Raw genomic sequence first — 57,535 nt, forward strand, 5'->3', positions numbered from 1 at the left:
CCCGCGGTTCCGGGCCGACTGCTGTCCGTGGGGCGGGTGCCTCACCGGCTCGGCCGGTCACCCGTGCCGCGCGTCAGCCGCCGCACTGGCGCAGCATCATCTGCTTGTCCGGCGCAGTGGCCGGCATCCCGTACTTGAGGGCGACCTGGGCGAACCGGACCGCGTAGGCGCACCGGATCTGCTGGTCCGGCGGCAGCCAGGACGCGGGCCCCGCATCGCTTTTGGCGGAGTTGGCCCGCCCCTGGACCGGGATCAGATTGAGCACGTCGTTGGCGAGCTGCTTGCGCTTGCTCACCGGCCAGCGGGACGAGCCCATCTGCCAGCTGTACGACAGCGGCACCACGTGATCTATCTGTACCTCGGCGGCCTTCTCCTTGCGCCACTCGATGGTCTTCCCGGTGTACGGGTCGTGGAGGGTCATGGCGAGGGCCACGCAGTCGGAGCCGGCGCGGAAGCGGAGGTTCCGGCCATCGCGCCGGAGAAGATCGTTTCGGGTGTCGCACCCGTTCCGTGCCAGTGGGACCCCGTCGGCCGTGTCCATCCAGGCGTAGCCGAACCTGTCCCGGGCGTACCCGGTCCTCGGTCCCCGGCCGGCGGTCCGCACCTTCGCGATGAGCTGCCGCGCCGCCGCCTTGTCGGACTCCGCCGTGATCGGGGCAAGGCCCCGTTTCGTGCCGTCGGGATTCTTCAGCGGGCTGACGCCGTGGCCGCCCGACGTACCCGTGGCGGGCCCGGTGCCGTCGGCCGTCGGCCCGCCCGTGCAACCGGTGAGCACCGCCGCCGCCAGAGCACCGGCCAGGACACCGACGCCCACCCGCCGCCCGCGCACCGCGCCGCCGCCGCGCGTTTGTCCGGGGAGGCAGCCGGTGAGGGTCAGCAGAGCGGCCGGCGCGGTGGCGGTGGCCGGAGCCGGGGGGAGCGGGGCGCGGTGGGCGGTGGGTAGCACGGCGGGGTCCAATCCGGGGCGTGGGCGTCGGCGTGGGCGCCCGGTCCGGTCCGGTTCGCCGCTTCGAGTATCTTTTCGGAAATCGAGAGTGAGGACCCCCATGGACACGGCCGCAGCAACGGCCACGGGCGACAGCGGGCCCCCGCCCGAGGCCGCCGCCACCGACCCCGCGACCACCGACGCACCGCGCGCCGCCGCCGGTCACCTGCGCCCTTCCCTACGGCGCCTGCGGCGTACCGCGCACCGGCTGGGCGCGCCCCGCCTCGATCCGTACTGGACCGCCGCGTTCTTCTTCGTCGCGTTCGCCGTGCTGTCCGTCTTCCGCTTCCTGACGATGTCCAACTCGTCCTGGGACCTGGGCATTTTCGAGCAGGCGATACGGGGCTACGCCCATCTCCAGGCGCCGGTCGTCGACCTCAAGGGGCCCGGCACCAACGTCCTCGGCGACCACTTCAGCCCCGTCCTGGTCGTCCTCGCCCCCCTCTACCGGCTGTTCCCCTCCCCGCTCAACCTCCTCCTCGCGCAGGCCGCGCTGTTCGCGCTGTCCGTGTTCCCGGTCACCCGCGCCGCCGCCCGGCATCTGGGGCGGCTGCCCGGCCTGGCCGTCGGCTTCGCCTACGGCCTGTCCTGGGGCGTGCAGAAGGCCATCGACTTCGACTTCCACGAAATAGCCTTTGCGCTGCCGCTGCTCGCCTTCGCCCTCGAAGCGGTGCTGCGCGGGCGCTGGACCGCGGCGGTGTGCTGGGCCGCGCCCCTGGTGCTGGTCAAGGAGGACCTGGGGGTCACCGCCGCCGCGATCGGCGCGCTCGTCCTGATCCGGACGCGCCGGGCCGCGCCCCTGCCCGTCGCCCTGGTCGTCTTCGGGCTCACCGCCGCCGCGCTGACCTTCGGCGTGATCATCCCCGGCTTCAACGGCTCCGGCTCGTACGACTACTGGAGCAAACTCGGCGCCGACGGCGGCGCGGCCCCCGGCATCCCCCTGGGCACCGCCCTCCACACCACGCTCTGGGTCCTGCTCCCCACCACCGGGCTGCTCGCCCTGCGCTCCCCGCTCCTGCTGGTCGCGCTGCCGACCCTCGGCTGGCGGTTCCTCTCGCACGATCCGCACTACTGGGGCATCGACTGGCACTACAACGCCGTCCTGATGCCGGTGGTTTTCCTCGCCCTGGTCGACGCCCTGCCGCGCGCCCGCGTCTCCGCCCGCCCCTGGGTGCGCGCGTACGCCCACCATCTGCCGGCCGCCGTAGCGGCCGCCGCGCTCGCGCTGACCACCACGCTGCCGCTGTCCCGGCTCACCGAGTCCGCCACCTACCGCATACCGCCGGACGTGCCCGCCGCCGAGCGACTGCTGGCGCGCATACCCGACGGCGCGAGCGTGGAGGCCGACATCCGGCCGATCAGCCGCCTCACCGGCCGCACCCGCGTCTTCTGGCTGGGCGACACCCGCGGCATCTCCCCCGACTACATAGCCGTCCAGCGCCCCACCGACCGCACGCCCCGCCAGGCCCTCGCCGACACGGCCGCCCGCCACCCCGGGTCCACGTACGTCATGCTGGGCGACGCCGGGGGCCTGCTGGTGTTCCACCGGACGTCCGCGAGCTGAGGGCCGGGCCCACGGCTACCGGGAACCAAGATGCACAGGTGGACGGTCGGTCGCGGGGCTGCACCTGTGGACCCGGCGAACGGGCGGGAGGTTCACCGATAGGTACACATGACCTCTTCCGTATGTCTCAGCTGGGCACTGGTGATCACGTGGTGACGGTGCTTCGTCACGGAAGTCGCAAGTACGGGCGGTAGGGGGCGATTATCTGCCGGTGCTGGTCTGTGGGTATGCGACCCGGGCGAACGGTCGTACGGGCGCGGTTGTGCAGCTTCGTTACGCCTTCCGCATCGAGCCGGGCCCCGGACAGCGCATGGCGTGGAACCGGGCGTTCGGCTGTGCGCGGGTGGTGTTCAACGACTGTCTTCGGGCGCGGCAGGATGCCCCTGCGGCGGGCATGCCGTATCCGGGGTCGGCGGAGCTGTCGAAGCGATGCATCACCGAGGCGAAGAAGACACCGGAGCGGGCGTGGCTGGGTGAGGTGTCCGCCGTGGTACGGCAGCAGGCCCTGCGGGACCTGGATGTGGCGCACACCAACTTCTTCGCCAGTGTGAAAGGCACCCAGGCCGCCGCAAGGGAACGAAGACCCGCGAGCCGCGGATGACATCGAAGAGGGGTACTCGGCAGGCAGTGCGGTTCACCGCCCACGCCCGCTGGTCGGTCACTGCGGACGGGAAGCTGAACCTCCCGAAGATCGGCCCGGTGCGGGCGCGCTGGTCGCGGGCCCTGCCGTCGGTACCGTCCACGGTGACGGTGATCAAGGATGCGGCCGGCCGGTACTTCGCGAGCTTCGTGGTGGAGACCGACCCGGCGGACGAGATCCTGCCCCCACTCGACACCGACCAGGGCATCGACCTCGGCCTCACCCACTTCGCCGTCATGGCGGACGGCTCCCGGATCAGGTCCCCGCCGTTCCTGCGCAGGGCCGAGAAGAAACTCCGCCGTGAGCAGCGCCGCCTGTCCCGCAAGGCCAAAGGCTCGAAGAACCGTGACCGGCAGCGGGCGCACCACCCACCTCCGGTCCGGGGGCCCCGCACCGGTAACGGCGCGGGTATAAGCCTGCGGAGCGCACGTAAGACCGGGATCCGTCCCGGCACAGCGCACAACCCCCACCTCAAGGTGGGGAGGAACCAGGAACCCACCTCAAGGCAAACCGTCACCACGGGCGCCAGGGAGAGAATCCCCCACATTCATGTGAGGGAGGAGGTCACGACCCGGGAATCGTCGTCAGGAACTCCCCCACCCACGCCAGCAGTTCCCGCCCCACCAGCGGCTTGCCGCCGATCCTGCCCGTCGTCGGGCGGGGTACGAGGACCTGCTTGGTGGCCGGCTTGAGGACCGTGCGGGGATGCAGCCGCTTGAGGCGCAGCTCCTGCGATTCCCTCAGCTCCACCGGGCCGAAGCGGACGTTGGAGCCCTGGAGGGTGATGTCCGAGACGCCGCAGGAGCGGGCGAGCATCCGCAGCCCGGCGACCAGGAGCAGGTTCTCGACCGGCTCGGGCAGCTTGCCGTAGCGGTCGGTCAGTTCCTCGCGGACCGCGGCGATGTCCTCCTCGGTGGAGGCGGCGGCGATGGCGCGGTAGGCCTGCAGGCGCAGGCGCTCGCCGGGCGCGTAGTCGTGCGGGACGTGCGCGTCCACCGGAAGTTCGATCTTGACCTCGAGCGGGGGCTCCTCCTCGACGCCGCCCTCCAGCGAGGCGCGGTAGTCGGCGACCGCCTCGCCCACCATCCGTACGTACAGGTCGAAGCCGACGCCCGCGATATGGCCGGACTGTTCGCCGCCGAGGAGGTTTCCGGCACCGCGGATCTCGAGGTCCTTCATGGCGACGTACATGCCCGCGCCCATCTCGGTGTGCTGGGCGATCGTCGCCAGCCGCTCGTGCGCGGTCTCAGTGAGCGGCTTCTCCGGCGGGTAGAGGAAGTAGGCGTAGCCGCGGTCGCGGCCCCGGCCGACGCGGCCGCGCAGCTGGTGGAGCTGGGAGAGGCCGAAGTTGTCGCCGCGCTCGACGATGAGGGTGTTGGCGTTGGAGATGTCGATGCCCGATTCGACGATCGTCGTCGAGACCAGGACGTCGAACTTCTTCTCCCAGAAGTCGACGACGACCTGCTCCAGCTGGGACTCGCCCATCTGGCCGTGGGCGGTCTGGATGCGGGCCTCGGGGACGATCTCGCGCAGCCGGGCGGCGGCGCGGTCGATGGACTCGACGCGGTTGTGGATGTAGAAGACCTGGCCCTCGCGCAGGAGTTCACGGCGGATGGCGGCGCCGATCTGCTTCTGCTCGTAGGGGCCGACGAAGGTCAGGACCGGGTGGCGCTCCTCGGGGGGTGTCGTGATCGTGGACATCTCGCGGATGCCCGTGACCGCCATCTCCAGGGTGCGAGGGATGGGGGTGGCGGACATGGTCAGCACGTCCACGTTGGCGCGGAGCTTCTTCAGCTGTTCCTTGTGCTCGACGCCGAACCGCTGCTCCTCGTCGACGATGACCAGGCCCAGGTCCTTGAACTTGGTCTCGGCGGAGAACAGGCGGTGGGTGCCGATGACGAGGTCGACCGAGCCTTCCCGCAGGCCCTCCAGGGTCGCCTTGGCCTCGGTGTCGGTCTGGAAGCGGGACAGCGCCCTGACGTTGACCGGGAACTGGCCGTAGCGCTCGGTGAAGGTGCCGTGGTGCTGCTGGACAAGGAGGGTCGTCGGGACTAGGACGGCGACCTGCTTGCCGTCCTGGACGGCCTTGAAGGCGGCGCGGACCGCGATCTCGGTCTTGCCGTAGCCGACGTCGCCGCAGATCAGACGGTCCATCGGGACCGACTTCTCCATGTCCTCCTTGACCTCGGCGATGGTGGTGAGCTGGTCGGGGGTCTCCGCGTACGGGAAGGCATCCTCCAGCTCGCGCTGCCAGGGGGTGTCCGGGCCGAAGACGTGGCCGGGGGCCGCCATCCGGGCGGAGTAGAGCTTGATGAGGTCGGCGGCGATCTCCTTGACGGCCTTCTTGGCGCGCGCCTTGGTCTTGGTCCAGTCGGCGCCGCCCAGACGGTGCAGGGTCGGGGCCTCGCCGCCCACGTATTTGGTGACCTGCTCGAGCTGGTCGGTGGGGATGTAGAGGCGGTCGCCGGGCTGGCCGCGCTTGGCGGGCGCGTACTCGACGAGGAGGTACTCGCGGGTGGCGCCCTGGACGGTGCGCTGCACCATCTCGATGTAGCGGCCGACGCCGTGCTGCTCATGGACGATGAAGTCGCCGGCCTGGAGGGTCAGCGGATCGATGGTCTTGCGGCGGCGGGCCGGCATCCGGGCCGCGTCCTTGCCGGCCGCCTTCTGGCCGGAGAGGTCGGTTTCGGTGAGGACGGCAATTTTGAGGCCGGGGTCGATGAAGCCGTTGTCGATCGAGCCGCAGGAGACATGCACGACGGAGGGCGAGATCTGGCCCAGGTCGCCGTCCAGGCGGGCGGCGATGCCCTCGCCGCCGAGCACCTCGACCGTACGGGCCGCGGGGCCGTGGCCCTCGGTGACGAAGACCGTGCGCCAGCCGTCGGCGAGCCACTGCTTGGTGTCGGACAGCGCCCGCTGGGTGTCGCCGCGGTAGGTCTCCGGGGCGTGCATGCCGAGCTTGAGGGTGTCGCCGTTGAGCCGGAGTTCCTCGTCGGCGGCGAACGGCGAGACCGACCACCACATCATGCCCAGCTCGCGGGCCCGGTCCCGGACGTCCGCGATGCCCCACAGGGAGGCCGCGCCCACATCGATCGGCGCCTCGCCGCCCCCGGCACTGGCCGCCCAGGACGCCTGGAGGAACTCCTGGCTGGTCGCCACCAGGTCGGCGGCCCGGGTCCGTACCCGCTCCGGGTCGCAGACCACCGCCATGCTGCCCTTCGGCAGGACGTCCAGGAGCAGCTCCATGTCGTCCACCAGGACCGGAGCCAGCGACTCCATGCCCTCGACGGCGATCCCCTCGGCGATCTTGCCGAGCAGTTCGCCCAGCTCCGGGTGGAGCTCGGCGAGCGCCGCGGCCCGCTCGCGTACCTCGTCGGTCAGCAGCAGCTCGCGGCACGGCGGCGCCCACAGGCCGTGCTCGGCGACTTCCAATGACCGCTGGTCGGCAACCTTGAAGTAGCGGATCTCCTCGACGTCGTCGCCCCAGAACTCGACCCGCAGGGGGTGCTCCTCGGTGGGCGGGAAAACGTCCAGGATGCCGCCGCGCACCGCGAACTCGCCGCGCTTCTCGACCAGTTCGACGCGCGCGTACGCGGCCGCCGCCAGCCCGTCGACGATCTCCTCCAGGTCGGCGCTCTGGCCCGTCCGCAAGCTCACCGGCTCCAGGTCGCCCAGCCCCTTGACCTGCGGCTGGAGTACGGAGCGAATGGGCGCGACAACGACCGAGACGGGGCCCGCCGTCGGGTCGTCCGGCTGTGGGTGGGCGAGCCGGCGCAGCACCGCCAGGCGGCGGCCGACGGTGTCCGAGCGCGGCGAGAGCCGCTCGTGCGGCAGGGTCTCCCAGGACGGGTACTCGACGACGGCATTGTCCTCACCGGCCGGCATCAGCGTGCGCAGCGCCGCCGCCAGGTCCTCGGCCTCACGCCCGGTGGCGGTCACCGCGAGCACCGGACGGCCCGACTCACGGGCCAGCGCCGCCACGGTGAACGGACGGGCGGCGGGCGGCCCCACCAGGTCCACATGCGGCCGGTGGCCGTCGGCCGCGGCCTGCACCGCTTCGGCGAGCGCCGGGTCACGGACGACGGCGTCGAGCAGACCAGTCAGGCTCATGAAAAGGCTTCCGTCCCAGGAGGCGAGAGCGCAGGAGACCGCAGACGATCACCGCGCACCGAACAACGCGAGCAGCCCGACACGTGGGTACGGGCCGGGGTTGCCCACCATACGCCCGCCCGTCACCCGACCACCGCCCCTCAACGAGCTACGCGCCCCTCCCGCCCGTCACCCGACCACCGCCCCTCAACGAGCTACGCGCCCCTCCCGCCCGTCACCCGACCACCGCCCCTCAACGAGCTACGCGCCCCTCCCGCCCGTCACCCGGCCACCGCCCGAGCGGGACCGGCCGTCCGCGTACCGAGAAGCCCGTTCCGCGCACCGGTCCCGCATGGAAGGGTGTGGGCTACATGCAACGGCCGGAAGAGGGGCGGAGGGACCGGTGAGCGGCACCACGAGGGGCAGTGGCCGTGACAGCGATGCGGACATAGCGCAGGGCGGCGCCACAAGGCCCCGGCGCGGGCCCGTCGTCGCCGCCCTGATGCTCGCCATGGCACTGGCCGCCCTCGACTCCACGATCATCGCCACCGCCGTCCCGCAGATCGTCGGCGATCTCGGCGGCTTCGCCGTCTTCTCCTGGCTCTTCTCCGGCTATCTCCTCGCCGTCACCGTCACCCTGCCCGTCTACGGCAAGCTCTCCGACACACTCGGCCGCAAGACCGTCCTGATCGCCGGCATCGTGCTCTTCCTCGTCGGCTCGCTGGCCTGCGCGGCCGCCTGGAACATGGCCTCCCTGATCGCCTTCCGGGTGCTCCAGGGCCTGGGCGGCGGCGCCCTCCAGGGCACCGTCCAGACCATCGCCGCCGACCTCTACCCGATGAAGGAACGCCCCAAGATCCAGGCCAAGCTCTCCTCGGTGTGGGCCACCGCCGCGGTCGCCGGGCCCACGCTGGGCGGGCTGTTCGCCACGTATGCCGACTGGCGGTGGATCTTTCTGGTCAATGTGCCGGTGGGGGCGGTGGCCCTGTGGCTGATCACCAGGTACTTCTTCGAGGACAGGCGGGAGGGGGCACCCGGACGCACCGCCCGCCCCCGCATCGACTGGCCCGGCGCGCTCGCCATCTTCGCCACCGGCGGGCTGCTGCTGACCGCGCTCGTCCAGGGCGGCGTCGCCTGGCCCTGGCTCTCCACGCCGTCGCTGCTGCTCCTTGCCGGTACGGCGGTGTGCGCGGCGGCCACGGTGGTGATCGAGCGGCACGCCGCCGAGCCGATCATCCCCGGCTGGGTCTGGCGCCGCCGCACCATCTCGGCCGTCAACCTCGCCTTCGGCGCGCTGGGCCTGCTGATGGTCGCCCCGACCGTCTTCCTGCCCACCTACGCCCAGGCGGTCCTGGGCCTGGGCCCGACGGCCGCCGGCTTCGTGCTCTCCGCGATGACCCTGAGCTGGCCGGTCTCGGCGGCCCTCAGCAGCCACGTCTACCGCCGCATCGGCATGCGCAACTGCGCCCTCCTCGGGATGGGTGCGGCCGCGCTGGTCCTGCTCGCCTTCCCCCTGCTGCCCTATCCAGGGGCCGCCTGGCAGCCCGCCCTGATCATGCTGGCGCTCGGTGCCGCCCTCGGACTCTTCCAGCTGCCGCTGATCATCGGCGTCCAGTCGTCCGTCGGCTACGCCGAGCGCGGCACCGCCACCGCCTCCGTCCTCTTCTGCCGCCAGGTCGGCCAGTCCCTCGGCGCGGCCCTCTTCGGCGCCGTCGCCAACGCCACCCTCAACGACCGGCTCGCGCACGCCCCGGCCGCCATCCGCCACGGCCTGCCCGCCGGCCTCGACGCCGTCTCGCACGCCCTGGAACACGCCGGAGCCCTCGGCGCCCGCGCCACCGACTATCTGCGGCGCGCCGTCGCCGCCACCGTCGACCACGTCTACCTCGGCGCCGCCGCGGCCGCCGCCCTCGCCGTGCTCGCCCTGCTCCTGCTGGCGCCCCGGCGCTTCCCGGTGCATGCGGAGGCCGGTACGCAGCGGGAGCGGGACGGCGAGGGGGACGAGAACGGAGACGGTGGCGGTGGCGGTGGCGGGAAGGACGGCGTGGACGGCGCCGTGGCGACGTAGGGCGCGCCCGGCTCAGCCCTCCAGCCGGGGGAGCTCGGTTTCCAGGGTGTCCTCGTTGTCGGGGTCACTGCCGTCGGGGTCGCGGCGGTCCGGCTCGGCCGGGGACCCCGCCGACGCCCTGGCCGCAGACCCGGCCGGGGCGTCGGACTCGGCCTTCGGCTGCGGGCGCGGCTGGGGCGGCTGCGGCTCCGGCTCCGGCTCCGGCTCCAGCGGCTCGTCCTCCAGCTCCTCCGGGTCCTTGCCCATCAGCGCCGCCAGGCTGTTGCGTACGTGCGCCATATGGGCCCGCACCTCCGTGCGCTCCTCCTCGTGCTCGCGCAGTATCCGCGCCGTACCGCGCTCGATCCGTTCCGCCGTCACCTTGGCCTCGGCAAGGATCGCCGCCGCCTGGTCGACCGCGTCCTCCTGGGTGTGCCGGGCGGCCTCCTCCGCCTCCGCCTGGGTGCGCCGCCGCTCGGCCAGCAGGGCATCGGCGCGCGCGTCCAGTTCGGCGACCCGCCGGCCCGCCTCCGCCTCCAGGACCGCCAGTTCACGCCCGGCCGCATCCCACTCCTCGGCCTGCCGCTCCTCCTGCTCGTGCCACAGCTGCTCGGTGCGGTGCCGCATATCGGTGAGCACGGCGGCCGCCTCGCCGCGCCACTGCTCGGCGTCCTCGGCCGCCGCTGCCGCCAGCGCGACGGCCTCCGCCCGCGCCGCCTCCTCGAGGCGCCGGGCGTGCTCCTCCGCCTGGGCCCGCAGCTCCCGCGCCGCCGCCTCCGCCGCCTCCTTCACCTGGTCGGCGTAGCCCAGCGCCTCGTCACGGACCTCCTCGGCCGCCCCGTGCGCCGCGGCCCGCAGTCGCTCGGCCTCCGACTGAGCGGTCGTCAGGATCAGCCGGGCCTGCTCGCCCAGGCACTCGTACGTCTGCGGCGGCAGCTGCGCCACATATTCCTGCAGCTGGGCCAGCTCCGCGTCCATCTCGTTGGAGAGCACCGTCAGCCGCGCCGCCCGCTCCCAGCACGAGTCACGGTCTATTGAGAGCCCCTCCACGCGCCGATCGACGTCCTCCGGCCGGTAACCGCGTCCTCGTACGGTCTCGAACCCGTGAGGCGAAACCGATGTACTCATCCCTCAAAGCCCCTTTTCTGGATCTGCCCGAAGCCGCCCTATCGCGACACTTCACCCCTCTCCCGCACAAGGATGCGTCAATCGGCGCCAGAAGTCGGAATCACCACATCGGCGCGCAAAGCGCCGAACAGCCGGCGCGCCCCGTTTTCGTCCCACAGCAGCACCTCGCCGGCGCCGCCCATCGCCACTCCGGGGCTCGCCACCGGGACGGTGACCGCCGCGCCGCCGCCCCCGGCGACCTTCTTCATCGACCAGGCCATGGCCAGCAGTTCGGGCGTCCCCGACCCGTTGTCCACGGCGAGCGCGGAGAGCCCGGCGCCGGCCACCGGCAGCAGCCGGGACGGATCGAGCAGCACCCCCGGCGCCAGCATCTTGTCCGCCACCGCGCCGATCAGTTGCCGCTGCCGCTTCACCCGTCCGAGGTCACCCCGCGGGTCGGCGTAACGGGCCCGTACGAACGCCAGCGCCTGCCGCCCGTCCATGCGGTGACAGCCCGCCGCGAAATCCGCCCCCGACCGCACATCGCGCAGCGGCGTCTCCAGACACGGCCGCACCCCGCCCAGCGCGTCCACGACCTGCACAAACCCCAGGAAGCTCACTTCGGCATAGCGGTCGATGCGCAAACCCGTCGCCCGCTCGACCGTACGGGTCAACAGCCGGGGCCCGCCGTCCGCATACGCCTCGTTGATCTTCGCCCGGCCGTGCCCCGGCACCCGGACAAAGCTGTCACGGGGCAGGCTCACCAGATAGGGGCCGTGCCGGCCGGAGTGCAGCACCATGATGGTGTCGGTGTTGCGGACGGTGCTGTTGCCGACATGCAGGTCCTTGCGCTGCCGGGGCGTCAGCGCGGCGCGGCTGTCGGAGCCGACCAGCAGCCAGTTCGTCCCCTTGCCCGCAGCCGGCCGCCCGGCGTAGTCGTCCAGCGCACCCACATGGCGTACCCGCTCCGCCGCCCACCCGTAGAGCGCGGCACCGCCCGTCACCACCAGCACCACCAGGGCCAGCAGCGTCGCCAGGATCCGCCGACGCCACGGCCACCGGCGCCCGGGACCGCGAGGCGGCCGCCCGCGGGCCCGGTAAAGCGTCGTCGACGACGGCGGCAGCGGCGACGGCTGACCTATGTACGGCATATACGCATGGTCATGGCGCCCGACCCGTTCCGCAGGTCGAGCGCCATGTGGTGTTGCACAGACCGAGCGCCTGTCATGTTCCGCAGGCCGAGCGCCGTGTCATCCGGTGTCAGGGGCCGTCCGGCGGATCGGGGCCGGGCGGCACCTGGCTCGGGATCCCGGCAGCGCATTGGCTCGAGGCCCCGGCAGCGCTTTGTCCAGCGCGCCATCCGCCACGGGAATACCGCCCCGCCCCGCCACGTTGTGGCCCCACAGGGGGCCCTCACACCCCCTACGGGATCTGTTCGCCCGCCCCCTAGGGCCCCGAGGACCCTTCGAGCGCCACCGTCACAGCAACCCGTCCCACATCTGCTCCAGCAGCACCGACCACCAGGTCTCCGGCGAACCCAGCGCCGGCGGGTCCAGCGCGACCAGCTGCGCCTGGAAGTCGACGGTCCAGCGGCCCGCCTGCTCCGGCGTCAGCCCGAACCGCAGCCGCCACATCCGCCCCAGCATCGCCAGACAGCGCACGAACTCCGGCAGCCCGCTGTTGACGAACTGCGGCGTCGCGGGCTGCCCGCCGGGCCCCGCCTCGACCGGCACCGCCACGATGTTCGCGGTCCCGTACTGGACACACAGCTGACGGCCGAAGTCATTGCCCATGACGAGATACGACCCCGCGTCGGCGGCCGGCTGCACGCCCCGCTCCGCCGCCAGCTCCGCCAGCGTCGGCACCGGACGGCCCGGCTGCGCCTGCGCCCAGAAGAACGGCCCGAAGTCGACCGGCAGCCCGGCCCACACCAGCATCTGCGCCACCACATCGGGTACGCCCTGCCGGGAGACCGCCCGCTGGTCGAACCGGAAGATCCCCTGCGGCCCGAAGGACTGCTCCAGCTCCTGCCCGATCACCTGCGGCGGGACCGGCGGCACCGGCTGCACCTGCGAGGGATGCGGCAACGGCACCCGCACCGGCGCCGGCCGCGCCGGACCGTCCGCCACCTGGTGCAACTCGCCCTGATGCTCGACGAGATGCCGTACGCCCTGCTGCCGCGAGGCATGGTCCTTGCCGTACGCGGCGGTGTGACTGATGCGCACCTGCGGCCAGTTGTCGCGGATCATCCGGGCGCAGTAGCCGCCCGGCAGATCGCAGCACTCCAGCTCGGTGTGCAGCTCCAGGACCTGCTGCGGCGGAATGTTCATGCCACGCAGCTCGTGCAGCAGCTGCCACTCCGGGTGCGGCGTACCGGGCGCGGAGCGGCGCACGATCTTCTGCTCGGAGCCGTCCGGTGCGCGATAGCTGAGCACCGCCATGTAGCCGGGGCCGACGGTCGGCTGGCCGCTCGGGGCCTGGGGATAGCCGTACGCACCGGGACCACCGGGGCCGGGCGCCGGCGGGGCCTGTGGGACTCCGTGCGGGGGCATGGCGGGGCCGGGACCGGCGTGCGGGGGCATGCCGGGACCGGCCGACGGGGGCGCCGGCGGCGGCATACCCGGGCCGGGCACCGGACCACCGGGGCCGCCGAGCGCGGCGCCGGAGGCGAGCATCGTCGCCGCGGCGTGCACCCCACCGCCGGACGTACCACCGGCCGTGGGCGGCGGCGGGGGCGGCGGGCCGCCCTGACCGCCCTGGCTGCCCTGACCGCCCTGGCCGCCCTGGCCGCCCGAGCGGGGCCTGCCGGGCGGACCCGGCGGCTTCGGCGCACCGGGCGGACCCGGAGGCGAGGGCGGCGGCGGAACGCCGGGCCCCGCGGCACCACCAGGACCGCCGAGGCCGCCCGCACCGCCCAGACTGGCCTGCAGCGCCGCGCCGTCGGCAAGCATCGTCGCGGCGGCATGCACCCCACCGCCGACCGGCGGGGCAGGCGGCGGCCCGTCGCCGCCGGACCCGCCCGCATCACCCTGCGGCCCGTCCACCGCGCTCAGATCCAGATCCGCCGCATCCAGCTGCGAGACCAGCTGCGTCGGTACGTAACCGCCGGCCGGCGCACCGGACGAACCGGGACCGGACGGCGCGGGGCCACCGGCCGGCCGTACCTCGGCCTTGCCCGTCGCGGCGTCCGCGACCTCCGCCGGGTCCGGCCCACGACCGGCCCGGCGCGCACCCGGCGTTCCGGGCGCGCCGGGGGGCGGGGGCGGGCCCCCGGTGCTTCCGGGGTTCCCTGCGTTCGTGGCGTTCCCGGCGTTTCCGGGCAGCGCGGAGCCGTCGGCGAGCATCGTCGCCGCGGCGTGCACCCCGCCCCCCACGGGCGGGGCGGGCGGCGGCATCCCGGGGCCGGGAGCGGCAGGCGCACCCGCGCCCGGCGGCGGCGGTACGTCGGCGACCGGCGGCCCCGACGGCGACGGCAGGTCCGGCAGCCCCGACGCCATGGGCTGCGCGGGCGGCATCGGCGGCGGCGCGGGCAGGCCACCGGGGCGGCCGTCCGCACCGCTCTCCGGCACCGCCGGCGCCACCTGCGTACGCGGCAGCTGACTGCCGCCCTGCAGCAGTTCGGTCTTCGCCTCCGGCCGCGCACGAGGCGCCGGCGGCGGGGTGTCGTCCGACTCGTCGAGCTCGGTCAGCGGCGCCGTGAACACCGTCTCGGGCAGCCCCACGGACCGGTCCTCGGTGCCCTCGTCCGTCGTCGTGTCCGCGGCGGCCCACGGCGTCGAGGCACCGGCGGCCGGTGCAGCGGCCGACGGCGCAGGAGCCGACGGCGGAGCGGCCGCGGGAGCAGGGGACGCAGCCGGAGCCGACCCCCCACGCTCCCCCCGCCGGTCCGGAATCCCGATCGCGTCCGCCGCCTCCTGCAGCCACTCCGGCGGCGTCAGCAGGAACGACGTCGCCTCAAGATCCACCCGCTGCGGCGGCGGCTCGGCGGCACCGTACCCGCCGTCCACCGGCGCGCCGTACTCCTCCTCGTACCGCCGGATCACCTCACCCACCGGCAGCCCCGGCCACAGCGTGGTCTCCCCGCTGTCCCGCGCGATCACCAGCCGGCTGCGGCCCCCGTCACTGCTGGGCCCGCCCTCGCGGTCCTCGGCCCACGCCACAAAGCCCAGATCGAACTCCCGCACCCGCACCTCACGGTGCTGCGGCGCCGGCACCTCGCCGTTGACCCAGCGCTCCGCGCGCTCCTGCGCCTGCGCGAACGTCACCATCGCGCGCTCACCCCTCCACCGGAACGGCGTGCGCGAAGCCACCGTCCACCATCAGGTTCGCCACGGTCTCCAGCTCCGGCGGATTCCCCGCCAGCCGCTGCAGAAAATCATCAAAATCCGCACCACACGGCAACAGCAGCCGCTCCACCCGCTCCTGCACCGACAACCCGTCCCGGTCCCGGGCATCGTCGTACGGACAGAACCACACCGTTCCCAGCGCCTCGCCGCGCACCTTCACCGCGACCACACCGCCCTGCACGAAAGCCACACCCAGATAGTCCTTGGTGAAGTGATCCCGCAGACACTTGTTGATGTAGACGAGGTCATTGACCGCGGCATCGTCCCGCACCGTGAAGAACGGCTGATCGACCAGCAGCCCCAGCTCCGCATCCAGCGCCGCACCCGCCGGCGCACACCCGCCCGCCGCCTTCAGGAACGACCGGTAGGCACCCGGCAGCCGATAGCCCAGCGTCTCCTCCGCCTGCGCCACCTGCTCCTCACCCACCGCCAGATCACGCCGCGGCACCCCGAAATGCGCCGGCCGGGTCTCCTGCAGCGGCCGCGTACCGCGCTTGTCGTGCTCCACCGCGGCCGTCGCCAGCCCACCGTGATGCCGCAACAGCGCCTTCACCTCGACCGGGATCAGCTCCATCCGCCGCGTACCGGGCACGTGATGCCACGTCCAGCCGTGCGGTGTCGCCACCGACGGAACGTCTATCCACAGCTCGTGCCCCTGCGCATGCAGCGCCGCATTCGCCGACACATAGTCCGTCAGCCGCAGCTCATCGACACCGAAGCCCTCCGGCGGCTCGGCGATCTCCGCCGCCGCCCGCGCGTACGGCGAGAACTGCGGGAAACCGTTCGCGTCCACCCGCACACCTGCGGGATACCGGGCGGCCCGCACCGGGTCCGGGAAATGCACGACCTGCCCGGCGTAGGCCGTGTTCGGTGGCGCGGCATGGTGCTGCCCGAGCCGACCTGTCGTCATCGCGGTTGCCCCCTGGCTGGATCTGGCTTTGGGGCACAGCCTATGCCGTGCCGCAACACCCTCCCGCCGCCCAGGCTCCCCTTCCGTCAGCCCACCGACACGCCGCCCACACCCCCGCCGCCGCTTCCCCCGAGCGCCGTAAGCCACCCCGCCCACCAGCCCTGTTTCCCCGCAGCCGACGAACCGTCACGCACCAGTGACATCGCTGACAGCGCCTCCGACTACCACAACACCCAGCACATTTGGCAGGCTGACTCGCATCCGGGGGATTGCAGGGAGGGAAAGCACCAACAATGAGCACCACCGCACATCAGCACACCGCCGCCACCGGCGACCCCCGCATCGGCTGGAGCGCCACCGCCGGCACCGACCGCGCGCCCGCCCTCGCCCACCGCCGCGACGGCATCCTCCCCACCGTCGGCGCCGCCCTGTCCGTACGCGGACAAACCCTCACCTGCACGGCAAGCAAGGCGGAACAGCCCCCCGCCCTGCACCCCCTCGTCCAGGACTTCCTCGACACCCTCGGCACCGCACAGCGCGAACGCTTCACCGGGCGATGTCCCGAAGCCGTACTCCTCTCCCGCCACCTCACCGCGGTCGAGACGGCCCGCAGCAAACGCGCCTCCCGCAAGCCCCTCACCAACGGCGAGGCCCGCCGCTCCCTGAAACACTCCAAGATCACCGCACGCCATATCCGCGAGGACGGCGACCCCCAGCACGGCAGCTACGCCCCACCCTGCCGCTCCTGCGACTCCCTCCTCGCCCATTTCGGCGTCATGCCCATCGGCGGCACGACGCCCACCGGGAGCTGACCGCCACCATGCCGCCCACCGCACCCCACGCCGCCGTACCCCCCGCCCGGGACCGCACCGACTCCACCCGCTTCCCCGCCGCCGTCGACGTCGCCCTCCAGCAGGCCGGCTGGCAACCCGGCCGCTGGGACATAAAGCAGGCCGAACACTGGGCCGACACCCTCCGCGCCCACGCCTCCCCCGCCGGCCACCGCCACACCGTCTTCGCCGCCGCCGTCGAGGCCTGGGCCGAATTCGGCGGCCTCACCATCACCGGCACTGGCCCCGGCCGCCACATCGCCCCCACCCCCTTCACCATCAACCCCCTCCACGGCCTCCACCTCGCCCGCACCCTCGGCGACCTCGGCCGCGCCCTCGACACCGACGTGGCCCCCCTCGGCCAGGAGGAAACCCCCGACCCCCACGGCACCCCCACCGCCCAGGCAGTCCTCGCCATCGACACCCAGGGCCGCATCTACAGCCTCGACCACACCGGCGACTGGTACCTCGGCCCCGGCATCGACCACGCCCTCGGCACCCTCGTCCTGGGGACGCGGCCGGAGCGGCTGGGGGTCGCGGCGCAGGAGTGAGCCGCCTTACGGGGCGGGCTTACGGGTTACGGCTTACGGCTTACGGCTTACGGGACGGGGCCTACGGCCAGACGTGCGGGCCAGACGTGCGGGCCAGACGTGCGAGCCGGGCCCACGAGGCGGACTCACCAGGCGGGCTTCCGAGCGGCACCTACGCCTGCGGCACCCGCTCCCCCGGACCGGCCCCCGCACCGCCACGCCTCACACGCCCCCACGGCAGACCCGGCCTCCCCCAGCAGCCCGGCACCACGCCCCGCCGACCACCGGCGCCAAGCCGGCGACACCAACGACTCCAGCGACACCCGGCGGCCGAACGCCCGCCCCCGCCACGTGCAACGGCTCCTCACCCACCGGACCCGACGGCCGCACCCGCCCCCACCGGCACCACCGCCGACACCCGAAAGCCCCCCGCCTCCGTAGGCCCCGACACAAAGACACCCCCCAGAGCAGTCACCCGCTCCCGCATCCCCACCAGGCCATTGCCCCCGCTGGGCAGCCCCGCATCCATCGCCCCGCGCTCCGACGGACCGTTCTCCACCTGCACCGCCACCTCACCCGCCCGATGCGCCAACCGCACCCGCGCCCACGCACCCGGCGCATGCTTGTGCACATTCGTCAGCGCCTCCTGCACCACCCGGTACACGGTCTGCTCCACACCCTCCGCATACCGACGCCCGGCCATCCCCTCGGTCTCCTGCACCGACAGCTCCACCACCATCCCGGCCGCCCGGGACTGCCCCACCAGATCCCCCAGCTCCGCCAGCGAAGGCCCGTCCCCGTCCGCCTCCGCCGACAACGCCCGCGGCTCGGCCCGGCGGGTGGCCTTGTCCGCCACCTCCACCAACCGCTCCGGCGCATCCGACCCCGGCGTGCCCCGCACCGTCGCCGCCCCCTCGGCCGTACGCAACACCCCCAGCATCTCCCGCAACTCCGTCAGCGCCTGCCGCCCCATATCCCCCACCAGCGCGGCATTCTTCGACGCCTTCTCCGGATCCTTCAACACCACCGCCTGCAACGCCGCCGCATGCACCACCATCAGGCTCACCCGGTGCGCCACCACGTCGTGCATCTCCCGCGCGATCCGCGTCCGCTCCTCGTTACGGGCCCACTCCGCCCGCTCCTCGGCCCGGTCCGCCAACAGCGACAGCTCACGCTCCAGACCGTCCGCCCGCTCCCGCAGGCTCTCCACCAGCCGCCGCCTGGCCCCCACATACAGACCCCACAGCACCGGCGGAGCCGTCAGCACCAGCCCCACCGCAACCGCCAGCACCGGCACGAACCACACCGGCGGATGGAAGTCCGCCTCCGACGCCGCGTCCTGCCGCAGGCTGATGTACGTCGTGACCAGCGTCCCGATCACCGTCATCCCGGCCAGCAACGCCGTGATCCGCCGCGGCACATCCGACGCCGCCAGCGTGTACAGACCCACGACGCCCAGCAGCGCACCCATCTCCGCCGGCGCCACCGCGATGGAAACCAGCACCACCACGACCGGCCACCGCCGCCGCAGCACCAGCACCGGCCCCACCACCAGCCCCAGCAGCATCCCCACGGGCTCGGGCAGCCCCGCCTCATGCGCAAACGGAATGCCCTCGAGGACGCACTCCACCGTCGAAAAGACGGCCAGCACCACATCCAGCACGGCACTACGCCGCCGGGCCCACCACCACGGCCCTCCCCCGGGCGCGCCCCGCGCCCCCGTACTTTCCTTTGCCCCCGTCGCGCTCATACGGACCAGCGTACGGGCGTCCGCCCGGCTCTCCCCGACGAGCGACCGAGCACAGGCCAGGCCCATTACGTGCCACTAAGGCCACATATCGCTCGAACTAATGAATCGCCCGCATTTTCGATGCTTACGCAACGTGACCGACGACACCCTGTTCCCATGACGCACACACATCGGGACCACCCCGACTTCGAAGCCTTACGGCCACAGGCCGTGGCCCTGCGACGGGCGGGGCTCAGCCGCCGCCAGATCTGTGAGCACCTAGGGGCACTCAGTGACGGCACCCTGAGCCATCTCCTCGAAGGAGAACCGCCTCCCAAGTGGACCAAGCGCCCCAACGCCAAGGACAACCTCCGCGACAAGGCCCGCGAGCTGCGCAAACAGGGGCGGACCTACGACGAGATCGTGGCGGAACTAGGGGTCGCCAAGAGTTCGGTGTCGCTCTGGGTACGCGACTTGCCCAAGCCAAGGAAGTCGCCGGAAGCGATGCACCAGATGCGGGAAGCACGGTGGGCGCCGTATCGCGCAGCACGGGACCGGGCGATCGAAGAAACGAAGACCGAGGCGTTCAGCGAAATCGGCCAGCTCACCGACCGGGACCTGTTCCTGATCGGCGTCAGCCTGTACTGGTCAGAGGGCAGCAAGAGCAAGCCGTACCAGCGGCGAGAACGCGTCATCTTCGTCAATAGCGACCCGGGCATGATCAAGGTGTTCATGGCTTGGCTGGCGCTGCTGGACGTGGAGCCCGAGCACCTGCGCTTCTGCGTGATGATCCACGAGTCCGCCGACGTAGAGGGTGCCGAGCGCTACTGGGCGGACTTGGTCGGCATCAACGTGTCTTCCCTGTGCAAGACAGTCCTCAAGAAGCACAACCCCAAAACGGTCCGCAAGAACGTGGGAGACGAGTACCACGGCTGCTTCGTCGTTCGCGTTCTCCAGTGCGCGGATCTGTACCGTCGCATCGAAGGTTGGTGGTCCGGCATCGTGACAGGAGCATCAGCACCCACAGCCACCAGTGGGTCAGGTATGGTCTGACGCACTGTCCCCCGTGGTGTAATCAGGCAGCACACGAAGTTTTGGTCTTCGCAGGTCGAGGTTCAAATCCTCGCGGGGGAGCAACTGCTATCACCATGCAAAGTCCGGGTCCTGATCACAAGATCAGGACCCGCCGTCGTTTCCGCAACCAAACGCCCCGGTATCCTTCGGATGACCACCACCCGAAGTAGCCAAGAAGCCGAAGGGCATCCCCGTGAGCGCCAACCGCCCGGCAGCCGTCGTCGTTCTCGCAGCGGGTGAGGGCACCCGCATGAAGTCGGCGACCCCCAAGGTCCTGCACGCCCTCTGCGGCCGCTCCCTCGTGGGACACGTCGTCGCCGCCTCCCGTGAGCTGGACCCCGAACATCTCGTCGTGATCGTCGGCCATGGCCGTGACCAGGTGCAGGCGCACCTCGCCGAGGTCGACCCGGCCATCCGTACCGCCGTGCAGCACGAGCAGAACGGCACCGGCCACGCCGTGCGCGTGGGCCTGGAGGAGCTGGCCGGGCAGGGTGCCGTGCTCGACGGCACGGTCGTGGTCGTGTGCGGCGACACCCCGCTGCTGACCGCCGAGACGCTCAAGCAGCTCGGCGACACGCACGCCGCCGACAAGAACGCCGTCACCGTGCTGTCGGCCGAGGTCCCGGACTCGACGGGCTACGGCCGGATCGTGCGGGACGAGGCGAGCGGCGCCGTCACCGCGATCGTCGAGCACAAGGACGCCAGTGCGGAGCAGCGTGCGATCCGGGAGATCAACTCCGGGGTGTTCGCGTTCGACGCCAAGCTGCTGGTCGATGCGCTGGGCAAGGTGCGTACGGACAACAGTCAGGGTGAGGAGTACCTGACGGATGTCCTGGGCATCGTGCGCGAGGCGGGGCACCGGGTGGGTGCGGCCGTGGCGGGTGATCACCGGGAGATTCTGGGGATCAACAACCGGGTGCAGCTGGCCGAGGCCCGTCGGCTGCTGAATGAGCGGCTGCTGGAGCGGGCGATGCTCGCGGGTGTGACGGTGGTCGATCCGGCATCGACGTGGGTGGATGTGTCGGTGGAGTTCGAGCCGGATGCGGTGGTGCATCCGGGGACGCAGCTGCTGGGTGCGACGCGTATCGGCGGCGGTGCGGAGGTCGGGCCGCAGTCGCGGCTGACGGATACGGCGGTCGGGGCGGGCGCTGTGGTGTCCTTCACGGTGGCGGAGGGTGCGCGTATCGGTGACGGGGCGAATGTCGGCCCGTATGCGTATCTGCGGCCGGGGACGGATCTTGGTCCGAAGGCGAAGGCCGGGACGTACGTGGAGATGAAGAACGCGTCGATCGGTGAGGGCACGAAGGTGCCGCATCTGTCCTATGTGGGGGATGCGACCATTGGCGAGTACACCAACATCGGTGCGGCCAGCATCTTTGTGAATTACGACGGTGAGGCCAAGCACCACACCACTGTGGGTTCGCATTGCAAGACGGGGTCGGACAACATGTTTGTGGCTCCTGTCACGATCGGGGACGGTGCTTATACGGCGGCCGGCTCGGTCATTACCAAGGATGTGCCCCCGGGTTCGCTGGCGGTCGCGCGTGGCCAGCAGCGGAATATCGAGGGTTGGGTCGCGCGCAAGCGGCCCGGAAGCGCCGCCGCGCAGGCCGCATCGGCCGCTCGCCAGGAGTCCGAAGGCGAGCAGTGATCGTGATGGGGGTACCTCCCAGCGCTAGCTGGGGGAGGGTGCGCCGTGCGGGGCGTACCGTGATGAGCGCACGCAAACAGGAATTCGAGGAGATTTGCTGTGACCGGGATCAAGACGACCGGCGAGAAGAAGCTGATGCTCTTCTCCGGCCGCGCCCACCCCGAGCTGGCCGAGGAGGTCGCGCACCAGCTGGGTGTCGGCCTGGTCCCGACGAAGGCGTTCGACTTCGCCAATGGTGAGATCTATGTCCGCTATCAGGAGTCGGCGCGTGGCGCGGACTGCTTTTTGATTCAGAGCCACACGGCTCCGATCAATAAGTGGATCATGGAGCAGCTGATCATGCTTGATGCGCTGAAGCGGGCTTCCGCTCGGAGCATCACCGTGGTGGTGCCCTTCTATGGCTATGCGCGTCAGGACAAGAAGCACCGTGGCCGGGAGCCTATTTCGGCGCGGCTGATCGCGGATTTGATGAAGACCGCGGGTGCGGACCGTGTGGTGACGGTGGATCTGCACACGGATCAGATCATGGGCTTCTTCGACGGCCCGGTGGATCACCTTTTTGCGCTGCCGGTTCTTGCGGACTATGTGGGTGCGAAGGTTGATCGCGACAAGCTGACGGTGGTTTCGCCGGATGCGGGTCGGGTGCGGGTTGCCGACCGTTGGTGTGACCGTCTTGGCGCTCCGCTGGCGATTGTGCACAAGCGGCGTGACAAGGATGTGGCGAATCAGGTCACGGTGCATGAGGTGGTCGGTGATGTCGAAGGCCGGGTGTGTGTACTGGTCGACGACATGATCGACACGGGTGGCACGATTTGTGCGGCCGCGGATGCGCTGTTTGCGAATGGTGCGGCGGACGTGATTGTGACGGCGACGCATGGTGTGCTGTCGGGTCCGGCGGCGGATCGGCTGAAGAATTCGAAGGTGAGTGAGTTCGTGTTCACGAATACGCTGCCGACGCCTTCGGAGCTGGAGCTGGACAAGATCACGGTGCTGTCGATGGCGCCGACGATTGCGCGGGCGCTGCGTGAGGTGTTCGAGGACGGTTCGGTGACGAGCCTCTTCGAGGAGCAGTGAGCCGGGTCCCGTAGACGGAGTCCGGAGATCGCCGCGTCCTGAGGGCGCTGGTGATCCATTTTGGGGCGGCCTTCCCGCCGGGTAGACTCATCGAGTTGCTCGGCGAGGGAGGCCGCCCTTTGTGGTGGCTGTCCGTTATCGACGCGCTCTTCGTAGCAGGTCTGTCGTGGGCCGGGTAACGCCCGTCAGATCTTTCTGAGATACGAGGAGTGCTGTTATGGCTGAGGTCAAGCTTGCCGCTGAGCTGCGTACCGACTTCGGTAAGGGTGCCGCCCGCCGGATCCGTCGCGAGGAGAAGGTCCCGGCCGTTATCTACGGTCACGGTGCCGAGCCGAAGCACATCGCCATCGACAGCCACGCGCTGATGATGGCCCTGAAGACCCCGAACGTGCTGCTTCGTCTGGACGTGGAGGGCAAGAGCGAGCTGGTCATCCCCAAGGCCGTGCAGCGTGAGGCCATCCGTCGCTTCCTGGTTCACGTCGACTTCCTGGCCGTGAAGAAGGGCGAGAAGGTCACCGTCGAGCTGCCGATCCAGATTGAGGGCGAGCTGGCCCCGGGCGGCAACCTGCTCGAGCACGTGCTGAACACCCTGCCGGTGGAGGCCGAGGCGACCAACATCCCCGAGTCGGTCACCGTGTCCATCGCGGGTCTGGACGCCGGTCACTCGGTGCTGGCCAAGGACATCGCGCTGCCGGCCGGTTCGGCGCTGGCCGTCGAGGACGACGCCGTTGTGCTGCAGGTTGTCTCGGCGCAGGCCGAGGCGCCGGCCGAGGAGGCCGCCGAGGGTGTGGAAGCGGGCGCCGAGGCCTGATCCTCTTCCGGGCTGGCGTGTGGCGCCGGTGTGCCCCGGACCTTGTTTCTGTGACCGTCGTTCCGTGCCGCTGGCGCGGGGCGGCGGTCGCGTCGTTGAAGGAGCATGTAGATGACGGATGCAGACAGCCCGTGGCTGATTGTGGGGCTGGGGAATCCTGGTCCCGAGTACGCCGCGAACCGGCACAACGTGGGTTTTATGGTGGCGGATCTTCTTGCCGAGCGGGTGGGGGGCCGTTTCAAGGCGCACAAGGCGCGGGCGCAGGTGGTGGAGGGGCGGATCGGTGCGCCGGGGCCGGGGAGTCGTCGGGTGGTGGTGGCCAAGCCGATGTCGTTCATGAATCTGTCGGGTGGTCCGACGACGGCTTTGCGGGATTTCTACAAGGTGCCGGTGTCCCACATCGTTGCGGTGCACGATGAGCTGGATATTGATTACGGTGCGCTGCGGCTGAAGCTGGGTGGTGGCGACAACGGTCACAACGGTTTGAAGTCGATCACGAAGTCGCTGGGTGCGGATTATCACCGGGTGCGGTTCGGTATCGGTCGGCCGCCGGGTCGTATGCCGGTGGCGGATTTTGTGCTCAAGGACTTTTCGTCGGCGGAGCGCAAGGAGCTGGGGTATTTCGTGGACCGTGCGGCGGATGCGGTGGAGGGGTTGATGGTGGACGGTTTGGAGCGGGCGCAGGGTACGTACAACTCGTGAGGGTATGTCGGTCACTAAGGGGACAGTGTGGGGCAGGGTCTGACGAACCGTATGCCCGAGGTTGACCGGCGGCTGTTGATGGCCAAGGATCGCCGCCATGCCCAGAAGCAGTACGCGCACCAGTTCGGTCAAACGTAGTCGCTCCCGTCGGGCGGGTGAGAGCGCCTATGGGGCGTTGCTTATTGCCCGGACGGGGTTGATGGGGCTGTTGGCGCTGCTGTTGTTGGTGGCGGGTGTGTGGACGTCGTGGAACACGGCGCAGTACGCGATGCTCGTGAAGGCGAAGGAGCGCGGCACCATGACGGTGGCTGCGTGCCGGGGCGAGCGGTGTACGGGTCCGTATGTACCGACGAAGGGGGACGGCCGGCCGCGGCCGAAGGTGTCGATAGCGCAGGCGGCGGCGCCGGACAAGGGTGTGCGGGTGGAGGTGACGCTCAAGCCGGGTACGTCGCATGCGGTGCGGACGGGGCTGGCGGGGATTTTGCATGCGTGGGTGCCGTTTGCGGGGTCGTTGTTGCTGGCGGCGCTGGTGGTGGCCGGGGGCATGCGGTTGCGGCGTACGGCGTGGGTGATGGGGTTGTTCGGGGCGGTGTTGTTGGGCGCGGCGTTTGCCGCGATGTAGCGCGCGTACGGCCGCACGGCACGTACGGCTGTAGCGCGCGTACGGCTGCAGGGCACGTACGGCTGCAGGGCAGGTACGTATATGACGACGGCCCGCCCCTCTGTGTGAGGGGCGGGCCGTCGTCGTACGGGCGGGTGCGTGGTCAGCCGGTGTTGCGCAGGCCGGCTGCGACGCCGTTGACGGTGAGCAGCAGTGCGCGGGCGAGCACCGGGTCGGCTTCCTCCCCCTTGGCGGCGGCCTCGCGCTGGCGGTGCAGCAGGGAGACCTGGAGGTAGGAGATCGGGTCGAGGTAGGCGTCGCGGATGTGGAAGGTCTGCTGGAGGACCGGGTTGGCCTCGAGGAGTTCGGCCTCGCCGGTGATGCGCAGGACCTCGGCGACGGTGAGCTCGTGTTCGGCCTTGATGAGGTCGAAGACGTGCTTGAGGTCGTCGGGGACGAGGGTGTCCACGTAGTGCTGGGCGATCCGCAGGTCGGTCTTGGCCAGCGTCATTTCGACGTTGGACAGGAAGTTGCGGAAGAAGTGCCAGTGCTCGTGCATTTCGTCCAGGACGCTGTCGAGTCCGGCCTCGCGGGCGGCCTTGAGTCCGGTGCCGACGCCGAACCAGCCGGGGACGATCTGGCGGGACTGGGTCCAGCCGAAGACCCACGGGATGGCGCGCAGTCCGTCGAGGCCGGCGCCGGAGTCGGGGCGGCGGGACGGGCGGGAGCCCAGGTGCAGCTCGGCGAGCTGGTCGACGGGGGTGGAGGCGAAGAAGTACGCGGGCAGGTCCGGGTCCTCGACGAGGCGGCGGTAGGAGCCGTGGGCGGCCTCGGAGACGGTCTCCATGGCGGCGTCCCAGCGGGCGAGGGCCTCGTCGGACTGGCGGGGGGCGGTGTGCAGTGCGGACGCCTGGAGGGTGGCCGCGACGGTCAGCTCCAGGTTTTCCCGGGCCAGGGACGGCACCAGGTACTTGTCGGAGATGACCTCGCCCTGCTCGGTGACCTTGATCTCGCCTTCGAGCGTGCCGTAGGGCTGGGCGAGGATCGCGTCGTGGGAGGGACCGCCGCCGCGGCCGACGGTGCCGCCGCGGCCGTGGAAGAGGCGCAGTCGTACGCCGTGCCGGTGGGCGACGTCGCGCAGGAGGCGCTGGGCGCGGTGGATTTCCCACTGGCTGGTGGTGATGCCGCCGAACTTCGAGGAGTCGGAGTAGCCGAGCATGACTTCCTGGACGTCGTCACGCAGGGCGACCAGGCGCCGGTAGGACGGGTCGGAGAGCATTTCGTCCAGCAGGCGGTCGGCGATCTTCAGCTCGTCGGTGGTCTCCAGGAGCGGGACGATGCCGACCTTGGCCCATCCGGCGTGGAGGTCGATGAGGCCGGCCTCGCGGGCGAGGACGGCGGCGGCGAAGACGTCGTCCGACCCCTGGCACATGGAGATGATGTACGACTCGATGACCTCGGGGCCGAAGGTTTCCTTGGCCTTGAGGATCGTGCGGAAGACGCCGAGGGTCTTGGCGCCGGCTTCGTCGAGGGGTGCCGGGGTGGGGGCCAGCGGCCGGCGCGAGCGCAGCTCCTTGGCGAGCAGCTTGCGCCGGTAGTCGCGCGGCATGTCCACGTAACGCCAGGATTCTTCGCCGAGGCGGTCGAAGAGCTGGCCGAGGGCCTGGTGGTGGGCGTCGGCGTGCTCGCGGACGTCCATGGTCGCGAGCTGGAGGCCGAAGGCGGCGATGGTGCGCAGGGTGCGCTCGAGGCGGCCGTCGGCGACCAGGCCGCCGCGGTGTGCGCGCAGCGAGGTCTGGATGAGGGCGAGGTCGTCGAGGAGCTCGGCGGTGCCCAGGTAGTCGCGGCCGGGGACGTGGGGGGCGCCGGCGGCGAGGCGGTCGCGGGTGTTGAGGAGCTTCTGGCGGATGCAGGTGGCCTTGAGGCGGTAGGGCTCCTCGGCGTTCAGCCGCTTGTAGCGGGGGCTGAATTCGGGGAGGAGGTCCAGGTCGCGCTTGAGGGAGTCCAGCAGCTCGTCGGTGGCGCCGCAGTTGCGGATGGAGTTCGACAGGGCGCCGCGCAGCTCGTCGATGTGCTCGAGGGCGTCGGTGATGCCGTGCTCGTGCTGGAGGATCAGGACGTCCCAGGTGACCTGGGGGGTCACGTTCGGGTTGCCGTCTCGGTCGCCGCCGATCCAGGTGCCGAAGGTGAGGGGGCGGGTGCCGGCGGGCAGCTCCGTGCCGGCCCGCTCCAGCTCGGCGGCGAGGTCCTCGAGTACGTCGCCGACCGCGCCCCGTCCGAGTTCGTCCAGGTAGTAGATGGCGTTCCGGGCCTCGTCCGTGGGCTCGGGGCGGGCCACCCGCAGCTCGTCCGTCTGCCAGATCAGGTCGATGTTCTCGGCGAGGCGGAGGTCGGTGCGGCGGCGTTCGGTGGCGTCCGCGTGGTCCAGGAGCTCGGCAACCTTGCGGAGCTTGGTGAGGACGGAGCGGCGGGCGGCCTCGGTGGGGTGTGCGGTGAAGACGGGGCGTACGCCGAGGTGGCGGGCGGTCTCGCGCAGGTGCTCGGGGTCGGCGTCCTTGAGCATGTCGGCCGTACGGGCCAGGATGCCGCCCTCGGTGGCGCGCCTGGCGCGCAGCTCGCGGCCGCGGTGGACCTGCTCGGTGACGTTGGCCAGGTGGAAGTAGGTGGAGAAGGCGCGGACCAGCTTGGCGGCGGTGGCCAGGTCGGTGTCGCCCAGGAGCCGGGCGGCCGCCTCCCCGTCGGAGCGGGTGAGCGCGCGGACCCGTTCCACCAGGTCCAGCAGCTGTTCTCCCTCCTGCCGGACGAGGGTTTCGCCGAGGAGGTCGCCGAGGCGGCGGATGTCGGCGCGCAGGGCGGTGTTGTCGCGGGCCGCGTCGTCCGTGGTGGTGGGCACGGGCTCGGCGGTGTTGTCGGCACTGCTCACAGGTGCGGCTCCTTGCAGCGATCTAGGAGGGGCGTCGCCCCGCGACTCATCTCTTGGCGGTGGCGGGCGACGGTGCCGTCTGGGCTTGCGGGCGGGTTGCGGACCGCGCTGTCCGACGTCCCCAGGATAGGTCTCCCCGATATCGGCGGATCACACCGTCCGATTGCTGGGCAGCGCGGCGGCGCGTGGGGGTGAGGTGCCTGTCACGGCCTTGCCCGCGGCGGCGTCGCTGCCATACTTACGAAACCGTAGGTTACGGCCCCGTAGCCGTATCGGAGTCCGCACTCCGGGAGCGATCTTGCTCCCCGGTTTTCCCCATCCCCCGAGACCCCCGCCGAGGGACACCACATGACCGCTGGTCCAGAAGCCGTCGAAGAGTCACCGATTTCCACCGATTCGCCGCTGCCGTCGGCGACGCTGGGCGGCGACAGCAAGCGTTCGCTTGAACAGATCACTCTCCTGCTCTTCATCGCCGTCCCGTTCGTGGCACTGCTGGCCGCGGTGCCGCTGGCGTGGGGCTGGGGCGTGAGCTGGCTGGATCTCGCCCTGATGACGGCGATGTATTACATCGGCTGCCATGGCATCACCATCGGCTTCCACCGCTATTTCACCCATGGCGCCTTCAAGGCGAAGCGCCCGCTGCGCATCGCGCTGGCGATCATGGGGTCGCTGGCCGTGGAGGGCCCGCTCGTCCGCTGGGTGGCCGATCACCGCAAGCATCACAAGTTCTCCGACGCCGAGGGCGACCCGCATTCGCCGTGGCGCTACGGAGAGTCGGTGCCCGCCCTGATGAAGGGGCTGTGGTGGGCCCACGTCGGCTGGATGTTCGACGAGGAGCAGACCCCGCAGCACAAGTACGCCCCCGATCTGATCAAGGACCACGCGGTGCGGACGGTCTCCCGCCAGTTCGTCCTGTGGACGACGGTCTCGCTCCTCCTCCCCCCGCTGATCGGCGGCCTGGCCACCTGGTCCTGGCAGGGTGCCCTGACGGCGCTCTTCTGGGGCTCGCTGGTCCGTGTGGCGCTCCTCCACCACGTCACCTGGTCGATCAACTCCATCTGCCACGCCGTCGGCAAGCGCCCCTTCAAGTCCCGCGACCGCTCCGGGAACGTGTGGTGGCTGGCCGTACTCTCCTGTGGCGAGTCCTGGCACAACCTGCACCACGCGGACCCGACCTGTGCCCGGCACGGTGTGCTGAAGGGGCAGCTGGATTCCAGCGCCCGGCTGATCCGCTGGTTCGAGAGGGCGGGCTGGGCGTACGACGTCCGCTGGCCGAGTGCTTCCCGGATCGACGCCCGGCGCAAGGACGAGGCCGTCCAGGCGGCATGATTGACGGGTGGCGATCGACGGCAGCAGCGTGAGCAACGACAAGGGCAAGAATCCCCCCGGAGCGGGTGCCCGGCGCACCCGCAGGGTCCGCATGACCGGCGCCGAGCGCCGTGAGCAGCTGCTGGACATCGGTCGCACGCTGTTTGCCGAGCGCGGCTTCGAGGCCACCTCGGTCGAGGAGATCGCGGCGAAGGCGGGCGTGTCCAAGCCCGTCGTCTATGAGCACTTCGGCGGCAAGGAAGGCCTGTACGCGGTGGTCGTGGACCGCGAGATGCGCCAGCTGCTCGACATGGTGACCGGCGCACTGACCGCCGGCCACCCCCGCGAACTCCTCGAACAGGCCGCGTTCGCCCTCCTCGACTACATCGAGACCTTCACCGACGGCTTCCGCATCCTCGTACGCGACTCCCCCGTGGCCCAGTCCACCGGCACTTTCGCGTCCCTGATCAGCGACATCGCCACCCAGGTCGAGGACATCCTCGGCCTGGAGTTCAAGGCCCGCGGCTTCGACCCGAAGCTGGCCCCCCTCTACGCCCAGGCCCTGGTCGGCATGGTCGCCCTGACCGGCCAGTGGTGGCTGAACGTCCGCAAGCCGAAGAAGGCCGAGGTCGCGGCCCACTTGGTGAATCTGGCGTGGCACGGGCTGGACGGGCTGGAGGCGAAGCCTCGGCTGATCGGGCACCGAAAGGCCTGAGGGGCGGGGCCGAAGACCTTCCCGAACTCGACGTCGCACACGCCCGCGTGGAGCTGGCCTGCCCTCAGACAGGGATGAGTACGACATCACGCCGCAAGCCCAACCGGCAGTCGCGATAAAGGAAGAGGAGTACGCGCAACTGTCGTACGGTGTTTACGCCTTCGCGGGTGGCCTGCTCACGTCAACATGATCGGCTCGGCGGTAGGCTATCGCGGCTGGTACCGCAAGACGGCGCTCAACACTCAGGGGGAGGCCATCGATGGCTGACGAGTACAAGGTCGATCTCGATCGTCTGGACGAGGTGGTGAAGAAGCTCAACGGCGTGCTCAATGACATGCAGTGCACGAAGGGCAAGGCCAAGAGCAGCACGTACTTGCCGGTCGGGTCGCTCGGCAAGGGTTTTGACGAAGAGGATCAGCTCCGGAAGAAGCACGAGGCCCTGAAAGACTACATCGAGAACAACATTCTCGAAAAGCTCGAGTCGTTCATCAAGGACCTTACGGACAAGACAGCTGCCACCCACGGCCGTTACCAGGATGAAGAACAAGAGACGTCCAACGCCATGAAACACGGCCAGCGTAACCAAACGCCCATCAGCATGGCGTGAGGCGGGCAGCAACGGTGCAGGAAAGGTGTGACGTGAAAATCGGGGGTGGCAGTAATGTCTGAAATGGAACAAATAAGCAGCGGAGCGGGGGGCGACCAGGGGGATCCTCTCCTTCGGGCCGCAGGCGGGACCGAGTGGGGCGCGGCGACGGGGGCGTTCGCATACCAGAATGACAACCCGCTCACCGCGAAGCACACCAGCAAGTTCTGGAAGCACACGCTCCCGGAGCTCAAGGAAATGGTCTCATCGTCCAGTCCCTCTACGGTGCGGGGCGTCGGTGAAGCCTGGGAAGACGTCGGCAAGGACCTGGACGGCAATTCGGCGGGCGTCTTCGACATCGGCAGCCAGGCAATTGAATCCATCCGGCAGTCGATGGGCGCTGGTGGCGGCATCAAGGGAACGTTCGACCGTGCCATCGCGGAAGTGCGGGAACACTGGGACGGCAAAGCCGCCAAGATGTTCGAAGCCAGGGCTCGCGAGATCAGCAAGAACATAGCCCACGCCGCAGAGTGGGCACGCCAAGCCGGTGCTTGCCTGAGCAATGCGGCCGGTTCGCTGGAGGCGTACGGCCCGTACGTCATGAACATCGAAGAGCCGGACGGCATGGACAGCTTCGGCGACCGAGTGGGCGACGAAACCGCTGCCTTTTTCGGTGGCGGCGAGGCACGTGATGACGGCCCGGCTCTCGCCTCGCTCGAAGCGGGCACACCGACAGACCAGGTGCTCGAGTCCACGGGAGGACAGCTTTCGGCAGGCAGGGAAGCGCAGCTCCGGGGCGCGATTGCGATGGAGATGCTGGGCGCTTCGTACAACTCGGTTGGTAAGGCGTTGCCGTCGAAGTCCCCTGGCGGGCCTGGTGATCCTGGAGAGGATCGGGAGCCTTGGAAGGGAGACCCGCCCGCTGACAAGGGAAAACTCCCCAACATGCCTCCGCCGCCCCCTCCGGGTATGCGCGGTCCCACCCCCAGCCCCCCGGGCGGCATGCCGTCCGGCCCGAAGGGGCCCGGCTACTCCTCGCCCCATCTCCCCACATCGCCCCGGCCTACCGATGTCCCCCATGGTGGTGGCAGCACCCGTCCCACGCCGGCGGGCCCGCACATGCCGGGGCCTGTGAGGACCGGCCTCGAGGGTCTTCCCGACGGCGGTGGCGGCGGAGGCGGTGGGGGCGGCGACTTCAACGGCCCTGGCCTCAACGGCGGGGTCAAGACTCCTCCCCGTGAAGCCGGAGGCGGCGGTGGCGGCGGAAACCCTGGAATGCCCGGTATGCCGGGCGGGGGAAGCACTGGAACTCCCCGCGGTGGCGCCGGGACCGGGCGTGCCGGCATGCCCGGTATGGGCGCCGGCGCGGGAGCCGGCGGCGCTAAGGGCGGTGGCGCCGGTGGCCGAGGCGGTGCAATGGCTCGGCAGCGCGGCGGTGCGGTCGGCGCCGCGAAGAAAATGCCCGGCGCTGGAGCGCAGGGCGGTTCGGGTCTGCACCGCAGCCGCGGAGGCTCGCAGGCCGGCAGGCCCGGCGGAATGGCAGGTCAGGGCGCCCCTGGAGCCAACGGCAAGAACAAGAACAGTAGTGGTGGCAACCGCCCGGACTACCTTGTCGAAGAAGAAGACACCTGGATAAAGCAGCGCAATGTGGTTCCTCGTGTCATCGAGTAGTTAGCTGCCAGGTGCAGTCGGCGGAATGGCGGGGCCCGCAGTCTTCGGGCTGCGGGCCCCTACCTGTTGAGGAGGGGTTTTACAGCATGAGCTATGTGCGGAGGCTGCGCGCGTGGGGCGGCACGGCTGTGGCCGGGGCACTGCTCCTCGGAACTGCGCCGGCTGCTTCGGCAGACCAGATCAGAGATGACCAGTGGCCCCTCGTCGCCTTCAAGGCCGAAGAGGTGTGGAAGGTATCCACGGGGCAGGGTGTCATCGTCGCCGTTATCGACAGCGGCGTTAATGGCAGCCACCCAGATCTCAAAGGAAATGTCCTTCCAGGAAAGGACTTCACTACCGGCGGACCTGGAGACCGGGAATCCAAGTCCAATCACGGTACGTCAATGTCGGGGACAATCGCGGGCCATGGACACGGACCGGCCGGCTCGGACGGCATCAAGGGGCTGGCTCCGAACGCGAAAATCCTACCCCTCAAATATACAAATTCAGACATCAACGGCCATCACATAGGCAACGCCTCCTTTGCCAAAGCTTTGCGCTATGCCGTCGATCACGGAGCAAAGGTCGTCAACATGTCGTTCGGTGCCCCGGGGATCGATGAGGACGAGAAGGCGGCGATCGCATACGCGGTAAAACACGACGTACTTCTGGTGGCGGCCTCAGGTAACGACGGAAACAACAGCCTTGGCTATCCTGCGTCTGCTCCCGGCGTCCTCGCCGTGGGCTCTGTGGAACGGGATGGGACGGTCGCGAAGACGTCTAATTATGGTCCACAGGTTCTCTTGACGGCACCTGGAGCGGACATCAGGTCGGCGGGCGTCACGTCCCCGTACGGTCGCGGGAATGGAACCTCCAGCGCCACCGCCCACGTCTCTGGGACCGCCGCCCTCATCCGCGCCAAATTCCCTGACCTGACTGCTGGTCAGGTCGCGAACCGGCTGACGAAGACCGCGCTCATACCGCCGGGTTCGGGTGTGTCCAAGGTCCCGGACGAGCACTACGGCTACGGCATGGTCCGTCCGCTCCGGGCCCTGACGCAGGACATCCCGGACGGCTCGAAGAACGGGCCGCTCAAGACGCCCGAGGGCGCTGAGAAGTCCTCCCCGTCGGAGGCTGCGCAGGCTCCCTCCAACGGCGGTGACAATGCGCCGGACAAGGAACAGGGCGAGGACCAGGGCAAGGACGAGGGCCTGAGCCCGCTCGTCATCGTCGGTATCGCTGTGGGCGTCCTCGCCGTCGTCGCGCTGATCATCGGCCTCGTCGTGGCCTCCAAGCGCAAGAATGGCCGCAGCGGCCCGCCCTACGGCGCCCCCGGCGGCTTCGCGCCTCCCGGTGCGGCCCAGGGCTACCCGCCCCAGCCCAACCACTACCAGCAGCCGCCTGGTCCCCCCGGCAACTACCCGCCCGGCCCCCCGGCACCGCCCCCGGGGCGATAGTCAGGACTCCACCTCCGCCCTGCACTTGATCGCCCGCGGTTCGGGACCGATGTCCCCAACCGCGGGCTTTCGTTCGCGCGGCGCGGTCAGCCCGTCGCCTCCAGGAACTCCAGCCGGTTCCCCACCGGGTCGGTCGAGTAGAAGCGCCGGTGGCCCGGCAGGTTGTCGTCCCAGGTGACGGGGGCTCCGGCAGCAGTCAGGCGGGCAGCGAAGGCGTCGATGCCGGTGACGCGGACGCCGGGGTGGGCCTTCTTCGCGGGGTGGTACCCGGCGTCGATGCCAAGGTGGAGGCGGGCCGTGCCGGCCTCGAACCAGCAGCCTCCGCGGGTGGCGAGGGACGGGGGCTTGGGGACCTCCGTCATGCCGAGGGTGCCCGCGTAGTAGGCGCGCAGGGTGTCCTCGGTGCCGGGGGGTGCGGCGAGCTGGATGTGGTCGAGGCCGGTGATCACGGCGGTATGCCTCCAAGGGCTCAGTGGAGCGGCTTTTGGGCAACGGCGAAGACGCGGCGGAACGGGAAGACGGTGCCGTGGCGGCCGGTCGGGTAGGCCGCGCGCAGGAGGTCGCGGAATTCGGTAAGGAATGCGTGGCGGGCGGCGGGGTCGTCCTCAAGGGCGGTCAGGACGGGGCGCAGGGCGGTGCCCTTGACCCAGTCCAGGACGGGGTCGTCGCCCTGGAGGAGCTGGACGTAGGTGGTTTCCCAGACATCTACGGTGCAGCCGAGGTCGTTGAGGCGTACGAGGTAGTCGGCCGGTTCGAGGATATGGACAAAGCGGCGGCCGTGGGTGGTGAGGCGTTCGCGCCATCGGGGGGCGTCGCACAGTTCGCCCAGGAGGGCGTGGCTGGGCGCGGTGAAGTTGCCGGGGACCTGGAAGGCGAGGGTGCCGCCGGGGGTGAGGGCGTCGATCCAGCGGGGCAGGGATTCCGGGTGGTTGGGGACCCATTGGAGTGCGGCGTTGGAGACGATCAGGTCGTACGGACCGTCGGGCGTCCAGTCGGCGGCGTCGGCCGGGGCGAAGTCGAGGAGGCCGCCGCCGGGGGTCGGGCCCGCGTACGTCTTGGCCTCGCTCAGCATCTCGGGTGAGTTGTCGAAGCCGGTGATGTGGGCGGCGGGCCAGCGGTCGGCGAGCTGGACGGTGACATTCCCGGGACCGCAGCCGAGGTCGGCGATGCGGGTGGGGCCCGCGTGCCGGGGAAGCTCAGGTATGCGGGTGAGCAGGTCGTGGAACGGGCGGGTGCGGTGCCCGGAGTGGTGCAGATACTGCTGTGGGTCCCAGGTTGGTGCGTCGTGCATGTTCGAAACCCCTTCGCTGGTACAGGGCTGACTCTGAGCTCATGAACGGTTGGTTTTGGCCAACGCTGGTGAAGCGAGCTTCCCGCCGACGATGCCCAATAGTCCATCGAAATATATCTTGACGTCAAGAGACTTCACGTCGACAGACCCTTTACACTGATCGTCATGGAGGACGAGGTCGACCGACTGGTTGCAGCATGGCGCCGCGAGCGCCCGGACCTCGACGTGGAACCGCTTGAGGTCCTCAGCCGGGTGTCCAGGCTGGCCAGGCACCTCGACCGGGCCCGCCGGATCGCCTTCTCCGAGGTGGGCCTGGAGCCCTGGGAGTTCGATGTGCTGACCGCGCTGCGACGGGCCGGGGCGCCGTATCAGCTCTCGCCCGGCGCGCTGCTGACGCAGACGCTGGTCACCTCCGGCACGATGACCAACCGCATCGACCGGCTCGCGAAGAAGGACCTCGTCGAGCGGCTGCCCGATCCCAGCGACCGGCGCGGCGTCCTGGTCAGGCTGACGGCGGAAGGACGCGACAAGGCCGATCAGTCGCTGGCCGGGCTGCTGGCCCAGGAGCGCGCGATCCTCGCCGAGCTCTCCCGCCAGCAGCGGCATGAATTGGCCGGTCTGCTGCGCAGGTTGACGGGGCCTTTCGACAACATTCCGGGGTAACCCGTACGACGTCGTCCCCTTGCCCCGCGGCAGCCCCCTCGGCTTGGCTGGCGCCATGAGCCAGCAGCGCGCATCGCAGGCACCGCACCCGGCGCACGGCGGCCACAGCGGCCCGTACGGCAGGCGGTTCACGGACCGCACGGTGCTGGTGACCGGCGCCGCGGCCGGGATCGGGGCGGCGACCGCGGACCGGCTGGCGGCCGAAGGGGCCGCCGTGCTGCTGCTGGACATCGACGACGAGCGGGGCGAGCACACCGCACGGCGCATCCGGGCGGCCGGCGGGCACGCCTCGTACGAGCACTGTGATGTGGCGGCGGAGGACGACTGGCGGCGGGCCGTGGAAGCGGCGCGGCGGCGGTACGGGCCCGTCGACGGGCTGGTCAGCAACGCCTTTCTGCCCCATGTCGCGGCCGCCGACCGGACGACGCTCGCCGACTGGGAGCGCCAGCTGGCGGTCAACCTGACCGGGGCGTTCCTGGGAGTGCGCGCCGCGCTGGACGATCTGCGCGCGCGGCACGGCGCGGTGGTCCTGACCTCGTCCGTCCATGCGCTGATCGGGCTCCCCGGGCGCCCCGCGTACGCCGCGTCCAAGGCCGGGCTCACCGGACTCGGGCGCCAGCTGGCCGTGGAGTACGGGCCCGAGGTGCGGGTCAACAGCGTGCTGCCGGGGCCGGTGCTCACCGCGGCCTGGGACGGGATCGGCGAGGAGGAGCGGCGGGCCAGCGCCGAGGAGACGGCGGCGCGGCGGCTGGGGCGGCCCGAGGAGGTCGCCGCGGCGATCGCGTTCCTGCTCTCTCCGGAGGCGTCTTTCGTCACCGGGGCGAGCCTCGTCGTCGACGGCGGCTGGAGCGTGTACAAGAACTCGAGTTGACGACCATGGTGGGCCGGAGCACCGACCGCCGGCCCACCGAGAGACCGAACTTCGACCCTGGGGGTCCGATGCGCGGCATTCACTTCGGCGGCGACTACAACCCCGAGCAGTGGCCCGAGGAGGTGTGGGCCGAGGATCTGAAGCTGATGAAGGCGGCCCATGTCACCATGGTCACCGCCGGGATCTTCTCCTGGGCCAAGGTCGAACCCCGGCCCGGGGACTGGGACTTCGGGTGGTTCGACAGGGTGCTGGACGGGCTCGCGGGCGCCGGGATCGATGTCTGTCTGGCGACGATGACGGCCTCGCCGCCGCCCTGGCTGTCCCGCGCGCACCCCGAGATCCTGCCCGAGGGCCCCGACGGGCAGCGCCGCTGGCCCGGCGGCCGCCAGCACTACTGTCCCTCCAGCCCCGTCTACCGCGCCCACGCCGTACGCCTCGTCGAACAGCTCGCCACCCGCTACGCCGGCCACCCGGCACTGGCGATGTGGCATGTGGGCAACGAGTACGGGTGCCATACGCGGCAGTGCCTGTGCGAGGTGTCGGCCGAGGACTTCCGGCGGTGGCTGCGGGAGCGGTACGGGAGCGTCGAGGCGCTGAACGAGGCCTGGTCGACGGCGTTCTGGTCGCAGGGGTACGGGGATTTCGACGAGGTGCTGCCGCCGCGTACGGCGCCCACCTTCCCCAATCCCGCCCAGCAGCTGGACTATCTGCGGTTCAGCGATGCGGCGCTGCGGGCCTGCTACCTGGCCGAGAAGGCCGTACTGGAGCGTCTGACGCCCGGTGTGCCCGTCACCACCAATCTGATGCCGCAGCACAAGCCGGTGGATGCCTTTGCCTGGTCCGGGCACATGGATGCCATGGCGCTGGACTTCTACCAGGATCCGTATGCGGCGGACGATCACATCCGGGCCGGCTATGTCTTCGATCTGATGCGGTCCGCGCGGGGCGGGCAGCCGTGGCTGCTGCTGGAGCAGGCGCCCAGCGCGGTCAACTGGCGGCCCCGTAACGGTCCGAAGCCGCCGGGGGCGATGCGGCTGTGGAGCTGGCAGGCCGTCGCCCAGGGTGCGGATGCGGTGCTGTATTTCCAGTGGCGGCAGTCGCTGGGCGGGGCGGAGAAGTTCCACTCGGCGATGCTGCCGCACGGGGGGACGCGGACCCGTACGTTCCGTGAGGTGCAGGGCCTGGGGCGGGAGCTGGCGTCGCTGCCGGAGATCGCGGGGACGCGGTCGCGGGCCGAGGTGGCGCTGCTGGCGGACTGGCGCAGCTGGTGGGCGCTGGAGGTGGACTCCAAGCCGTCGACCGCGCTGGACCACTCCCGGATCGCGCTGGATCATTACCGGCCGCTCTTCGAGGCGGGGGTCGCCTGTGACGTGGTGCCGCCGCAGCGGGAGCTGTCCGGCTACCGGCTCGTCGTCGTACCGAATCTGTATCTGCTGACGGCGCGGGACGCGGCGCGGCTGGCCGCGTATGTGCGGGGTGGCGGGCGGCTGGTGGTGTCGTTCTTCTCGGGGATCGTGGACGAGCACGACCGGGTGCATCCGGGCGGCTATCCGGGGGCGCTGCGCGAGCTGCTGGGGCTGCGGGTGGAGGAGTTCTGGCCGCTGGACGTGGACCGTACGGTGGCGGTTGGGGGAGGTGCCTGCACGGGGTCGGCGGATCTGTGGTCGGAGGTCATCGACCTGGAGGGCGCGGAGGCGCTGGCGTACTTCACGGATGGGGAGCTGGCGGGGCGGCCGGCGGTGACCCGGCATGCGTACGGGCGGGGCACGGTCTGGTACGTGGGCACGCGGCTCGAACCGGCGCTGATGCGGGCCCTGTTGGACGAGGTGCGGGAGGCGGCCGGGGTGGCGCCCGTACTGCCGGGGCTGCCGGAGGGTGTCCAGGCGACGGTCCGAGAGGATCCGGAGGGGCGGTACGGGCGGTTCACGTTCCTGCTCAACCACCGGGCCGAGGCCGTTGAGGTCGCGCTGCCCGCGCCGATGACGGATGCGCTGGCGGCCGGTCCCGACGAGGCCACGCCCGCCGACCGGATCACGCTGCCGGGGCGGGGCGTGGCCGTCCTGACGGAACCCGGAGCCTAAGCCCGACAGGGCCGGGACCTGGGCCGGACAGGGATCTAGCCGGCGCCCACCGGGGCACCCACCGAGGCCGCGGCCCCCGCCGTCGCCGGCTCGACCTGCGCCGGGCCCACTCCGGCCCGGCGGGCCAGGGCCACCGCGGCGAGGGTGGAGTGCACGCCGAGCTTTCCCAGGACGTTCTGCATATGGGTGCGGACGGTGTGCGGGGAGAGGAACAGCCGCTCGGCGACCGCCTTGCGGCCCAGACCCGCCACCATGCAGCACAGCACTTCGCGCTCGCGCGGGGTCAGCGACTCCACCAGGCGCTCGCTCTCCGTACGGTGCTTGCGGGCCGCGGTCAGCTCGCGCAGGACGCCGGTCAGCAGGGCGGGCGGCAGATGCGTTTCATCACGCAGTACGCCGCGGATGACGGCGAGCAGCCGGGAGAGCGAACAGTCCTTGGCGACCCAGCCCGAGGCGCCGGCCTGGAGGGCGGCGGCCGCGCGGCGCGGGTCGTCGCGCTCGGCGAGGACGACCGTACGGAGGTAGGGGTGGCTGGTGCGCAGGCCGGAGACGAGTGCGATACCGGCCGGGGCGGGGCGCGGGGCGCCGTCGCGCGCGGCGGACGGCTGCGGCGGCACCGATGCCAGCGGTGCGACGGCGGCCAGTTCGGCGTCCGCCAGCAGTACGTCGAAGCGGCGGCTCTCGGCGGCCGCCCGCTCCAGATGGCGCAGGGCAGCGGGGGCGCTGCCCGCCGCCGCCACGTCCACGTCCTGTTCCGCCGCGAGCGCGGCCGCCAGGGATTCGGCGAAGATGCGGTGGTCGTCGACCACCAGAACCCGGATTCGTTGCACGGAGACCCCCTGTCTCGGTGAACGGACCATAGCGGGCACGACGCCCGGATTGAAGATCGCCTCGGCCACACGGCCGCCGCCGTGCCGACATGACTACCCCGCCCCGGGCGCCGTACCCGACGGTCTCGCCCCCTGATCGGCACCGGCCCCCACCGGTGCTGGTCTCAGAGTACGGACAGGGAGCGGCTCAGGGGGGAAAATGGCCGAACCGGCCCGTTTCCCGGGGTGTTTTGCGACGGGGCGGTGAGCGGTCCGCGGCGGTTCGGTGGCCGTTCTGCGAGGGTCGCCGGTAGGCCGCAGCCGTTATGCCAGGCGGCGGGCGCCCGCGCCGGCCACGGCCGGGAAGACGCGCGGGGGAACGAAACCGGCCGCCGCAAATGCGTCGGTGACGGCGGTGGTGACCGCCTCGGCGTCCGCCTCCTCGACGAGGACGATGGCCGAGCCGCCGAAACCGCCGCCGGTCATCCGGGCGCCGACCGCGCCCGCCGCGACCGCCGTGTCGACCGCGAGGTCCAGCTCGGCGCAGGAGATCGCGAAGTCGTCGCGGAGCGAGGCGTGTCCGGCGGTCAGCAGCGGGCCGATCGCGCGGGTCTCGCCGGCGTCGAGGCGGGCGATGACCTGTTCCACGCGGTGGTTCTCGGTGACAATGTGGCGTACGAGATCCCGGACGGCGGGCTGGTCCGCCAGCTTGTCCAGTGCCTCGGCCAGATGCGCGTACGGCACATCGCGCAGGGCGCGCACACCGAGCGCCCGCGCGCCACGCTCGCAGCCGGCGCGCCGCTCCGCGTATGCGCCGTCCCCCAGTTCATGCTTCACACCGGTGTCCACGACGAGGAGCCGGAGCCCCTCCCCCGCCAAATCGAACGGTACTTGACGCTGGGTGAGGTCGCGGGTGTCCAGGAAGAGCGCGTGCCCCTCGGTACAGCAGGCGGCCGCCGTCTGGTCCATGATTCCGCAGGGCACGCCGACGAAGGCGTTCTCGGCGTGCTGGGCGAGTCGGGCCAGCCTCTGGGGGGCGAGGCCGAGGCCGTAGAGGTCGTTGAGGGCGAGCGCGGTGACGACCTCCAGGGCGGCGGAGGAGGACAGCCCGGCGCCGGTGGGCACGGTGCTCTCGTAGTGCAGATCCGCGCCGCCCACCGGCAGCCCGGCCTCCCGCATCGCCCAGACGATGCCTGCCGGGTAGGCCGCCCAGCCGCCGCTCCGCTGCGCCCCGCCCCGGCCTGCCTCCAGCACCTCGGAGGACGGGCCGGCGGCGGGCCGCAGGTCCTCGATGCGCAGCTCGACGACGCCCCCGTCGGCGCCGCCGGAGTGCAGGCGCAGCACCCCGTCCGGGCGGGCCGAGGCGGCGGCGACGGTGCTGTGCGGCAGGGCGAGCGGCATCACGAAGCCGTCGTTGTAATCAGTGTGTTCACCGATCAGGTTGACCCGGCCGGGCGCCGCCCAGAGGCCGTCGGGGGCGGCGCCGTACACGGCGCGGAAGGCGTCGGCCGTCCGGGTCCCGCTCCGCTGCGCTCCGCCTCGGCCCGCTGCCGGCACCTCGGAGGCCGAGCCGGTGCCGGCTTCGTGATCGGTCATCAGGACTCCTGGGTCCTCTCCTGCTGCTGAGCGGCGAGCTGCTGCGTGAACTGCCAGGCGTCGGCGACGATTCCGGCGAGGTCGGCGCGGCTGGGGCGCCAGCCGAGCCGGTCGGTGGCGGTCTTGGCGGAGGCCACCAGGATGGCGGGGTCGCCGCCGCGGCGCGGGGCGATGACCTCGGGGATCGGGTGCCCGGTGACCTTGCGGACGGTCTCGATGACCTCGCGGACGGAGAAGCCGTTGCCGTTGCCGAGGTTGCAGATCAGGTGCTGGCCCGCGGTGGCCGCTTCCACGGCGAGGAGGTGGGCCTCGGCGAGGTCGGCGACGTGGATGTAGTCGCGGATGCAGGTGCCGTCGGGGGTGGGGTAGTCGTCGCCGAAGACGGAGATCGCCTCGCGCTTGCCCTGGGCGACCTGGAGGACGAGCGGGATCAGGTGCGATTCGGGGTCGTGACGCTCGCCGCAGCTGCCATAGGCGCCGGCGACGTTGAAGTAGCGCAGCGAGACGGCGGCCAGGCCGTGCGCGGTGGCCTCGCCGCTGATCATGTGGTCGACGGCGAGCTTGCTGGCGCCGTACGGAGAGGTCGGGGCGGTCGGGTCGGCCTCGGTGATCGGGGTGCTGACCGGCTCGCCGTAGGTGGCGGCGGTGGAGGAGAAGACGAGCTTGCGGACACCGGCCGCGCGCATCGCGCCCAGCAGCTCCATGGTGCCGCCGACGTTGTTGTCCCAGTACTTCTCGGGCTTGACGACGGACTCGCCGACCTGCGAGAACGCGGCGAAGTGCAGGACGGCGTCGTACGAGTCGTCCAGCCACTTGCCGGCGTCGCGGATGTCGCCCTCGATGAACTCGGCGCCGGCCGGGACGCCCGCCCGGAAGCCGGTCGAGAGGTTGTCGAGGACGGTGACCTCGTGGCCCGCCTCCAGCAGGTGCTGGGCGACGACGCTGCCCACGTATCCGGCCCCACCGGTCACCAGGTACTTAGCAGACACAGGCTTGGAAGACACAGGCTTGCTCACTCGCTTGCTACCTCTCGCAGTCGCTCGGCCGCGGCCTCCGGCGGCACATCGTTGATGAACACGTTCATGCCGGATTCGGAACCCGCGAGGAACTTCAGCTTGCCGGAAGTCCGTCGAATGGTGAAAAGCTCGAGGTGGAGGGCGAAATCCTCGCGGTCCGCGACGCGTACCGGCGCCTGGTGCCAGGCGGCGATGTACGGCGTCGGGGCCTCGCACGTCCCGAAGATCCGGTCGAACCGCCGCAAGACTTCCAGATAGATCTGTGGGAACTCTGTGCGCGCGTCGTCGTCCAGGGCGAGCAGGTCGGGGACGCGGCGCCGGGGGTAGAGGTGGACCTCGTACGGCCAGTGGGCGGCGTACGGGACGAAGGCCAGCCAGTGCTCGCCCTCGAGGACGATGCGGCGGCCGTCGGCCTGCTCGTCGGCGACGACGTCGTCGAAGAGGTTGCGGCCGCCGGTGGCCTCGCGGTGGGCGGCGAGGGAGCGCAGCATCCGCTCCGTCCGTGGGGTGACGAAGGGGTAGGCGTAGATCTGGCCGTGCGGGTGGCCGAGGGTGACGCCGATCTCGGCGCCGCGGTTCTCGAAACAGAACACCTGGGCCACGCCCGGGAGTTGGGACAGTTCCGCGGTGCGGTCGGTCCAGGCGTCGAGGACGAGGGCGGCCTGGTCCTCGGTGAGGGCGGCGAAGGAGGCGTCGTGGTCGGAGGTGAAGCAGACGACCTCGCAGCGGCCGCCGTCGCCCGCAAGGGAGGGGAAGCGGTTCTCGAAGACGGCGACGTCGTAGTCGGCGGCGGGGATCTCGGAGTGCCGGCCCTCGCGGGAGGGGCAGAGCGGGCATTCGTCGGCCGGGGGGTGGTAGGTGCGGCCCTGGCGGTGCGAGGCGATGGCGACGGAGTCGTCGAGGAGGCGGTCGTGGCGGATCTCGGAGGCGGTGGCGACGCGGTCGAGCGGGCGCCGGTCGACCGCGTCACGCACGGCGTCGTCGCGCGAGTCGTAGTAGATCAACTCCCGGCCGTCCGCGAGCCGGGTCGTCGTCTTCTTCACCGGGAGCTCCTCACCACGTACACCACGCACACTCACGTCGACCAAACACAAACAAACACAATGAAGCACAACTAAACAGCGGCGTCAACGTCACCTTTAGAGGCGGCACATACGCGGCCATACCACCGCATACAGGGGCAGCGAGCATCACGATCCAACAACTCAACCGAACAAAAGTGTTCAGTTTCTGACGGCCCGCGCGTAGCTTTCTGTGCGTTCCCATCGCTCCCGAAGCTGTGCCCTCTGGGGGGACATCCCCCAGACCCCCTAGGAGAGTGCCCCCATGACCACCCTGGCCGAAGGCCTCCGACTCCCCACCAACGGGCTCGACTACGCGATCCTGGCCCTCTACTTCGCCGTCGTCCTCGGCATCGGATTCGCGGCCCGGCGCAGCGTGAAGACGAGCCTGGACTTCTTTCTCTCCGGCCGTTCGCTGCCCGCCTGGGTGACCGGCCTCGCATTCGTCGCCGCCAACCTCGGCGCCACCGAGATCCTCGGGATGGCCGCGACCGGCGCCCAGTACGGCGTCGCGGTGGTGCACTGGTACTGGATCGGCGCCATCCCGGCCATGGTCTTCCTGGGCCTGGTCATGATGCCGTTCTACTACCGCTCCAAGGTCCGCTCGGTCCCCGAGTACCTGCTCCAGCGGTTCGACAAATCCGCGCATCTGCTCAGCTCGGTGCTGTTCGCCTTCGCGGCGATATTGATCGCAGGCGTGAACCTGTACGCCCTGTCGATCGTCGTCGAGGCGCTGCTGGGCTGGCCGCAGTGGGTGGCGATCGTCGTCGCGGGCCTGTTCGTCCTCGCCTACATCACCATCGGCGGCCTGTCCTCGGCGATCTACAACGAAGTGCTCCAGTTCTTCGTCATCCTCGCCGCGCTCATACCGATCTGCGTCATAGGCCTCAAGCGCGTCGGCGGCTGGGGCGGCCTGTCCGACTCCCTGGAGGCCTCGCACGGCGACAACTTCCTCACGGCCTGGGGCGGTACGGGCATCGGTGACGCCAACCCGCTCGGCGCGAACTGGCTGACGATCATCCTCGGCCTGGGCTTTGTGCTCTCCTTCGGCTACTGGACGACGAACTTCGCCGAGGTGCAGCGCGCCCTGTCCGCGAAGAACCTTTCCGCCGCCCAGCGCACCCCGCTGATCGGCGCCTTCCCGAAGATGTTCATCGTCTTCCTGGTGATGATCCCGGGCCTGGTCGCCGCCGTCCTCGTCCCGAAGATCGGCACCGCCGGCTCGGATCTGACGTACAACGACGCGATCCCGTACCTGATGCAGGAACTGCTGCCCAACGGCGTCCTCGGCATCGCGGTGACCGGTCTGCTCGCCGCCTTCATGGCTGGCATGGCGGCCAATGTCTCGTCCTTCAACACCGTGTTCACGTACGACATCTGGGCCAAGTACGTGAAGCCCGGCAAGCCCGACGGGTACTACCTGAAGTTCGGCCGCCTCATCACGGCGGTCGGCGTCCTCGCCTCCATCGGCACGGCCTTCATCGCCTCGTCCTTCTCGAACATCATGGGCTACCTCCAGACCCTGTTCTCGTTCTTCAACGTCCCGATGTTCGTGGTCTTCATCATCGGCATGTTCTGGAAGCGCGCCTCGATGAAGTCCGGGGTGTGGGGCCTTCTCGCCGGTACCACGGCCGCGATGGTCAACTACTTCTGGATCTACAAGCAGGGCATCATCGCCATCCCCACCGACCAGGGCGCCAACTTCGTCTCCGCCATCGTCGGCTTCGTCGCCGGTGCCGTCGTCATGGTCGTCGTCACCCTCTTCACGGCACCCAAGCCGGAAGCCGAGCTGGCGGGCCTGGTCTACGGAACGACCGCGCCCGGCCTGGAGGAGCCGCCCGCCGAGGGCGACGACGCCTGGTACCGCAAGCCCGCCCTCCTCGGCTGGGGCGCGATCGTGCTCGCCGCGGCCTGCTACCTGCCCTTCTCCCTCTGATCGGAGGCGCGAACTCTCATGTCCGACCTGCAGAACGAAGTCTCCGAACTGGAGCGCACATCCGCGACCGCGGCCCGGCTCTTCGACATCCGGCGCATCATCGGCGGCCTGTTCGTCGTCTACGGCGTCATCGTCACGGTGGCCGGTGTCATGGCCTCCGACGCCGACATGAAGAAGGCCGAGAACATCAACATCAACCTGTGGACGGGCATCGGCATGCTCGCCCTCGGGCTGTTCTTCCTGGGCTGGATGAAGCTGCGACCGGTCATACCGCCTACGGTGGGCGAGCTCCAGGAGGCCGAGGAGGCACCGCCGGGGCACTGACCCGAGGAGGCACCGTGCACGACCCGGACCGGCGGTACGCCGCACGCCTGGCGGCCTACGGAAACGTGAGCGGCCGGCTCGCGCTGCTGAGCGACCGCCGGCTCGGGGCGGCCGTGGCGTCCGCCGTCCCCCTCGGGTCGGGCATCGGCGGCAGATCGGCGCGGCTGGACGTCGACGGAACGCCGGTCTTCGTCAAACGGGTCCCCCTGACGGACCTCGAATTACGGCCGGAACACGTCCGGTCGACGGCCAACCTCTTCGAACTGCCGCTGTACTACCAGTACGGCGTGGGCTCGGCCGGATTCAGCGCCTGGCGGGAACTGGCCGCGCACGCCCTGACCACCGGGTGGGTCCTGGGGAACGCGTACCAGGGCTTCCCGCTGATGCACCACTGGCGCGTCCTGCCGGACACCCCGCCCGAGCCCGAGGCATACGCCGGCGAATTCGGGGGCATCGACGGGGCGGTCGCCCACTGGGAGGGCTCACCGGCCGTCCGCGAGCGGCTGACGGCCCTCGGCCGGGCCTCGTCCAGTCTGGTGCTCTTCCTCGAATACGTCCCGCAGACGCTGACAGCCTGGCTCGACGGCCACCGGGCCGGGGACGCCGCGCCCTACCACTGGGCCGAGAAGGAGCTGATGCGCGGGACCGCCTTCCTCGCCTCCCAGGGCTTCGTCCACTTCGACGCCCACTTCGACAACATCCTCACCGACGGCCGGCTGCTCTACTTCGCGGACTTCGGGCTCGCCCTGCACTCCGGCTTCGAACTGACCTACACCGAGGCGGAGTTCCTCACCCGACATCTGCCCTACGACCGCTGCCACACGGCGGGCCATCTGCTGCACCATCTGCTGCGCCGCGTTTTCCCTGACGCCGAGCCCGATGCCGTACTGCGGGAATGGCTCACGGGCCGACGTCCCGACGGCCTGCCGCCCGAGGCCGCCGCGCTCCTCGCCCGGCATGCCGCACCGGCCGCGGCCCTGCGCGGCTTCCGGCGCCGACTGCTCACGGAGAGCAAGCGGACGCCGTTTCCGGTGGACGAGATCGAGGGGGCCCTGGCCGTCGCCACGCCCGCCGGGCCGTGACTGGGACTGTGCGCTCCCTGATGCCCGGTCAGTCAGGCGTCCACAAGTTCAGGCATGCGGCTGCGCAATACCTGGCGGGCCACCCGCAGCGTGTATTCCTGTGCTGCCGCGGAGGTGTCGGGCTTTTCCGGGTCGGCGAGCGACATTCGCCCTACGTGCAGCTGTGAGTGGCCATAGAGCGTGGCACCCTCGCCCTTGGCTGCGTTCGGCTGGCTGCTTCCGTCCCGTTCCAGAAACCACGTGGCCTCGGGCAGATCCAGGCTTCCCGGTTTGGTCACCGCTCGGCTCGACCAGCCCGTGCAGAGGACCCAGTCCGCAGCGTGCGGGGAGTGCCGGGCAGCCACGTCCATAAGGTGAATGTCTGGCACCTCAGGCACGGGGAGGTAGCCGACGATGGCCTCTACGCCGAATCGCCCCGCTGCGGCGTAGCCAATCACTCCGTAGGTGTCGGGCCACAGATGGAGCAGGGGCGACACAGTGACGCGTCCGGTACCTGACATGGCTTTGGCCATGGGTCTCCCCCAGCTGCGAATTATCCATCGTGGCGGCCCCGGCAGTCTTCCATCTCCTGGGCCACCACTCCTAGTTGATCACCGTGCTATGGCGGTTAGTTGTCGCCGCAGCCCTGCGAGGGGTTGCCCTCCTGGCCGTCGCTACCGTCGCCCGTCTCGCCCTGGCTGTTTTCTTCGTCGCCGTACAGGATGCTCAGCTTCTCGGGGTCCATCGTGTGTCCCTTCACTGGCAGTGCCACGCCGAGGACCGCCCTCGGGGTGTCGCGCACGTGCGGCCGGTCGGCTCAAGGACCGACGGGCCCGCGGACCGGGCCGCGAGCGATCACGAGCGGGCCCATGGCCCGCAGAGGGGCGCCGGCCGCCGTGGGCGCTTGCGGCGGCCGACCTCCCTTCGTCGCTTCGGGGGTTCAGCGCCGCGAGGACTTGGGGATGCGGGTGGTTCCCGCGGTGCGCCTGGCGTAGTGCCAGACGGATCGGGAGCAGCGCACGCCCCCTGACCGTGCGGCCGCCAAGGCCGCCGGTTGGCGGCCCCGCCCGGCCGAGCAGCTGGTGCCCGCCGGGCGGGCCCTGTTTCCCCCACCGCGCCGCCATGGCGCGGCATCCGTGAAGGGAGTGCCTAGGACACTCCCCGCTGGACGGACCGGGGCGAGAGCTGAGCCCGTCGGCTCGGGCGGGACACGTCCTCTCCCTGCTCAGGGCTTGTCCGGTCGGGGGAGTCGAAGGGGCGGGGCCGGCGCGTTCGGCTTGACGGCCCCGCCCGGTCTATTTGGGCGGGCGCGCGTCGTCCGGCTGCCTGCATTCCTTGCGTGCCGTCATGTTGTCGAGAAGCCCCCACAGGGCGAGGTTGCTCTGTGTCCGGAGGGCTTCGCTCAGTTGCTCTTTCAGCAGAGCGCATCCGGGGCAGTCGTGGGGGTCGACGAGACGGGAACGAGGCGCGGCGAGTGGATCCTGAGACGACACCTTCTCGGACGCCATCAACGCACCGTCCTTGGGTGGGAGTGGCGGCGCATCTCGACGTTGCAGTCGGTCGCCTTCGACTTGTCTCCCACTGCGTAGGCCCCGGCACGCTGCTCAGCCAGAGCGCCGCACACGTCACACCCGGCAACCGGCACCGGATCCGACGCCGGTTCCCACAGGTGAACGGGGCGGCACATGCGAGCCATCAGCCCACCACCTCCACGGTTGGGGTCTCCCCTGCTCGAACGAAGTTGAGAGCTTGGGGAAGAATCCAGCGCGGCCCCGCGTCGTACCCGTGCACGGCCAGCCACAACGCCCGCCGCCGCCCACGCTGCGCCCGTCGTTCCTGCCGCTCCTCGGGCGTGAGGACGTACGGGCGGATCAAGTACGAGTCCTCGCCGCGCAGCAGCTCTGACTGCCGGACGGGCATGCGGGGAGACACCGGTGTCGGCACGCCCTGGCACCGCGCAGCAGGCAGTGCGCCGGCCGATCGATGGCGGCCCCGAGCCGGAAACATCAGCCGCAGCAGCAGGTTCAATAACCTCGCTGTAGCGTGGGTCATGTCGTCAACTCCCTTGTAGTTGATGGCCACGCCCCCGGGCCGTCCACCACGGTCGCGGGGGTCTGTTGTTCTCGTATGGCCAGGATTCAGTGCAGGACGGCATGGGCTCCATATCCCGGCGGTAATCTCACCGTGGGATGACTGTTCATCCCACGGTGGGACGGGAGAGGATCATGGCGACGGCGCTCGTACCGATCGAACTGCCCGAGTGGGCGTGGCAGCGTGCCGAAATCCGCGAAGCCTTACGCGAACGCGACATGGGCGCGGTATTCCGCCACGTCCAGCAATACGGCGGAGCGAGTCAGGCCAGGATTGCTACCGCCGTAGCCATGACTCAGGCCCGGGTGAACGAAATCATCAACAGACGGCGAGAGGTCACACGTCTTGACGTGTTCGAGCGTATTGCGGACGGGCTGAATATGCCGGATGACACCCGGCACTTGCTCGGCCTCGCGTCGGCACGCGACGCCCGCAGCGGCGGACGCGCGTTCGATCTGGCCGCATTCCCAGAAATCGTCCGCGTGTACTCTACCCAAGCCGCCGCGGCCGAGGACATCCAACAACTAGCCCTATCTGCAAAACAGTTAGATATTCTTGCTGTGCGCGGGCTTGGCCTTATTGGATTGAATGATTCCCTACTTCGCTCGTCTCTCATCCGACCAGCAGGGCAGAAGGCGCCACGGCTTCGCGTGTTGCTTCTGGACCCCGAATCAGCCGCCCTTGCCGTACGTGCGACCGAAATTGGGGAATCGGTCGAATCGCTCACCGAAGGTGTCAAGTTGACCGAGACTCGATTGCGTGAGCTGTCGGGTGCATGCGACCTTCAGGTCTACCGGTACAAAATGCATCCAACGTGGCGCATTATCAGGCTGGACGGCACTATGTTCGTCTCGGCCTTCGATCCCGGCTGGGAAGGACACGAATCGGCTACCTACAAGGTCATGGAGACGCCGCACGGCCCGCTTTATCGAGGGTTTCAGCGAATGTTCACGTCCATGATTGAAACAGGAATCCGTACCGTCTGAGCGGAGGATTGCGCCTTGATTGAGGCGGAGCTGAAAGCACGTGTCCACAACTCCGAGTACGTTATTGGGCGGCTCGACCAAAAGACAGTGGGGCGGGCCGAGGTCTATCACGACACCTACTACGACGACCCGTCGAGAAGCCTCGAAGCGCAGGATCAAGAATTGAGGGTCCGCACAATTTACGGGGCGAACTCGACACGATCCGTGCTCACCTACAAGGGCACACGAATTGACTCGGCATCAGGCTCGAAGCCGGAGCACGAAACCCGTGTGGACAACCCTGAAGCCGTGCATGCCATGTTGCGGGGACTCGGATACGTTCCAGTGATTGCCTTTCAGAAGCGCTGCCAAAACTACGAGTTCAGCTCTCGTGGCCGCAGCTTTCTCGCCACGCTGGTCCAAGTTCCGGAGATCGAAGGAACTTTCCTTGAAGTCGAGACCATGGTTACAGAAGAGAAGGAACTCTCTGCGGCGCTTGAGGACATCCAGTCGATCATGGGTGAACTCGGGGTGCAGGAAGGCGACTTCACGACGGAGCTCTACACGGACGCTGTAGCCGCTTGCCTTGTTTCTGACGAGGGAGCGTCCCCGCCCGCATGACTCGACAGTCGAGTCCGGACAAATCGACGGCGAATATTCGACGGACCGATGCACCCAGCCGCCTGGACGCTGCTCGACGAGGCCGTCCTCCGGCGCTGCGTCGGCGGCCCGCAGGTCGTGGCGGAGCAGCTGCGGAGGAGCGCGGACACAGCTGAGGCGGGGCCGCCGTCGTTGGAGCGGGCCCTACGGCCGGCCAATGACGTGATGTGGGAGGTGTGCCCGCGGAAGGCTAGAAGAACAGCCAGCGGGCGCCGAACGCCAGCAGGCCGAGGATGATGCCTCCGACGGCCATGACCTCGAAGAGGCCCTTCTTGTTCCGTTCGACGGCGATGAGCTGCTGCTCGGACACGGCGGCCATGAGGAACGGGCTGCCGTCCGACGGGTGCCCTATGGCCAGTTCGCCGCGCTCGTCGTCGCGGGCCTCGCCGCGTACAAAGAACTGGGTGCCTGCCTGCACGGCCCACTCCTCGTGCTGGTGACCGAGGATGCGTTCGTTGCGGGTCGCTTCGAGGAGGCCGCGGGGGCCGCTCGGGCGGGGTCCGTGCTGGTATGTCTCGAAGTAGTCCGTGGTCTTGGGGGCGTGGTCGACGATGCCCTGGGCGGGAAAGATGACGGTGGAGCCGGACGCGTCCTCGACGAGGAAGGGGGCGGCGCTGATGAAATCGGACACCACCTCGGTCTTGCGGCTCTTTTGCCAGGTGCCGCTGCCGACTTCGCCCTGATCGCGGTGCCGGGTCTCGAACTTGCGCGTGACCCTGGTACGGAACCAGACGCACTCCGTCTGGCCGAGCTGCGCGGTCAGCGGGCCGCTGGGGTGGGGGCGCGCCGTCCCGGCCGCCTCGGCAGGACGCCGGAACGCACCGGCGCCGACCGCCCCGAGCGCCGCCTGATGCAGCTCGCGCAGCTCCTGGGACGACATGGTCTCGGTGGTCACCATGGCGTGGATGCGCTTCCTCGCACGCAGTACCTGGAAGACGCTCACCACGCCCAGGCCCAGGAAGAAGATGCCCAGGAATTCCAGCACGGGGCCCGTCCCTCTCTGTTGATGCCGTATGTCAGCGGAAAAGCTCGCGGATCCTGCGGAAGGCATCCGAGAAGCCGTGGAAAATCTGGCTCCCCGCCCTGACAAGACTCACCGCGAGGCACCCGCCAAGAAACAGCAGGGCCAGCGCAAAGATGGTCCACTCCCACCAGCTCATGGTGGGCTCCTCACTTCGGTTACGCGGGCGGCGGCATCGGGTTCGGGAGCGAAGTGTATGTGCCCGCCCCTTGCGGGGAGGAGGCGGGGCCGCCCCGCGCCACCCGCTCCAGGAGCCCAGTGCGGGCAGCCAGTGCGGTGGCCTCCAGGCGGGAGCCGACCTCCAGTTTCATCAGGACGCGCTGGACGTGCGTACGGGCGGTGCTCGGGGCGATGTCCATTCCGGCCGCGATCAGCCGGGTGTCCTCGCCGTCCGCGACCCGCATCAGCACCTCGACCTCGCGCGGGGTGAGCAGTTGGAGCAGCCGTGCGCCCTCGTCGTCCGGCTTGGCTGCCGGGTGCAGCAGTTCCTCGAAGGCCTGCTGGAGCAGCTGCGGCGCGATGGCGGACTCGCCCGCCCGCGCCTTCATCATGGCGCGTTCGACGCCCTCGATGCGTTCGTCGTTACGGACATAGCCCGATGCCCCGGCGGCGAAGGCGGCCGCGATACCGCGCGGGCTGGGCACCGGGCCCAGCACCACCACCGCGATCTGCGGCCGCTCCTTCTTGATCCGTACGACCGGGTCGAAGGCCCCCGGCGCGGCGGGCGTGGCGGTGCCGAGCAGGCACACCTCGGGCGCCCGGCTCACCACCAGGTCCGCGGCCCCGGCGCTCGGCGCGGCCGCCGCCAGGACGCGGTGCCCGCGCAGCTTCAGCGCCGAGGCCAGCGCCTCGGCGAGCAGACGGTGATCGTCGACCACCATGAGCCGCACGACCATCGTGAACCCCCTCACCTCCCGGCGGGCCCCGCCCCAGGCCCACGCCCGGTCCCTTTGCCCGGGAATTGTCCCCGGGAAGGTACACGCTCGGCCGTCGCTGCGCGCCCCCTACCGGGGAGACAATCACCGGAATGCGGGCTTCTTGGCCAATCGGGGCCGAGAGGTGCCACCACGGCGCCGGCCCCGCGCCGCTAGGCGTCCTCGGCCAGCTCCAGCCAGCGCATCTCCAACTCGTCGCGCTCGCCCGTCAGTTCACGCAGCTTGGCGTCCAGCCCGGCGACCTTCTCGAAGTCGGTGGCGTGCTCGGCGATCTGCGCGTGGAGCTTGCTCTCCTTCTCGCCGATCTTGTCCAGCTGCCGCTCGATCTTCTGGAGTTCCTTCTGTGCCGCGCGGTTGACGGCCGCCGCCTTCTTGGGAGCGTCGGCCTGCTGCGCGGGGGCGGGCGTCGCGGCCTCGATGACCTTCTGCCGGCGCTCGAGGTACTCGTCGATCCCGCGCGGCAGCATCCGCAGCGCGGCATCGCCCAGCAGCGCGAAGACCCGGTCCGTGGTCCGCTCTATGAAGTACCGGTCGTGGCTGATGACGATCAGCGAGCCGGGCCAGCCGTCGAGCAGGTCCTCCAGCTGGGTCAGGGTCTGGATGTCGAGGTCGTTGGTCGGCTCGTCGAGGAAGAGGACGTTGGGCTCGTCCATGAGGAGGCGGAGGATCTGGAGGCGGCGGCGCTCACCGCCGGAGAGATCACCGACCGGGGTCCACTGCTTTTCCTTGGTGAAGCCGAACTTTTCGCAGAGCTGCCCGGCGGTCATTTCACGGCCCTTGCCGAGATCCACCCGCTCGCGCACCTGCTGCACGGCCTCCAGCACCCGCAGCGCGGGGGCGAGTTCGCCGACCTCCTGCGAGAGATACGCCAGCTTCACGGTCTTGCCGACGGCGATCTTGCCGGCCGCGGGCTGCGCCTCGCCCTGCGTACGGGCCGCCGCTTCCAGCGCCCGCAGCAGCGAGGTCTTGCCCGCGCCGTTCACGCCCACCAGACCGATCCGGTCGCCGGGCCCGAGCTGCCAGGTCAGATGCTTCAGCAGCTCCTTGGGACCGGCCTGGACGGTGACGTTCTCCAGCTCGAAGACGGTCTTGCCCAGACGCGAGTTGGCGAACTTCATCAGCTCGGCGGTGTCCCGCGGCGGCGGAACGTCCGCGATCAGCTCGTTGGCGGCCTCGATACGGAACCGGGGCTTGCTCGTACGGGCGGGGGCGCCGCGCCGCAGCCACGCCAGCTCCTTGCGCATCAGGTTCTGCCGCTTGACCTCTTCGGTGGCCGCGATCCGCTCCCGCTCGGCCCGCGCGAAGACGTAGTCGCTGTAGCCGCCTTCGTACTCATGGATCGCACCGCGCTGGACGTCCCACATGCGGGTGCAGACCTGGTCGAGGAACCAGCGGTCGTGGGTGACGACGACCAGTGCACTGCGGCGGGCCCGCAGATGCCCGGCCAGCCACGAAATGCCTTCCACGTCGAGGTGGTTGGTGGGCTCGTCCAGGACGATCAGGTCCTGTTCGGCGATCAGCAGCTTGGCCAGGGCGATGCGGCGGCGCTCGCCGCCGGACAGCGGCCCGATGACGGTGTCCAGGCCCTTGTCGAAGCCCGGCAGATGGAGATCGCCGAAGAGGCCGGTCAGGACGTCGCGGATCTTGGCGTTGCCGGCCCATTCGTGGTCGGCCAGGTCGCCGATGACCTCGTGCCGGATGGTGGCGGCCGGGTCGAGGGAGTCGTGCTGGGTCAGGACGGCCAGCTGCAGGCCGCCGCTGTGTGTGACCCGGCCGTTGTCCGCCTCCTCCAGCTTGGCGAGGATCCGGATCAGGGTGGTCTTGCCGTCACCGTTGCGGCCGACGACGCCGATCCGGTCCCCCTCGTTGACGCCGAGCGAGACACCGTCGAGCAGGGCACGGGTCCCGTAGACCTTGCCGACGGCTTCCAGATTGACGAGGTTGGTGGCCATTGCGCTCCTGCACTTGAGATCGGTCGACCGTCCCAGCGTAGTCCGATTGCGGAACCGTCCCGGTTCGCCTGTGGATAGCGTGATCGCCATGGCATCCGACACAGGCACGGCAGTGGACACGGAACGCGGGCTGGTCTACGGCCCGAGCGGCAAGCAGCTGGATCTCTACCGCCCGGCAAAGGCGGCGGGCCCGGTACCGACCGTGCTGCTCTGGCACGGCATCGGCCCCGACGAGCGCGACGTTCTCGCACCGCTGGCCCGCACCGCGGCGGCGCGCGGCCTGCTGGTCCTCGTCCCGGACTGGGACTCGGGCGCCGCGGACGGCGGCCGGTCGCAGCTGCTGGAGTCGCTGGCCTTCGTCCACAAGGAGGCGGCCGGGCCGGCCGGCGACGGGGAGCCGTTCGTCCTGGCCGGCTGGTCGGCCGGCGCCGGTGCCGCGCTCGGCGTCGCGCTGCGGCCCGAGGTGGCCGACGGCCGGCGGCCGACGGCGGTGGTCGGTCTCACGGGCCGCTACGACCTGCCGGCGCGCACCACCGGCGCCGCCCCGCTGGCCGACCTCGCCGCGGGCCGGGACCCGGCCGTACCGGTCCACCTCGTGCACGGCAGCCGGGACACCGTCCTGGACGTGCGGTGGTCCCGGGATCTGGCCGCTGCGCTGCGCGCGGCGGGCCGGGCGGTGACGCTCCAGGAGCCGGCGACCGACCATGCGGGCGTGATCATGACCGAGTTCGACCCGGCGGTGGCCCGCTGCCGCCCGACGACCGCCGAACACGCTGTACGGGCGGGTCATTTGGCGGCCGAGGTGCTGGTGGGTGCCTGCGGGAAGCCGTAGACAGCCTCAGACGAGGGTCGCCCCCGGTGCCGGGGAGTCCGCGATCCGCACGGCGCGGCAGGTGCCCGAGTCCTGGAGGGCCGCGGCCACCTGCTGGGCCGCCTGGGCGTCCTTGACCAGGAAGGCGGTGGTGGGGCCGGAGCCGGAGACCAGGGCGGCCAGGGCGCCGGCGGCGGTGCCGGCGTCCAGGGTGGCGGTGAGGGTGGGGCGCAGGGACAGGGCAGCGGGCTGGAGGTCGTTGGCGAGGGCCGCGGCGAGGGCGGTGGGGTCACCGGCTTCCAGGGCGGCCAGCAGCTCGGGGGCGGCCTCCGGCTCGGGGACGTCGGTGCCCGCCGTCAGCCGGTCGAACTCGCCGTAGACGGCCGGGGTGGACAGTCCGCCGTCGGCGACCGCGAAGACCCAGTGGAAGGCGTCGCCGACGGGCAGCGGCGTCAGCAGCTCGCCGCGGCCCCGGCCCAGCGCCGCCCCGCCGACCAGGCTGAACGGCACGTCGCTGCCCAACTCGGCGCAGATGTCGAGGAGTTCGGCGCGGTCGGCTCCGGTGGACCAGAGGGTGTCGCAGGCGAGCAGGGCGCCCGCGGCGTCCGCGCTGCCGCCGGCCATGCCGCCGGCGACGGGGATGTCCTTGGTGATGTGGAGGTGGACGTTCGGCTCGATGCCGTGCCGGGCCGCCAGCAGCTCGGCGGCGCGGGCCGCCAGGTTCGTCCGGTCGAGCGGGATCTCGTCGACGTCATGCCCCTCGGCGGTGACGCGCAGGGCGTCCGAGGTGGTGGCGGTGACCTCGTCGTAGAGGCCGACGGCGAGGAAGACGTTCGCCAGGTCGTGGAAGCCGTCGGGCCGGGCGGCGCCCACCGCCAGCTGGACATTGACCTTGGCCGGCACCCGTACGGTCACCGCCGCGCCGCTCGTCCCGCATGCCCTCATCCCGCATCTCCCTCGGTGCGTGCCTTGTGCTCGGCGATCCGCGCGAACTCCTCGACGGTAAGCGCCTCACCCCGTGCCTTGGGGGAAATCCCCGCCGCCACCAGCGTGGCCTCCGCCGCCGCGGCCGAGCCGGCCCACCCCGACAGCGCCGCCCGCAGCGTCTTGCGCCGCTGGGCGAAGGCCGCGTCCACCACGGCGAAGACCTCTTCGCGGCTCGCGGTCGTCTCCAGGGGCTTGTCGCGGCGTACGAGGGAGACCAGGCCGGAGTCGACGTTCGGCGCCGGCCAGAAGACCTTGCGGCCGATGGCGCCGGCCCGCTTGACCTCGGCGTACCAGTTGGCCTTGACCGACGGCACGCCGTAGACCTTGTTGCCGGGGCGGGCCGCGAGCCGGTCGGCGACCTCGGCCTGGACCATGACCAGGGTGCGGTCGATGGTGGGGAAGGTCGCGAGCATGTGCAGCAGGACGGGGACCGCGACGTTGTAGGGGAGGTTGGCGACCAGTGCGGTCGGCTCGGGCCCCGGCAGCTCGGTGATGTGCATGGCGTCGCTGTGCACCAGCTCGAAGCGGTCGGCGCGCGCGGGCATCCGGGCCGCGACGGTGTCCGGCAGCGCGGCCGCCAGCACGTCGTCGATCTCGACGGCGGTGACCCGGTCGGCGGCCTCCAGCAGCGCCAGGGTCAGCGAGCCGAGACCCGGCCCGACCTCGACCACAACATCGTCGGGCCGGACGCCGGCGGTCCGCACGATCCGGCGGACGGTGTTGGCGTCGATGACGAAGTTCTGGCCGCGCTGCTTGGTGGGCCGCACGCCCAGCGCGGCGGCCAGCTCGCGGATGTCGGCGGGGCCGAGGAGGGGACCGGGATCGTCGGTGGTGCTGCTGTTGCTCACCCGTGAAGTTTACGGTCTCGCTCACCCGTGCAGCTTGCCGCCGCAGACCGGCCAGGGACTCGCGCCCCGCGTCACATACAGCTTCTTGGCGCGGAAGGTCTGCTCATGGGCGGGGGCGTCCTGCGGGCGGCCGCTGCCGCCGAGGGCGCGCCAGGTGCCGACGTCGAACTGGTAGAGCCCGCCGTACGTCCCCGACGCATCGACCGCATTCGGCCGCCCGCCCGCCTCGCACCGCGCCAGCGCGTCCCAGGCCAGGTGATCGGCGCCCGCGACGGAGGACGGCAGCGGCCGGGTGCCGATGTGCACGATCTGCGGATGCGGGGCGCGCACCACATGCGTGTCCACCCGGCGCGGTTTCTGCTTGACGCCGTTGACGGTGCGCAGGCGGTAGGTGACCCGCCGCACCCCGGCCCGCCCCTGCTGCACGACGGCCTCGGTGCCGCTGGCCAGTCCGGGGTCCCGCCGGCGGACCGTACGGAACGGGATCGGCTCCTCCCGTACCTTCTTCGAGCCGGTGATCCGCAGGACCGAGACGGTCTGCCCGTCGCGCGGGAAGCTGTCCTGGGGCACCGAGGTGGTGTCCTCGTTGCGCAGCGTGAGCCCGGCCTCGGCCAGGGCTTCGCGGACGGTGGCGGCGTTGGTGCGGATCCGGTGTTCCCGGCCGTCGGCGACGAAGACCACCGAGCGCTCGGTGCGTACCGCCAGCTCCAGGCCGTGCCGCTCGATACGGCGGGAGCGGGAGCTGGAGAGGTGGGCGCCCTCGGCGCGGACGCCGAGCTGGCGCAGCGCGTCGTCGACGGTCTCGGCGGTGGTCCACACCTGGTGGCGCTGCCCGTCGACGGTGAGGACGACGGGGCGGCCGTGCCGGACGACGACCTCGTCGCCGCTGCGGAGTTCGGCGGTGGGGGCGGGCGCGACGATGTCGTGCCCGCCGATGTCCAGGTTTTCGTCCGCGAGCAGGTCGTCGACGCCGTCGGCGAAGGTGTGCAGGGTGCGCGGCTTGCCGTCGACGCTGAGCCGGATCGCCTTGTCGTGGGCGATGAAGGCGGTGGTGCCGCCGGCGAGGAAGGCCACCACCAGGGCCCGGGGCAGCAGCCGCCGCAGGGTTTCCGGGCGCTGGGGGGCGCGCCTGCGACGGCCGCGCGCGGCGCGGTGGCTGCTCTGCGAAGGACTCACGACGCTCCAGATGCCACAGATCCGGTTGACGGCCGGAGGGTAGCGGAGCAA

General features: G+C 70.6%; 48 protein-coding genes and 2 pseudogenes. 26 read left to right on the top strand and 24 right to left on the bottom strand.

Annotated features, from left to right (window positions below):
- Positions 1-73: 73 nt before the first annotated feature.
- The gene (locus AB0D04_RS20355) at positions 74-814 is read right to left on the bottom strand and encodes an HNH endonuclease family protein (protein ID WP_362705131.1); all 741 of its coding nucleotides are present in this window, start codon (positions 812-814) and stop codon (positions 74-76) included.
- Positions 815-1,046: 232 nt separating this feature from the next.
- Here AB0D04_RS20355 and AB0D04_RS20360 point away from each other — a divergent pair, with 232 nt between their 5' ends.
- Together AB0D04_RS20360 and AB0D04_RS20365 are read left to right on the top strand one after the other, a co-directional pair.
- Complete coding sequence (locus AB0D04_RS20360; protein WP_362705016.1) at positions 1,047-2,549, top strand: DUF2079 domain-containing protein; 1,503 nt, start codon at positions 1,047-1,049, stop codon at positions 2,547-2,549.
- 262 nt (positions 2,550-2,811) lie between these two features.
- Positions 2,812-3,548 (top strand): annotated as a pseudogene (locus AB0D04_RS20365) (transposase); the annotation flags it as partial.
- Positions 3,549-3,753: 205 nt separating this feature from the next.
- On the opposite strand, the gene mfd reads toward AB0D04_RS20365, so the two are convergent.
- A complete protein-coding gene (gene mfd / locus AB0D04_RS20370; protein WP_362705019.1) occupies positions 3,754-7,299 on the bottom strand; it encodes a transcription-repair coupling factor in 3,546 nt (1,181 codons plus the stop codon).
- A 427-nt stretch (positions 7,300-7,726) separates the two neighbouring features.
- On the opposite strand from mfd, the gene AB0D04_RS20375 reads away from it, so the two are divergent.
- Positions 7,727-9,346, top strand: coding sequence for an MFS transporter (locus AB0D04_RS20375; RefSeq protein ID WP_362705134.1), 1,620 nt, complete (start codon positions 7,727-7,729; stop codon positions 9,344-9,346).
- Positions 9,347-9,358: 12 nt separating this feature from the next.
- Here AB0D04_RS20375 and AB0D04_RS20380 read toward each other — a convergent pair whose 3' ends face one another.
- The 4 genes from AB0D04_RS20380 to AB0D04_RS20395 form a co-directional block, all read right to left on the bottom strand.
- Positions 9,359-10,375: a cellulose-binding protein gene (locus AB0D04_RS20380; RefSeq protein WP_362705021.1), complete on the bottom strand. Its 1,017-nt coding sequence runs from the start codon at positions 10,373-10,375 to the stop codon at positions 9,359-9,361.
- A 155-nt stretch (positions 10,376-10,530) separates the two neighbouring features.
- Positions 10,531-11,583: an LCP family protein gene (locus AB0D04_RS20385; RefSeq protein WP_362705023.1), complete on the bottom strand. Its 1,053-nt coding sequence runs from the start codon at positions 11,581-11,583 to the stop codon at positions 10,531-10,533.
- Positions 11,584-11,910: 327 nt separating this feature from the next.
- Positions 11,911-14,700, bottom strand: a complete 2,790-nt coding sequence (locus AB0D04_RS20390; protein ID WP_362705026.1) for an SUKH-4 family immunity protein — start codon at positions 14,698-14,700, stop codon at positions 11,911-11,913.
- A 7-nt stretch (positions 14,701-14,707) separates the two neighbouring features.
- Positions 14,708-15,688, bottom strand: a complete 981-nt coding sequence (locus AB0D04_RS20395) for an HNH endonuclease (protein ID WP_362705029.1) — start codon at positions 15,686-15,688, stop codon at positions 14,708-14,710.
- Between the two features lie 293 nt (positions 15,689-15,981).
- Here AB0D04_RS20395 and AB0D04_RS20400 point away from each other — a divergent pair, with 293 nt between their 5' ends.
- Positions 15,982-16,500, top strand: a complete 519-nt coding sequence (locus AB0D04_RS20400; protein ID WP_362705032.1) for a YwqJ-related putative deaminase — start codon at positions 15,982-15,984, stop codon at positions 16,498-16,500.
- Between the two features lie 8 nt (positions 16,501-16,508).
- Positions 16,509-17,069, top strand: coding sequence for an SUKH-3 domain-containing protein (locus tag AB0D04_RS20405; RefSeq protein WP_362705034.1), 561 nt, complete (start codon positions 16,509-16,511; stop codon positions 17,067-17,069).
- A 343-nt stretch (positions 17,070-17,412) separates the two neighbouring features.
- Here AB0D04_RS20405 and AB0D04_RS20410 read toward each other — a convergent pair whose 3' ends face one another.
- Positions 17,413-18,798, bottom strand: a complete 1,386-nt coding sequence (locus AB0D04_RS20410; protein WP_362705037.1) for a histidine kinase — start codon at positions 18,796-18,798, stop codon at positions 17,413-17,415.
- A gap of 156 nt (positions 18,799-18,954) precedes the next feature.
- Between AB0D04_RS20410 and AB0D04_RS20415 the strand changes: the two genes are divergently transcribed.
- From AB0D04_RS20415 to AB0D04_RS20440, 6 genes are all read left to right on the top strand, one after another.
- Complete coding sequence (locus AB0D04_RS20415; protein WP_362705039.1) at positions 18,955-19,830, top strand: hypothetical protein; 876 nt, start codon at positions 18,955-18,957, stop codon at positions 19,828-19,830.
- 214 nt (positions 19,831-20,044) lie between these two features.
- Entirely contained in the window at positions 20,045-21,502 is a 1,458-nt protein-coding gene (gene glmU, locus AB0D04_RS20420; RefSeq protein WP_362705041.1) for a bifunctional UDP-N-acetylglucosamine diphosphorylase/glucosamine-1-phosphate N-acetyltransferase GlmU, read from the top strand.
- Positions 21,503-21,601: 99 nt separating this feature from the next.
- Positions 21,602-22,576 (top strand): ribose-phosphate diphosphokinase, encoded by a 975-nt coding sequence (locus tag AB0D04_RS20425; RefSeq protein WP_362705044.1) that lies wholly within the window; start codon positions 21,602-21,604, stop codon positions 22,574-22,576.
- Between the two features lie 217 nt (positions 22,577-22,793).
- Positions 22,794-23,387 (top strand): 50S ribosomal protein L25/general stress protein Ctc, encoded by a 594-nt coding sequence (locus AB0D04_RS20430; RefSeq protein ID WP_362705046.1) that lies wholly within the window; start codon positions 22,794-22,796, stop codon positions 23,385-23,387.
- Between the two features lie 111 nt (positions 23,388-23,498).
- On the top strand, positions 23,499-24,089 hold the full coding sequence (gene pth, locus AB0D04_RS20435) for an aminoacyl-tRNA hydrolase (protein ID WP_362705048.1): 591 nt from the start codon (positions 23,499-23,501) through the stop codon (positions 24,087-24,089).
- 97 nt (positions 24,090-24,186) lie between these two features.
- Positions 24,187-24,711, top strand: coding sequence for a hypothetical protein (locus tag AB0D04_RS20440; protein ID WP_362705050.1), 525 nt, complete (start codon positions 24,187-24,189; stop codon positions 24,709-24,711).
- Between the two features lie 142 nt (positions 24,712-24,853).
- Here AB0D04_RS20440 and ppc read toward each other — a convergent pair whose 3' ends face one another.
- Entirely contained in the window at positions 24,854-27,583 is a 2,730-nt protein-coding gene (ppc, locus tag AB0D04_RS20445) for a phosphoenolpyruvate carboxylase (protein WP_362705137.1), read from the bottom strand.
- A gap of 378 nt (positions 27,584-27,961) precedes the next feature.
- On the opposite strand from ppc, the gene AB0D04_RS20450 reads away from it, so the two are divergent.
- The 5 genes from AB0D04_RS20450 (at position 27,962) to mycP (ending at position 33,329) form a co-directional block, all read left to right on the top strand.
- Positions 27,962-28,942 carry a fatty acid desaturase gene (locus AB0D04_RS20450; RefSeq protein WP_362705053.1) on the top strand — a complete coding sequence of 327 codons (981 nt, stop codon included), beginning with the start codon at positions 27,962-27,964 and terminating at the stop codon, positions 28,940-28,942.
- A gap of 7 nt (positions 28,943-28,949) precedes the next feature.
- On the top strand, positions 28,950-29,636 hold the full coding sequence (locus tag AB0D04_RS20455; RefSeq protein ID WP_362705055.1) for a TetR/AcrR family transcriptional regulator: 687 nt from the start codon (positions 28,950-28,952) through the stop codon (positions 29,634-29,636).
- A gap of 259 nt (positions 29,637-29,895) precedes the next feature.
- A complete protein-coding gene (locus AB0D04_RS20460; protein ID WP_362705057.1) occupies positions 29,896-30,243 on the top strand; it encodes a hypothetical protein in 348 nt (115 codons plus the stop codon).
- A 54-nt stretch (positions 30,244-30,297) separates the two neighbouring features.
- Entirely contained in the window at positions 30,298-31,893 is a 1,596-nt protein-coding gene (locus tag AB0D04_RS20465) for a hypothetical protein (protein WP_362705058.1), read from the top strand.
- An 86-nt stretch (positions 31,894-31,979) separates the two neighbouring features.
- Positions 31,980-33,329 (top strand): type VII secretion-associated serine protease mycosin, encoded by a 1,350-nt coding sequence (mycP, locus tag AB0D04_RS20470; RefSeq protein ID WP_362705060.1) that lies wholly within the window; start codon positions 31,980-31,982, stop codon positions 33,327-33,329.
- 86 nt (positions 33,330-33,415) lie between these two features.
- Here mycP and AB0D04_RS20475 read toward each other — a convergent pair whose 3' ends face one another.
- Both AB0D04_RS20475 and AB0D04_RS20480 read right to left on the bottom strand, forming a co-directional pair.
- Positions 33,416-33,778: a VOC family protein gene (locus tag AB0D04_RS20475; RefSeq protein WP_362705062.1), complete on the bottom strand. Its 363-nt coding sequence runs from the start codon at positions 33,776-33,778 to the stop codon at positions 33,416-33,418.
- Between the two features lie 20 nt (positions 33,779-33,798).
- Positions 33,799-34,620, bottom strand: coding sequence for a trans-aconitate 2-methyltransferase (locus AB0D04_RS20480; protein ID WP_362705064.1), 822 nt, complete (start codon positions 34,618-34,620; stop codon positions 33,799-33,801).
- 165 nt (positions 34,621-34,785) lie between these two features.
- Here AB0D04_RS20480 and AB0D04_RS20485 point away from each other — a divergent pair, with 165 nt between their 5' ends.
- The 3 genes from AB0D04_RS20485 (at position 34,786) to AB0D04_RS20495 (ending at position 38,235) form a co-directional block, all read left to right on the top strand.
- A complete protein-coding gene (locus tag AB0D04_RS20485; protein WP_362705066.1) occupies positions 34,786-35,283 on the top strand; it encodes a MarR family transcriptional regulator in 498 nt (165 codons plus the stop codon).
- 55 nt (positions 35,284-35,338) lie between these two features.
- Positions 35,339-36,154, top strand: coding sequence for an SDR family oxidoreductase (locus AB0D04_RS20490; RefSeq protein WP_362705068.1), 816 nt, complete (start codon positions 35,339-35,341; stop codon positions 36,152-36,154).
- Between the two features lie 68 nt (positions 36,155-36,222).
- The gene (locus AB0D04_RS20495) at positions 36,223-38,235 is read left to right on the top strand and encodes a beta-galactosidase (protein ID WP_362705070.1); all 2,013 of its coding nucleotides are present in this window, start codon (positions 36,223-36,225) and stop codon (positions 38,233-38,235) included.
- 35 nt (positions 38,236-38,270) lie between these two features.
- Here the strand turns inward: AB0D04_RS20495 and AB0D04_RS20500 are convergent, their stop codons facing one another.
- The 4 genes from AB0D04_RS20500 to galT all read right to left on the bottom strand — a co-directional run bounded on the left by AB0D04_RS20500 (position 38,271) and on the right by galT (position 42,699).
- Positions 38,271-39,065, bottom strand: coding sequence for a response regulator transcription factor (locus tag AB0D04_RS20500; RefSeq protein ID WP_362705072.1), 795 nt, complete (start codon positions 39,063-39,065; stop codon positions 38,271-38,273).
- Positions 39,066-39,368: 303 nt separating this feature from the next.
- Positions 39,369-40,640 carry a galactokinase gene (gene galK / locus AB0D04_RS20505; RefSeq protein ID WP_362705074.1) on the bottom strand — a complete coding sequence of 424 codons (1,272 nt, stop codon included), beginning with the start codon at positions 40,638-40,640 and terminating at the stop codon, positions 39,369-39,371.
- The gene (gene galE / locus AB0D04_RS20510) at positions 40,640-41,629 is read right to left on the bottom strand and encodes a UDP-glucose 4-epimerase GalE (protein ID WP_362705076.1); all 990 of its coding nucleotides are present in this window, start codon (positions 41,627-41,629) and stop codon (positions 40,640-40,642) included. Before galE ends, galK begins: the two co-directional genes overlap by 1 nt.
- Before the next feature lie 23 nt (positions 41,630-41,652).
- Positions 41,653-42,699: a galactose-1-phosphate uridylyltransferase gene (galT, locus tag AB0D04_RS20515; protein WP_362705078.1), complete on the bottom strand. Its 1,047-nt coding sequence runs from the start codon at positions 42,697-42,699 to the stop codon at positions 41,653-41,655.
- Between the two features lie 283 nt (positions 42,700-42,982).
- Here galT and AB0D04_RS20520 point away from each other — a divergent pair, with 283 nt between their 5' ends.
- The 3 genes from AB0D04_RS20520 to AB0D04_RS20530 are packed head-to-tail and all read left to right on the top strand — an operon-like array spanning position 42,983 to position 46,059.
- On the top strand, positions 42,983-44,653 hold the full coding sequence (locus tag AB0D04_RS20520; protein ID WP_362705080.1) for a sodium:solute symporter family protein: 1,671 nt from the start codon (positions 42,983-42,985) through the stop codon (positions 44,651-44,653).
- Positions 44,654-44,671: 18 nt separating this feature from the next.
- Positions 44,672-44,977, top strand: a complete 306-nt coding sequence (locus AB0D04_RS20525) for a hypothetical protein (RefSeq protein WP_362705082.1) — start codon at positions 44,672-44,674, stop codon at positions 44,975-44,977.
- A gap of 14 nt (positions 44,978-44,991) precedes the next feature.
- Complete coding sequence (locus AB0D04_RS20530) at positions 44,992-46,059, top strand: protein kinase family protein (RefSeq protein ID WP_362705085.1); 1,068 nt, start codon at positions 44,992-44,994, stop codon at positions 46,057-46,059.
- 32 nt (positions 46,060-46,091) lie between these two features.
- On the opposite strand, the gene AB0D04_RS20535 is transcribed toward AB0D04_RS20530, so the two are convergent.
- The 3 genes from AB0D04_RS20535 to AB0D04_RS20545 form a co-directional block, all read right to left on the bottom strand.
- The gene (locus tag AB0D04_RS20535) at positions 46,092-46,571 is read right to left on the bottom strand and encodes a hypothetical protein (protein ID WP_362705086.1); all 480 of its coding nucleotides are present in this window, start codon (positions 46,569-46,571) and stop codon (positions 46,092-46,094) included.
- A gap of 95 nt (positions 46,572-46,666) precedes the next feature.
- Positions 46,667-46,810 carry a hypothetical protein gene (locus AB0D04_RS20540; RefSeq protein WP_362705089.1) on the bottom strand — a complete coding sequence of 48 codons (144 nt, stop codon included), beginning with the start codon at positions 46,808-46,810 and terminating at the stop codon, positions 46,667-46,669.
- A 923-nt stretch (positions 46,811-47,733) separates the two neighbouring features.
- Complete coding sequence (locus AB0D04_RS20545) at positions 47,734-48,120, bottom strand: hypothetical protein (RefSeq protein WP_362705091.1); 387 nt, start codon at positions 48,118-48,120, stop codon at positions 47,734-47,736.
- A 143-nt stretch (positions 48,121-48,263) separates the two neighbouring features.
- Between AB0D04_RS20545 and AB0D04_RS20550 the strand changes: the two genes are divergently transcribed.
- From AB0D04_RS20550 to AB0D04_RS20560, 3 genes and pseudogenes are all read left to right on the top strand, one after another.
- Complete coding sequence (locus tag AB0D04_RS20550; protein ID WP_362705093.1) at positions 48,264-49,115, top strand: helix-turn-helix domain-containing protein; 852 nt, start codon at positions 48,264-48,266, stop codon at positions 49,113-49,115.
- A 15-nt stretch (positions 49,116-49,130) separates the two neighbouring features.
- Complete coding sequence (gene cyaB, locus AB0D04_RS20555) at positions 49,131-49,715, top strand: class IV adenylate cyclase (protein WP_362705095.1); 585 nt, start codon at positions 49,131-49,133, stop codon at positions 49,713-49,715.
- A gap of 15 nt (positions 49,716-49,730) precedes the next feature.
- Positions 49,731-49,877: pseudogene (locus tag AB0D04_RS20560) on the top strand (Scr1 family TA system antitoxin-like transcriptional regulator); the annotation flags it as partial.
- A gap of 67 nt (positions 49,878-49,944) precedes the next feature.
- On the opposite strand, the gene AB0D04_RS20565 reads toward AB0D04_RS20560, so the two are convergent.
- The 4 genes from AB0D04_RS20565 to AB0D04_RS20580 all read right to left on the bottom strand — a co-directional run bounded on the left by AB0D04_RS20565 (position 49,945) and on the right by AB0D04_RS20580 (position 53,662).
- Positions 49,945-50,739, bottom strand: a complete 795-nt coding sequence (locus tag AB0D04_RS20565) for a GIDE domain-containing protein (RefSeq protein ID WP_362705098.1) — start codon at positions 50,737-50,739, stop codon at positions 49,945-49,947.
- A 31-nt stretch (positions 50,740-50,770) separates the two neighbouring features.
- Complete coding sequence (locus AB0D04_RS20570; protein WP_362705100.1) at positions 50,771-50,914, bottom strand: hypothetical protein; 144 nt, start codon at positions 50,912-50,914, stop codon at positions 50,771-50,773.
- 19 nt (positions 50,915-50,933) lie between these two features.
- Entirely contained in the window at positions 50,934-51,671 is a 738-nt protein-coding gene (locus tag AB0D04_RS20575) for a response regulator transcription factor (protein ID WP_362705102.1), read from the bottom strand.
- 191 nt (positions 51,672-51,862) lie between these two features.
- On the bottom strand, positions 51,863-53,662 hold the full coding sequence (locus AB0D04_RS20580) for an ABC-F family ATP-binding cassette domain-containing protein (protein ID WP_362705105.1): 1,800 nt from the start codon (positions 53,660-53,662) through the stop codon (positions 51,863-51,865).
- An 88-nt stretch (positions 53,663-53,750) separates the two neighbouring features.
- Between AB0D04_RS20580 and AB0D04_RS20585 the strand changes: the two genes are divergently transcribed.
- Positions 53,751-54,494, top strand: coding sequence for an alpha/beta hydrolase (locus AB0D04_RS20585; protein WP_362705107.1), 744 nt, complete (start codon positions 53,751-53,753; stop codon positions 54,492-54,494).
- A gap of 6 nt (positions 54,495-54,500) precedes the next feature.
- Here the strand turns inward: AB0D04_RS20585 and AB0D04_RS20590 are convergent, their stop codons facing one another.
- Genes AB0D04_RS20590 through AB0D04_RS20600 form a run of 3 tightly spaced genes read right to left on the bottom strand, consistent with a single transcriptional unit; the run spans position 54,501 to position 57,484 of the window.
- Positions 54,501-55,418 carry a 4-(cytidine 5'-diphospho)-2-C-methyl-D-erythritol kinase gene (locus AB0D04_RS20590; protein ID WP_362705108.1) on the bottom strand — a complete coding sequence of 306 codons (918 nt, stop codon included), beginning with the start codon at positions 55,416-55,418 and terminating at the stop codon, positions 54,501-54,503.
- The gene (gene rsmA / locus AB0D04_RS20595) at positions 55,415-56,308 is read right to left on the bottom strand and encodes a 16S rRNA (adenine(1518)-N(6)/adenine(1519)-N(6))-dimethyltransferase RsmA (protein ID WP_362705111.1); all 894 of its coding nucleotides are present in this window, start codon (positions 56,306-56,308) and stop codon (positions 55,415-55,417) included. The genes AB0D04_RS20590 and rsmA overlap by 4 nt, the downstream gene beginning before the upstream one ends.
- 21 nt (positions 56,309-56,329) lie before the next feature.
- The gene (locus AB0D04_RS20600; protein ID WP_362705114.1) at positions 56,330-57,484 is read right to left on the bottom strand and encodes a ubiquitin-like domain-containing protein; all 1,155 of its coding nucleotides are present in this window, start codon (positions 57,482-57,484) and stop codon (positions 56,330-56,332) included.
- Between the last annotated feature and the right edge of the window lie 51 nt (positions 57,485-57,535).

The sequence above is a fragment of the Streptomyces sp. NPDC048483 genome (assembly GCF_040651455.1).
Lineage (GTDB): Bacteria > Actinomycetota > Actinomycetes > Streptomycetales > Streptomycetaceae > Streptomyces.

Bases quoted from the DNA above. Each gene is read 5' to 3' on its own strand.
- AB0D04_RS20360 (WP_362705016.1), top strand. From the start codon at position 1,047: ATGGACACGGCCGCAGCAACGGCCACGGGCGACAGCGGGCCCCCGCCC.
- mfd (WP_362705019.1), bottom strand. From the start codon at position 7,299: ATGAGCCTGACTGGTCTGCTCGACGCCGTCGTCCGTGACCCGGCGCTC.
- AB0D04_RS20385 (WP_362705023.1), bottom strand. From the start codon at position 11,583: ATGCCGTACATAGGTCAGCCGTCGCCGCTGCCGCCGTCGTCGACGACG.
- AB0D04_RS20390 (WP_362705026.1), bottom strand. From the start codon at position 14,700: ATGGTGACGTTCGCGCAGGCGCAGGAGCGCGCGGAGCGCTGGGTCAAC.
- AB0D04_RS20395 (WP_362705029.1), bottom strand. From the start codon at position 15,688: ATGACGACAGGTCGGCTCGGGCAGCACCATGCCGCGCCACCGAACACG.
- AB0D04_RS20400 (WP_362705032.1), top strand. From the start codon at position 15,982: ATGAGCACCACCGCACATCAGCACACCGCCGCCACCGGCGACCCCCGC.
- AB0D04_RS20405 (WP_362705034.1), top strand. From the start codon at position 16,509: ATGCCGCCCACCGCACCCCACGCCGCCGTACCCCCCGCCCGGGACCGC.
- AB0D04_RS20410 (WP_362705037.1), bottom strand. From the start codon at position 18,798: ATGAGCGCGACGGGGGCAAAGGAAAGTACGGGGGCGCGGGGCGCGCCC.
- AB0D04_RS20415 (WP_362705039.1), top strand. From the start codon at position 18,955: ATGACGCACACACATCGGGACCACCCCGACTTCGAAGCCTTACGGCCA.
- AB0D04_RS20430 (WP_362705046.1), top strand. From the start codon at position 22,794: ATGGCTGAGGTCAAGCTTGCCGCTGAGCTGCGTACCGACTTCGGTAAG.
- pth (WP_362705048.1), top strand. From the start codon at position 23,499: ATGACGGATGCAGACAGCCCGTGGCTGATTGTGGGGCTGGGGAATCCT.
- AB0D04_RS20440 (WP_362705050.1), top strand. From the start codon at position 24,187: ATGCCCAGAAGCAGTACGCGCACCAGTTCGGTCAAACGTAGTCGCTCC.
- AB0D04_RS20450 (WP_362705053.1), top strand. From the start codon at position 27,962: ATGACCGCTGGTCCAGAAGCCGTCGAAGAGTCACCGATTTCCACCGAT.
- AB0D04_RS20460 (WP_362705057.1), top strand. From the start codon at position 29,896: ATGGCTGACGAGTACAAGGTCGATCTCGATCGTCTGGACGAGGTGGTG.
- AB0D04_RS20465 (WP_362705058.1), top strand. From the start codon at position 30,298: ATGTCTGAAATGGAACAAATAAGCAGCGGAGCGGGGGGCGACCAGGGG.
- mycP (WP_362705060.1), top strand. From the start codon at position 31,980: ATGAGCTATGTGCGGAGGCTGCGCGCGTGGGGCGGCACGGCTGTGGCC.
- AB0D04_RS20480 (WP_362705064.1), bottom strand. From the start codon at position 34,620: ATGCACGACGCACCAACCTGGGACCCACAGCAGTATCTGCACCACTCC.
- AB0D04_RS20485 (WP_362705066.1), top strand. From the start codon at position 34,786: ATGGAGGACGAGGTCGACCGACTGGTTGCAGCATGGCGCCGCGAGCGC.
- AB0D04_RS20490 (WP_362705068.1), top strand. From the start codon at position 35,339: ATGAGCCAGCAGCGCGCATCGCAGGCACCGCACCCGGCGCACGGCGGC.
- AB0D04_RS20495 (WP_362705070.1), top strand. From the start codon at position 36,223: ATGCGCGGCATTCACTTCGGCGGCGACTACAACCCCGAGCAGTGGCCC.
- galK (WP_362705074.1), bottom strand. From the start codon at position 40,640: ATGACCGATCACGAAGCCGGCACCGGCTCGGCCTCCGAGGTGCCGGCA.
- AB0D04_RS20520 (WP_362705080.1), top strand. From the start codon at position 42,983: ATGACCACCCTGGCCGAAGGCCTCCGACTCCCCACCAACGGGCTCGAC.
- AB0D04_RS20525 (WP_362705082.1), top strand. From the start codon at position 44,672: ATGTCCGACCTGCAGAACGAAGTCTCCGAACTGGAGCGCACATCCGCG.
- AB0D04_RS20535 (WP_362705086.1), bottom strand. From the start codon at position 46,571: ATGGCCAAAGCCATGTCAGGTACCGGACGCGTCACTGTGTCGCCCCTG.
- AB0D04_RS20550 (WP_362705093.1), top strand. From the start codon at position 48,264: ATGGCGACGGCGCTCGTACCGATCGAACTGCCCGAGTGGGCGTGGCAG.
- AB0D04_RS20570 (WP_362705100.1), bottom strand. From the start codon at position 50,914: ATGAGCTGGTGGGAGTGGACCATCTTTGCGCTGGCCCTGCTGTTTCTT.
- AB0D04_RS20575 (WP_362705102.1), bottom strand. From the start codon at position 51,671: ATGGTCGTGCGGCTCATGGTGGTCGACGATCACCGTCTGCTCGCCGAG.
- AB0D04_RS20580 (WP_362705105.1), bottom strand. From the start codon at position 53,662: ATGGCCACCAACCTCGTCAATCTGGAAGCCGTCGGCAAGGTCTACGGG.
- AB0D04_RS20585 (WP_362705107.1), top strand. From the start codon at position 53,751: ATGGCATCCGACACAGGCACGGCAGTGGACACGGAACGCGGGCTGGTC.
- AB0D04_RS20590 (WP_362705108.1), bottom strand. From the start codon at position 55,418: ATGAGGGCATGCGGGACGAGCGGCGCGGCGGTGACCGTACGGGTGCCG.